The sequence below is a fragment of the Bacillus paramobilis genome (assembly GCF_038096195.1).
Lineage (GTDB): Bacteria > Bacillota > Bacilli > Bacillales > Bacillaceae_G > Bacillus_A > Bacillus_A mobilis.
Window position 1 is genome coordinate 5,037,501 of sequence record NZ_CP151108.1, and the last position, 57,671, is coordinate 5,095,171.

Genomic DNA, 57,671 nt, shown 5'->3' on the forward strand with positions numbered 1-57,671 from the left:
TTTTTGAGAGTAGGATTAAACAAGGAGGGATTCCTATGCCTACGTGGCTAAAAAAACAAATGCAACGCGCATATTTTGAAAAAAACCGGCATCAAATTAAATTACTAAATGAATGCTGGTTTTATTATAGCAAAATACACCAAAGCTCATAATCCATTACACATTTTATCCCATAAAAAAAGAGCAGTTTCATCTGCTCTCTTCTCTTACTATTCAATCGGCAACATAGATAGTGCAACGCGACCTTTTTTCGTATCAATATCATCTACCCATACTTTGACGATTTGTCCGACAGATACAATATCTAACGGATGCTTCACATACTGTTTACTCAGTTTAGAAATATGTACTAAACCATCTTGTTTTACACCTACATCAACAAAAGCGCCAAAATCAACAACGTTACGAACTGTTCCTTCCAGTTCCATACCACGTTTTAAATCTTCTAATTTCAAAATCCCTTTTTTCAGAAGCGGTTTAGGCAACTCATCCCTCATGTCTCGCTCTGGACTAATGAGTGCATCTATAATATCAACTAGCGTCGGTTCTCCAACTCCCGTTTCTTCCGATAATTTAGAAATCTCCACTTCTTCTAAGCTCTTTTGCAACTGCGGCTGCCCTACATCATCTTTTGATAACCCTAGACTCTTCAATAACAATTCAACATTTTTATATTGCTCTGGATGAATACCCGTTCTATCTAACGGATTTGCCCCTTCTAATATACGTAAGAAACCTATACATTGTTCATATGTCTTCGCACCTAGACGAGGTATTTTCTTTAAGTCTGTTCGTTTTGTAAATTTCCCTTCTTCTTCACGCTTTGCCACAATATTTTTCGCAACAGTTTTCGATAAACCCGAAACATATTGTAATAAAGCAACTGAAGCTGTATTTACATTCACACCGACTTGGTTAACTGCCGTCTCTACTACAAACGTCAATGATTCATTCAACCTCTTTTGCGATACATCATGTTGATATTGTCCAACCCCAACTGATTTAGGGTCAATCTTTACAAGTTCAGCAAGCGGATCTTGCAGACGTCTGCCGATAGAAACAGCACTTCTTTCTTCAACCTGTAAATCCGGGAATTCCTCACGGGCTAAATCAGAAGCCGAATACACACTCGCACCAGCCTCGTTCACAATAATATAGAAGACTTCTTGTTTCACATTTTGTAATACATCAACTATAAATTCTTCCGATTCTCTAGAAGCTGTACCATTCCCAATCGCAATCATTTCAACTTGATATTTATCTATAATAGAAAGAACTTTCGTTTTTGCATCTTCATATTTACGCACTGGTGGATGCGGATAAATAACATCAATATATAGAACTTTCCCCGTATCGTCTACAATAGCTAATTTACAACCCGTTCTATATGCAGGATCTACCGCTAACACAACCTTCCCTTTCATTGGAGGTTGTAATAACAAATTACGTAAGTTCTCAGAGAAAATATGTATCGCTTGTTCCTCAGCTGTTTCTGTTAATTCTTTTCGAATCTCTCTCTCAATAGAGGATTGAATCAATCGTTTATAACCATCCTCAATCGCTAACTTTACATAATGTGCACTTTTAGAATCATTATCACGAATTACTTTCTTATATAAGAAAGTTACTATCTCATCTACTGGTGGAACAACAGAAACTCTCAATATATCTTCTTTCTCACCGCGGTTCATCGCTAATACACGATGCGGTACTACCTTCTGCAACGGTTCTTCATAACTGTAATACATTTCATATATATTCTTTTCATCTTTCTCTTCATCTTTTACGGACGAAGACATAACACCTTTTCTAAAAGTAACATTTCGAATCCAACTACGATACGCCGCTTCATCTGAAACGATTTCTGCAATAATGTCTTGGGCACCTTGCAATGCCTCTTCTGCAGACTGTACTTCTTTCTCTGCGTTAATAAACTCCACTGCCTTCTGATTTGGATCTTCTTTCTTATATAACAATAACCATTCAGCTAACGGCTCTAGTCCTTTTTCTTTCGCAATCGTTGCTTTCGTTCTTCTTTTCTCTTTATATGGACGATATAAATCTTCTACTTCTTGCAACTTTACAGCCTTAACAATTTGCTGACGTAACTCTTCTGTCAGTTTCCCCTTCTCATCAATAAGACGAAGGACCTCTTCTTTCCTATCTTCAAGCTGCATCATATATTGCCATCTCTCTAAAATTGCACGAATTTGCACTTCATCCAAAGAGCCTGTCCATTCTTTTCGGTAACGAGCAATAAATGGAACTGTGTTACCTTCTTCTGTTAATTGAATAACATGACGAACTTGCTTTTCGGTAAAGCCTAATTCCTTCACTAACATTTTCATTAACGCTTGTCGATTATCTACCATTTCCATATACAACCGTAACCTCCTCTATAATAAAAAAAGTTGCCCTGTAAAGAGAGCAACTTAAACTGCCGATTTAAAAATCTATTAGTCCTAAACTAATTTGTAGCGCTTCATCTACACGAATCATCATCACTTCATCTAAGTGAGTGATTTTGTCCGTTAAGCGCTGCTTATCGATTGTTCGAATCTGCTCAAGTAAAATAACAGAATCTCTCTCAAAACCGTACTTTTTCGCATCAATTTCCACATGAGTGGGTAATTTAGCTTTTTGAATCTGTGCAGTAATAGCCGCTACAATCACCGTTGGACTAAAACGATTTCCGATGTCATTTTGAATGACAAGAACCGGACGAACGCCTCCTTGCTCAGAACCAACAACTGGGGAAAGGTCTGCAAAATACACGTCGCCGCGTTTTACAATCAAAATATTACCCCCCGCTAACTAAGCGTTCTACTGTATGAGCTGCTTCATACTCTGCTAAGAAAGCTTCAGATGCAATACCAAGATTAATTTTTCCCATTTCAATGTACCCACGTCGCATTGATTCATGTTGGTAGCGTTTCTTCGTCTTATGTTGACGCAATAACAGTTGTGTTGCCTGGCAAATTAGTTCATGGCGATTCTTATTCTCTTGTTTTCCAATTCCGTCCAATTCCGTTACCATTTGCTTTGGCAACCGAACCACGATTTCAGTAGTTACACTTGATTCGGACACAAAAATACACCTCCACCGTCAACTACACACCCAAATATATATATGACACCTATTGTAATAATACCATTGTATGGAGCCTGTTGCAAAGACTTCCTTATTCCTTGCTTATGTTTTCCAATTCACAAACAAAACATTCATATTCTTTTATTTTTTATCTCATTACAAACAAGAAGCGAAAGAGTTCCTCCGCAAAATTCACGTTAAATTATGTTAAAAGTAACTATAAGTACAAAGCTTCTCATCAAAAACGAGCTTATTCTTAACCAATGAACAGTCCTCTCAAATGACAAGAAGCAAAACATATTACCTTCTATATATTATTCAAATAATTAATTACCTCTACAACCTTGCCATGCCGTATAAATATTCTCGGCACACGGAAACTTATCGTTGCAATAACCTCATAATTAATGGTCCCGGAGTATTCAGCAACCTCAGTAGCACTAATATACTCATCACCTTGTCTTCCAATGAGTGTAACTTTCGTACCAAGCGGCACTTCACAAGGAAGATGTATCATGAATTGATCCATTGTTACTCGACCTACAATCGGTACCCTTTTACCATTTATAAGCACTTCAAATCCTTGCAATCTTCTAAGCCATCCATCTGCATATCCAATTGCAACGGTTGCAATCCATTCTTCCGTTTTCGTTCGATAAGTGACATTATAACTAATTCCATCCCCTTTAATCACCTGTTTAATATGAGCAACTTTCGTATGCAATGATAGCGCTGGCTCTAATTTAAACGGTAAAAAAGGGCGTATTTCTACAGATGGGGATAACCCATACATCGCAATGCCAATTCGTACTGCATTAAATGTAATCCCTTGAAAACGTAGCGTTGCAGCACTATTAGCTGTATGGACAAACTTAGGATCTACTCCGAATTCTTTCAACCAACTTAACTGCTGCAAAAATGTGTTATATTGCTTATCAAAGTAAGAAGTCTCCACCTCATCCGCTGTTGCAAAATGTGTATAAACTCCTTCTAATTCTAAAAATGGTGCACCTTCTAAACTCTTTAAAAACCCTTTTAATTCTTTGCGTTCGCGTATTCCAATTCTCCCCATGCCACTATCGAAATTAATATGGTATTTCATTGTAGATGAACCATCCCAAAGTTTGATCGCTTCATCCACCCATTCTTTTTGAAAAACAGTTAACGCTACATCATTTTCAGCAGCTACGTTGACATCACGAGGCGGGGAAGGACCTAACACTAAAATCGGCACAGTAATACCAGCCCTTCGAAGCACTAAAGCTTCATCTAAAAAGGCAACCGCTAACCTTGTCGCCCCTGCTTCTAATGCCGTTTTAGCTACCGGTACATAATCGTGTCCATATGCATTCGCTTTAACTACAGCAAAAATCTCTACATTACTTGGAATGAAATTTTTAATGTGTGTAATATTGTTATAAATCGCATCTAAATCCACTTCCACCCAAGTGTCACGGTAAAATGGTGCTTCTTCCATAAATACACTTCCTTATACACGATATGCGAAGCTTATTCTTTTATATGCTTCTTTTATGAAATCCACCCTTCAAACTAAGAAAAGACGTGGTGCACATATATCACCACGTCTAAGAAGTTTACTTCACTTGCTTCTCTGTAACTGAACGAGCAACCATTAATAGCTCCTTCGGCTCTAAACCTTTAGACACGAGCATATATTCTACTCCGTTATGCGACCACGTTAAAGAATCTTTCGTCAATGCCCCAATTGTAAAGCCAAGATCAACCAATTCTCCGCTCACACTTATCGCTGACGAAGCCTCTGCAACTTTTGCCTTTTCTTGTATCAAAGTAAAGGATTTCTTACTTCCAGTGTATGTGAGTATCGCACGCTTGCCACTGTCTGTCTTCAACTCTTTTTCATCTTTCAAAACCATACCTTGTGGCGTATCACGCGGATACAAAATTGCAAATGGTTTGTCTTCTTTCGCTGTTGTTTGAACATCTACTTGTGCTCTAGACATATTTTGTTTCGTATCAAATGCACCTTTATCAAATTTCGCATCAAATTTCACTTTTGAGAAATCTACTTTCACAAGAACATTTTGATCATTGTCCATTAACTTCACCGAAACTGGTGTTAAATCACTTTTCTTCAATGTAATCTCTTGTTTCGGCAACATGTTTTGATGTTGATAGTTTGTTTTTGTTTTAAAAATATAATACTTATCTGTTTTTTCAAAAGTAAGGTTTTTCTTATCCTGCAAAATATCTCTCACAAGGGATTCATATAAATAAGCTTGGCTACTATTTTGTGGCCAATCACTTTGGAAACGGAAACTCTTATTAAGCGCTGGCGTTAATACAAATACCCCTTCTTCATTCCTTAAAATAATTTGGCTTTGGTCTTTCTTCGCATTCTGCAAATTCACACGATAAAAAGAAGGTTCCTTATGCCATATTTCTACTTTATACTCCTGAGGCTCATTCCCTGTTTTAATAGATAGTTTTGCTTCAGCTTGATAACTTTTCATCCCTTTTACTTTCGCCTCTAAATCTCTCACAACATCATCTTGTTTCTTTTCCATACAACCCGCCAACACAAAAACGGTTAATAAACCGACAAGAACTAAAAACAGACGCCTTTTCATCACTTCAGCCCCTTTGCCCCTATAAATGAATGGAAGATGTGCCTTCCTTATCGCTACATCAAATATATGAGACAAAGATATAAAATATGCAGACTAGCGTGACGAGCTTTCTAAAACAACTTGAGCAACAGCAAATTCCCTACTATGACTAATTGATAAATGAACAATATGCTCTGTACTTGTAACGAGAATCGGCTTACCTCTATCATCATTTCTTACTTCAATATCTAAAAAACTTACTTCTTTACCGATACCAGTCCCTACCGCTTTTGAATACGCCTCTTTCGCTGCAAATCTTCCAGCTACAAACTCTGTAAGACGACTTCCCTTCAGTTCCTTAGTAACATTACGTTCACTTTCAGTTAAAATACGCTCCATAAATTTAAGCTTTCCATCTAGCATTTTTTCAATTCGATTCAATTCAATAATATCGATTCCAATCCCTACAATCATTTCAAAATCCCCTTCTTCTATTTAGCTTTCTTTTTTCATACTGTAAGAATAACAGAGAATCTTTCTGATGCAAAAGGAGTGATACTAACAACATGCTAATGCCATCCGTCCGCATTCCCTTACAACCAATCGTCATCGCTTTACTTCTCATACAATTAGTCATGATTATGTTAGGCGACTTTTTTCTCTTTCCCATGGCATCCTATAATGAATATATCGCTAAAGGAGAATGGTGGCGTCTCATAACTTCCTTACTTGTACATGTAGACTTACAACATTTCCTCTCTAATAGTATTTGTTTATTTGTACTTGGCTCTTCTATTGAAAAACAACTAGGGCACTTTTCTTTCATCATTATTTTTTTCCTTTCTGGCATTCTTGGAAATATTTCTTCTTACCTTATTATGCCACTTGAATATATTCATGCCGGGGCATCTGGTGGTATTTTTGGATTGCTAGGAGCACAATTATTTCTATTGTATAGTCGATATCGTTCTTCCAATCCAAGAGACATTGCTATTTTTTCAATCATGATATGTATATTACTACTATTCACTTTCTTCAATCCCTCCGCTAACCCTATAAGTCATTTAACAGGATTGATCATTGGTGGTATTTGCACTCCTTTATTAGCAAAAAAATTCGATGGTGCAGAGCTTATTTAATATAAAAGCTCGCACCATCGACAATTTCTACCTCTGTTTGTTTACTTAAATCTCTCATTAATTGAAATAAAGACTCATCCTTCTTCTTCGCCTCAATCATACAATCAATTTGCGGAACACTTCCCTTTATCTTTTTTAAAAAAGATAAAAAAGTATCTACGTCAATAAAGTCCGCATGCGCTCTCGGGTCTTTCCCTTCTCTAGGACTAGAAATGTGCATTTTCACTGGTAACAAAGACGACTCCCACGTATGTACAACACGCGCCCAATCTTCATGCCAATCTTCTCGATCATGATTCATCATATGGTGATGCAAATCAAACACGACTGGAATATCTAACTTTTCACCTAAATACAATGTTTCTTCTAAAGAAAAGGTCGTATCATCATTTTCTAATATGACCATCTCTTGGATACCTCTTGGAACACTTGACCAATTTTCTATAAAGCGTTCTAATGCGAGCTCCTTATCGTTATAACCTCCACCCACATGTAATACGCATCGTTGCTTATGTTCAATTCCCATACCTTTTAATAATTTTTTATGCATCTGCAATGTTTTTACAGATTGCTTAAAAATTTTCTCCTCAGGTGAATTCAGCACAACAAAATGATCTGGATGGAAATCAATACGCATATTCATTCGAATAGCGTAATCACCTAGCACTTTTAAATTTTCTTTTAAGGGGCGTATATATTTCCACTCTAACAACTCCTCATGGTTTGCTAATGGAACGAGCTTGGAACTAAGCCGAAAGAAAGATATATCATGCCCTTTATTATGCTTCAATAACCGTAAACAATTTTCTAAATTTGAATTAGCAATTCTTTCAAGTTTACGAATTGCAGCCTCTCGGTCATCAATTCTTTGAAACTGCGCATATGTCATCGTTTGAGATGGAGATGCGTTCTTTACATGTACACTCATCGCAACATACCCAAGTCTTACAAGCATGTAGCACCTCTTTTCTACACAAGTTATTATGTAGTATGTACAATTACAGAAATAAAAAAAGAGAATGCCCGCAAAGGGCATTCTCTTTTTTTATTAAGCTTGTGGACGGCTATGATGTTTTCTTTCGCCGCGTCCATTTGAAGATCCAGGACGACCTTGACCTTCGCCTTTACGACCACGGCTACCGCCATCACGATTGCGATCACGGTTACGGCCATCGCCACCACCGCGTCCATCACGATTGCGATCACGGTTACGACCATCGCCACCGCCGCGTCCGTCACGACTACGATTACGGTTACCATCACGGTATCCGCCTCCGTTACCGCCGCGTTTTTTAGAACCGCCACCTCTTGAAACAACTGGTGGTTCTGATGTTAAAGCGATTGGAGTTGTATCTGGCTCTTTTGTCATCATTTTTAAAGCAGCAGCTACTACTGTTACAGAGTCGTTCTCTTCTAACATTTCTTCTGCAATACGCTTATAGTATGATAAATTCTCATTTTGAATTGTGCTTTGAAGTTTTTCAGCGATTAAACGTTGTTGACCTTCTAATGCCTCGTCAAGTGTCGGTGCTTCCATACGATCAACTTTACGTTTTGTTGTGCGCTCGATATTTTTTAATTGTCCTGATTCACGTGGTGTTACAAATAGCATTGCAATACCTTTTTTACCAGCACGGCCAGTACGACCGATACGGTGAACGTATGATTCTGGATCTTGTGGGATATCGAAGTTATATACGTGTGTTACGCCTGAAATATCAAGACCACGTGCAGCAACGTCTGTTGCAACAAGAACTTCAATAGCACCTTCTTTAAATTTACGTAATACAGACATACGCTTCGCTTGTGTTAAGTCACCGTGAATACCTTCCGCTGCATAACCACGTAAGTTTAACGCTTCTGATAATTCATCAACACGACGCTTTGTACGACCGAATACGATTGCAAGCTCTGGAGATTGAATATCTAGTAAGCGTGTTAACACGTCAAACTTTTTCTTTTCTTGCACTTCTAAATAGAACTGCTGAATGTTTGGCATTGTTACTTCTTTTGCTTTTACTTTAATGTGTTGAGGCTCAGTCATGAAACGCTCAGCAATACGACGGATTGGATCTGGCATTGTCGCTGAGAATAATAATGTTTGATGTGTTTCTGGCACATCTGTTAAAATCGCTTCAATATCTTCAATGAAGCCCATGTTTAACATTTCATCCGCTTCGTCAAGAACAACAGTCTCTACGTTTTGTAAACGAAGTGTTTTACGGTTAATATGATCTAAAATACGACCCGGCGTACCAACAATAATGTGTGGGTGTTTTTTTAGAGCACGAATTTGGCGGTTAATATCTTGACCACCATAAATTGGTAGAATACGAACGCGCTTGTGTTTACCAATTTTGTATAACTCTTCTCCAACTTGAATTGCTAATTCACGCGTTGGCGCGATAACAATACCTTGAACTGCTTCTTTATTTGTATCCACTTTATCTAATAGTGGTAATCCGAATGCTGCCGTTTTCCCTGTACCTGTTTGTGCTTGCCCAATAATATCTTTACCTTGCAATGCATGTGGAATTGTTTCAGCTTGAATCGGTGTAGCCTCTTCAAAGCCCATACTTTCAACAGATTGCAGTAAAGATTCACTTAATCCTAATTCTCGAAATGTTGTCAATGTTACTTCTCCTTTTCTATCCTATACTTATCATTTAAAAAAAGGCGTTTTCCGAATTTGCGGAAAAGCCCTTTTCCTGAATGCTCACGTATATAAACGGGCGTATATTCTTCGCGAAAATACTTCTAAACGTTATTACACTTTATCAATTATAAGTTTTGTATGTGCAAAAAGCAAACCCAACTGTTACCTTATTTTCATATTCAGAGTTTTTTTCTTCACTTTTATTTTTTTATGTTTACTGTAAGCGCTTATTATAAGTTTCTTCTATTTTCGCATCTATCATCCCTATTTATATACACCAATTATTTCAACATCGTAATTACTTCTTCTAATTTCATACCGCGAGATGCTTTTATTAATACAACATCTTTCACATCAACTACTGCTTGTAACTCTTTCGCTAGCTCTTCTTTATTATCATACGCTTTTACACGCTCAGTAGGGAAATTAATTTTCGCTCCTTCAGCAATTTGAGCCCCTAATTTACCATATGTGAACACATATGAGATTTTTGCTGGATCGATTAATTTACCTACTTCATAATGAAACTGTACTTCTTGATTTCCAAGCTCTAACATATCGCCGAGTACAACAATCTTTTTAGCAAATCCATCTAAACCATTCATTAAATGGAATGCTGCTTCCATAGCTGTTGGACTTGCATTATAGGCATCATTGATAATTGTTAAACCACTATTTGTTTTTACAATCTCCATACGCATGCCTGTCATTTGAAGTGTTACTAGACCTTCTTTCATCTCTTCCCAAGTCACACCGAAATGTTTCGCAATCGCCATTGAAGCAAGCGTATTGTACACATTGTGTTTTCCTAATACTGGTAGATAGAATGAAATATTTTCTTCTCTATTCATTTTAAAGTGCGTCCCAGTTGCCTGTAATGTTACAGTCGTTGGATAGTAATCATTTGCTCTAGCGTCACCAAACGTAACTGTTTCCGCTATTAAATTCATTTCAGGAACACGATTTGTTAATAATGGCTCATCTCCGTTATATACGAATACTCCACCTTCTTGTAATCCTGTCACAATTTCTAATTTCGCTTCAGCAATCGCCTCACGAGAGCCTAAGTCCATTAAATGTGCCTCACCAATGTTCGTAATGATAGCTGCATTTGGACGTGCTAACTTAGATAAAAATTCAATTTCCCCTCGGCTCGACATACCCATTTCTAATACAGCTACTTCTGTATTTTCTTCTAAGTTTAAAATAGTAAGAGGTAACCCGATATGGTTATTGAAGTTGCCTTCTGTTTTTTGAACTTTGAATTTAGTTGCAAGAAGACTTGTTACAATATCTTTTGTAGATGTTTTACCGTTACTACCTGTCACACCAATAACCTTAACATCCAATTGATCGCGATAATTTTTCGCTAACATTTGTAATGCCGATAGCGTGTCTTCTACAAAAATAACTGGAAGATTCTCAGGTGGATTTGCTACATCTTTCATCCATAATGTCGCCACAGCACCATTTTCAACAGCTTTGTCTACAAAAGCATGTCCATCGAAACGTTCACCTTGAATTGGAACATATAAGTTTCCCTTTTCAATTTTTCTCGTATCAATAGACACTCCTTGTATAGTAATTCCCTCATATTGCTCTGCTAATCCCGTACCATTTACCATCTGCTCTACTTGTTTTAACGTTCGATTTATCATGAAAACACTCCTTACATAGAGGAAGCACTATTCCTGCGAATAGTGCCTCCTCCTTTTTTGTTAGATTGTATATTTAATTTTTTGTTTTTCCTCGTGACGCGCAATTGCTAAATTGATTAGCTCTTCAATTAATTCCGGATACGGTAATCCAGTATGTTGCCATAATAGAGGGAACATACTAAACGGCGTAAATCCTGGCATCGTATTCACTTCGTTAATATATACTTCTCCATCTTTCGTTAAGAAGAAATCAGCTCTTGTTAATCCAGCACCATCTAAAGATTGAAATGCAATAATCGCATCTCGCTTAATAACATTAGACTCTTCTTCTGTCATTTCAGCTGGAATAATTAACGCTGTATCACCATCGATATATTTCGACTTATAATCATAGAAGTCTTTTTTCGGTACGATTTCACCTACAACTGAACATTTCGGTTCATCATTACCTAGTACACCAACTTCTACTTCACGTCCAATAATATTTTCTTCTACAATAATTTTGCGGTCAAATTGGAACGCCTCTTCAAATGCATTCTCAAGCTCTTCACGATTTTTACACTTATTAATACCAACACTTGAACCAAGGTTTGCTGGTTTTACGAAGCAAGGATATCCTAAAACTTCTTCTACTTTTTCATATGCTGTTTCACAATCTTTTTCCCATGTGCTACGAATGAATGATGCATATTTTGCTTGTTTTAATCCAGCTTCTGCAAAGATGTTTTTCATAACAACTTTATCCATGCCAGCAGCAGATGCTAGAACACCATTTCCTACATAAGGAATGTTCATTAATTCTAATAATCCTTGAACCGTTCCATCTTCACCATTTGGTCCATGTAATAATGGGAAAATAACGTCGATAGCATTTTCCTCAGAAGCTGCAGATGGAATGATTTCTGTGCTTAATGATAACGGAGAAATCGCATTTTCTGCACCGCTCATTTTTAGAACTTCAACATCTGTTACTTCACCTTCAATACGCTCACCGCGCACCCATTGACCTTGTTCTGTAATATAAATCGGATGAATCTCGAATTTATCTTGATTTAATGCTTTAATAGCAGCAAGAGCCGTTTGTAGCGAAACTTGATGCTCAGCTGATTTTCCACCATATAATAAACCTAATTTAATTTTTGTCACTGAAATCACCCTAACCAATTGTTTTCATTTTTCTATTTTAGCACTTTTTATAAAAATAGGTAGTTCCTATTTGAAATAAAATGTAACTTCCACAAATAAATAAATGACACCACTTATTGGTTTTCTATACTTTTTTCACTTAAATTTCTTCATACATATATAAAATTACAACTCAATCTAGTTATGTACCTAGAATATGTAGAAATCCCCTTTTTGTGTATGTCATCTACTCATTAAGAAGATTGTTTAGTCAGTGTGCCTTTTTGCCTTTGTTCAACGAGACGATCTAAAGAAACATATACAATACCTGCAACTACACATCCTATAGCTAAAATTGTAAATAAAAAGTGGCCAAGTAATCGGTCCAATAAAAAACCTCCAAGGAGTGGACCGAGTGCACCTCCTGTAATCCACTGCAAACTCGCAGCTCCCATATAAGTCCCTCTCAAATGCTCAGGAGCCAAATTCGCTACAAACGTCATCTGTACAGGCGACATAATCATCTCACCTAATGTATATATGGCATAAACAAACAGCAACGTGATTAAAATAATCATAGCATTTGCATCAAATTCTCCAAACCACTTCGGTAACCACCCTATAAAGAACAAACCAATCCCGAACAAACATGCACCATATAACATCGTCTTCCCGACAGGTTTATCTGTGGCCCATTTTGAAATTGGAAATTGAAACAACACAACTAATAGTCCATTTAAAGCCATTAAATATGGATATGGGTTGTTAGTTCCAAAAATACCTTTCATTTCATTATCAAAGTGCAGTGGCAACATGCCTTCTGTTTGAGAAAATCCCATCGAAATAATGATACCTGCTAATAAATAAATCACTAGTGCCTTATCTCTCATTAATATTTTCCAAACCGCCCCTGATTCCTTTTCTTTATTCTCTTCTTTATTCACGTTCTTTGGCATTGTCTCTTGGATAAGAATGAATACAAGTAATGCATAAAATAACATCGTAGAAGAGGCAATAATAAACACAAGATTCTTCGAAAACATAACTACTGAAGCGCCCATTATCGGGCCAATTGCAGCACCTATATTGTGCCCCATTCGCAATAATCCGTATGCTTCTGTTCTCTTTTCTGGAATTGTTACATCCGCAACCATCGCTGATGCAGCTGGATGAAATAGCGAATTACTTAATCCTAAAAAAACAGATAAAATCGCGTAAGGAATAAATCCTTCTATAAATAAAAAACCGAGCATTAATACCGCATTACTCGTCATCGAAAATATCATAATTGGCTTTCTTCCATATATATCAGCAATTCTTCCCCCTATAATTGATCCAAAGCTTGCAGCAATTGGAGAAAGCGCCATAATAACTCCAACCTGCAATAATGAATCTACCTTATCTTTTAAATATAATGCAAAAAAAGGCATCAACATCATCATTGCAATTCCATTTAACGTCTCACCAATAAACCGTATCCATACGTTACGGTCCATCTCTCTTAACTCACGCCACGTATTTTTCATCATTCCACCCCTTTAGTTCACCAACAATCATCTTATAATAATTTCAGAAGAATGTAAATTTTCAGAACAAAAAATCCACCCTAACTGAATTAGGATGGATTTTTCTACTTATAAATTTGCTGCATCATCTTCGTCTTTACTATTATTTAAAGCACTATGTTTTCGGCTATATAAGAAATAAACCGCAATACCGATAACCATCCATACTCCAAAACTAATCCAAGCCGTTCCGGATAATTGAAGCATTAAGTATAAACAAAAAATCACCGTTAATGCTGGTAAAAATGGTACAAGCGGCGCCTTAAATGCTCTTGGTAAATCAGGATGAGTTCTTCTCATTACAATAACAGCAACAGCTACAAGTGCGAAGGCTGATAGAGTCCCCATATTTACAAGATGCGCTAACACATTTAAATCTATTAATCCTGAAATAAGCGCTGCAATAATTCCTGTTGTCCATGTATTTAAAAATGGTGTTTTAAATTTTGGATGGACTTTAGCAAGACGTTTCGGCAATAATCCATCTCTACTCATTGCATACGAAACACGTACTTGCCCATACATCATAACTAACATTACTGTTGTAATTCCTGTAATTGCTCCTACTGAAATTACTCCTGCTAAACTATCTTGTCCAATAAATTGAAGCGCAAAAGCAACTGGATCTGATATATTTAACTGTCCGTATGGAACAATTCCTGTCAAAATAAGTGAAACAACAATATAAAGAACCGTACAAATTAATAAAGATGCAATAATGCCAATTGGTAAATCACGTTGTGGACGTTTCACTTCTTCTGCTGCCGTTGAAACTGCATCAAATCCTATAAATGCGAAGAACACTGTAGCAGCTCCAGCCATTACACCATCTAAACCAAACGGCATAAAAGGTGTCCAATTTTCAGGTTTTACATAATTAAAACCAGTAAAGATAAATATGAGAACAACCGCTAATTTAATAAACACCATAATGTTATTTATTCGTGCACTTTCACGAACACCTCTAGATAAAAGAACTGTCATCACTAAAATAATTAAAACCGCAGGCAAATCAATTATTCCACCCTTTCCTGTACCAGGGGCCGAGGAGAGAATGGTAGGAATATGGATCCCAAATCCCTTTAATAAAGATTGAAAATAAGCGGACCAACCGTTTGCTACAGCAGATGTAGCGAGTAAATACTCAAGCATTAAGTCCCATCCAATTAAAAATGCGAATACCTCTCCCATCGTCGCATATGTGTACGTATACACACTGCCTGAGACTGGAACTGAAGAAGCGAATTCAGCATAACAAAATGCAGCAAAGGCACAGGCTAACGCGGCTATCGCAAATGATAATATAATAGCTGGTCCAGAATGTTTTGCTGCTACCACGCCCGTTAGAACAAAAATACCTGTTCCAACAATTGCCCCGATTCCAAGCATAGTTAAATCCAATGCGCCCAATGTTCTCGCTAACGTCTTTTGCTTACTTTCTTGCATTAACTTTGCAATAGGCTTCTTTTGAAAAATTTGCTTCATAGCATGCTCCTCCAAGTTTTAAATTTTCTGAAAATTTTTAATTCGCTTTTTTATTTTACTCATTGCACTTTTCCCAGTCAATACTTTTGTCGAAATAAGTAGAAATCTTTCGGAACATACAATATCCTTATCGTTGTTTCTATATATCTTTCCGTATTTTTTTTTGGTATTATTATACATGTCGATTCCACAAAAGAGGCATGCTCAATTATTGAGCATGCCTCTTTTTACCTATTTCACAGTATGTGAACCTTCTTCAATCCAGCTATACATATATTTTTCATCTTCCGTCTCATGTGCTTGTTTTACAATACGAAGCGGACGGAATGTGTCTATCATAACAGCTAATTCAAGCGTTTCTTTTTTCCCTATACTCGCCTCTGTTTTCCCTGGATGCGGCCCATGAGGAATTCCGCTCGGATGAAGTGTAATAGAGCCTTCTTCCACACCTTTCCGGCTCATAAAGTTTCCTTCTACATAGTACAGTACTTCATCACTATTCACGTTACTATGATAATATGGTGCCGGAATAGATTCTGGATGATAGTCGTATAAACGTGGTACGAAAGAGCAAATAACGAAATTGTGACCTTCGAACGTTTGATGTACTGGAGGTGGCTGATGAATACGGCCTGTGATCGGTTCAAAGTCCTCTACATTAAAGACCCACGGATATAAATAGCCATCCCATCCAACAACATCTAACGGATGGTGCCCTAAAACATGTTTATGCATATACCCTCGCGACTTTGTCATTACGACAAACTCACCTTTTTCATCATACGTCTCTAATTTTTCAGGACCACGAATATCCCTCTCACAAAACGGACTATGCTCTAACAATTGTCCGTATTCATTGCGATAGCGACGCGGCGTTGTAATTTGACTATTTGCCTCTACAACAAGAAACTTAGTCTCTCCTTCATCTGGAATAACACGATAGATTGTTCCAATTGGAATCGTTACATAATCACCTTTTCGATAGTGAATCGTTCCAAACATCGTTTCAATTTTACCTGTTCCGTAATGAACAAATAACATTTCATCGCCATCACCATTACGGTAGAAATAGTCCATTTTTTCCGTTGGAGTCACTACTCCAATTAATAAATCCTCATTCCCAAGCATAAAGTTTCTTCCGCTTACTGCATCGCCAGTTTTTTTATTTTCTTTCGTGCGAAAATGACGATGAGCAAGAGCTACATCTTCTTCATACTGCAACTGACAGGAATGTGATACCGCCGAATGCGATACTTCCGTTGGCATATAATGATGATATAAAATAGACTGCGTACCAGAAAAACCTTTCGTTCCCATTACCTGTTCACGATAAAGCGATCCATCCTTTTTACGGAATTGCACATGTCGTTTATGAGGTAGCTCCCCCATGTGACGATAAAACATGCCCATCACCTGCTTCCATTTCTTTTTTGACCGTATTACGTAACGTACCTAAACCAGTAATCGTAAGTTCTACAACATCTCCATCTTGCAGCCACTCTTCCGTACCCAGTTCTAAAATACAACCTGTCCCTACTGTCCCAGAACCAATCACATCGCCTGGATATAACGTGACGTCTTCTGAAGCACGTTCAATCATTTCAGCAAATGTATAGTAAATATCTTGGAAGTTCCCCTTTGATAATAGCTTTCCATTTACATGAGCAGTCATCTCTAACTCATAACGATCACCGTTACGATAAACCTCTAGCTCCTCTTTCGTAACAAGGTGCGCTCCTAATGAAGTTGCAAAATCTTTTCCTTTTGCCGGACCGAGTCCTACCTTCATTTCTGTTGCTTGTAAGTCCCTTGCACTCCAGTCGTTCATAATACAATAACCAAAAATGTATTCCTCTGCTTGCTCACGAGAAATATTTCTTCCTTCTTTCCCAATTACGCAAGCAATCTCTAGCTCATAATCAAGTTTTTTAGATTTCTTCGGACCAATTACAAAATCATCCGGACCAATTACAGCACGATGGTTCGTAAAATAAAAAACCGGGATATCGTACCATTCAGGTACAACATCTAGCCCTCTTCGGCCACGGGCCGTTTTTACATGCTGTTCAAACGCGTAAAAATCACGAATACTACTCGGATTAGGAATTGCCGCCGCTAATTGTACGTCCTTTAAGGAATATACACCCTTTTCTGGATGCTTAATCTTACGCAATACTTCTACATACTCATCCGCTTTCTCTAAAAAGGCGAACATAGAAGAAGGTAATTTTCCATCACTAGCAAGATTCATATCAATTACTTTGTCACCTTCAAGCCATCCAGCTCGCATTTCTTTCGAAGGAAGACGAAATGTAACAAATTTCATCATGATTCCTCCCTATGAAAATGAAATTTCCACCAGCAAAAAGACTTTTGCTGGTGGATACAAATCTTATAAGTTTCCGCGACGTTCCTGTTCTCTTTCAATTGATTCGAATAATGCTTTAAAGTTCCCTTCTCCAAATCCGCGAGAACCTTTACGTTGAATGATTTCAATAAATAAAGTTGGACGATCTACAATTGGTTTCGTAAAGATTTGTAGTAAGTATCCTTCCTCATCACGATCTACTAAAATCTTTAATTCTTTTAATCTATCAATTTCCTCATCAATTTTTCCAACTCGTGCACTTAACTCATCATAATAAGTGTCAGGTGTATCTAAAAACTCCACGCCATTTTCACGAAGCGCTTCCACTGTTTTCACGATATCGCTTGTTAATAAAGCAAGATGTTGTACACCTGCTCCATTATAGAATTCTAGATATTCTTGAATTTGTGATTTTCTCTTTCCATCTGCTGGTTCGTTAATAGGGAACTTAATACGACTTCCATTTGTCATAACTTTCGACATTAATGCTGAATACTCTGTACTAATATCATCATCATCAAAATGGATCATTTGTTTAAAGCCCATAACGTTCTCGTAATAACTAACCCACTCTTCCATTTTTTCAACATTACCAACTACGTGGTCTACAGCAATTAAACCTGACTCTTCAAATGGAATATTAAACTCCACCTGTTGGAATCCCGGCATAAATGTTCCTTTATAATTTTTACGCTCTACAAGCGTGTGAATTGTATCACCATACGTACCAATAACTGCTTTTTTCAGTGTACCGTTCTCGTCTGTTAATTCCACAGGTGGAGCAATCGCAACAGCACCACGTTTCACTGCTTCCGAGTATGCCTTATCAACATCGTCAACAAGTAAAGCAACATCTTTTACACCATCACCATGTGTCTTTACAAATTCTGCGATACGATTGTCGCTACTTAAAGCTCCAGACACAACAAAACGCATATTTTTTTGCACAAGAACATAAGATACCTTTTCACGGTTACCAGTTTCTAATCCAGAGTAAGCCACAATTTTGAATCCGAATGCTCTCGCAAGGTAATAACTTGATTGCTTTGCATTTCCTACGTAAAATTCCAAATGATCTACATCACGTACCGGAAAAAAGTCCTCCATTTGTGCAGCTAGCGTATCCATAGATTTTTGTTTCATAAAATCCTCATCCCCCTGTAAATAGATTAAATGGTCCATACTTAAAACCAACCGAAAACGCTTCCAACGTAAGTTATTAGAAATTAGTTAGCAAGCTAACAAATTCTGACCTTTAAAATTTTCTATCTTTTCTGTCAAATTCCTCTTTTTTTCTTACATATAAAATTCGACTTTTTTCTCTTTACATAAAGGAGGGAATATTCATACTTGAAGGTATATATGAGAGGAAAACAAAAAAGACCCCAACATATTAACTACTTACTAATATGCTAGAGTCTTTATTTTTTTTGAATGATTGTATTTATATATCTCATACTAATATATTTGCAAGGAATAGAATAAATGATGTTAATACTACCGCTCCACCTAATGATCCTAATAAATCTGTTTTTGTTACTTGTAACACTTGTTCACTGTTCATATTCCTCATTCTCCTTTCATTTTGTATAATTTAAAACTTCTATTATACTAATACACTTGATAGAAATACGATTAATGCCGTTAATACTACTGCTCCACTTGCTGATCCTACGAAGTCACCTTTTGTTACTTGTAATACTTGCTCTTTCATTTTGCATTCTCCTCTCTTTTTTCTTTTATTACAAAACTTCTATTATACTAATACGCTTGATAGAAATACGATCAATGCTGTTAATACTACTGCTCCACTTGCTGATCCTACGAAGTCACCTTTTGTTACTTGTAATACTTGCTCTTTCATTTTGCATTCTCCTCTCTTTTTCTTTATTACAAATCTTCTATTATACTAATACGCTTGATAGAAATACGATTAATGCTGTTAATACTACCGCTCCACTTGCTGATCCTACGAAGTCACCTTTTGTTACTTGTAATACTTGCTCTTTCATTTTGCATTCTCCTCTCTTTTTCTTTTATTACAAAGCCTCTATTATACTAATACGCTTGATAGAAATACGATTAATGCTGTTAATACTACTGCTCCACTTGCTGATCCTACGAAGTCACCTTTTGTTACTTGTAATACTTGCTCTTTCATTTTATGTATCCTCCTTTTTAATAAGTTATCTATATGTAATTTCTAAGAAATGTTTATTTCATAGTTTTTATGTTAGCGTTACATTAAAGTTAATAACGTAACGTTTGTAACATTAATGTAACATAACTATCGTTACGTTGCAATATAATTACGTAAATTTTATTACACTTTTTTTACGATTTTTATAAACACCCTTAAAAACCCTGTTTTCATGCACTTTCCACTAAGTTGATGTTTGTAATATTGTTGTAATATTACAGTCATATAACGAAATATACCCATACTTACCTCTACTTTTGTTACAAATTAAAGTGCATATTTAAATGAATACGCTGGAATCTATCAAGCTTTTACTAACTGTTCGTGCTAGATAAAATACAATCTTTCCAAGATAAGTTTATATGTTTCCTCTATATAACTATGTATAATAAAAGCAAAGAGGTGGTCATTTTGAAATTAATCGCATTAGATATGGATGGTACACTACTATCATCTAATCTTGAGATCTCCAAAGAGAACTTACAAGCTATCCAAACTGCAAAAGAGGCTGGTCATATTGTCATGATTTGTTCTGGTCGCGCAAAAGAGGATGCTTTAAAATTATTGGAAGAATATAAACTATCTCTTCCAGTTGGAGCGAGCAATGGGGCAATTGTTTATGTGGATGGAAAGGTAATTAACTCGCGTTGTTTACAAAACGATAAAGTATACAAGCTTGCAAAATTACTAGAATCTGAAGGTTTTCCATATAAGCTATATACGAATAAAGGAGTTTATTCTCCATATACATGGCAAGATCAAGTCATGCAAGCGTTTGAAGAGAACAAGCATACACTAGATGTTACACTTGAAGAACTTGAAAGAATTACAGAAAAACAAAAGAAATCAAACTTAATTACTGATTTCCAAAAAATCGAAGATGTTGTAAATAATCCAGAATTGGAAATATCTAAATTCTTCATTTTGACATTTAATGCGGCGCATCGTGCACAGCTATTAAGCATGTTACAAGAAGACACTGATATTTCCGTTACGGCATCAGCTCCTACTAATGTAGAAATTATGGATAAGCATGGTCATAAAGGGAACGGTCTACAAGAAATGGCTGCTTATTTCAATATACCAATTGAAGATACTATTGCTATCGGGGACAACTTTAATGATGTACCAATGTTACAAGTAGCTGGTTTATCAGTTGCAATGGGAAATGCTGAAGAAGATGTAAAAAAACTATGTGATGTTGTAACGTTAACAAACAATGAACATGGTGTTGCTCATGCAATCGAGCAATTTGTATTGAAACAAACTTCATCTAGTAAATAAAAAAAGGACTCTTTCTATTTGAAAGAGTCCTTTTCTTTTATACATGATGACAAGCTACAAAATGCTCCTCACCAACATTACGGAATTCTGGTACCGTTTGTTTACAAATATCTGTTGCAAACGGACAACGTGTATGAAAACGACAACCCGAAGGTGGATTTGCTGGACTTGGAATGTCACCCTCTAGTATAATTCTCTCTCGCTTCACTGTTGGATCTGGTATTGGCACAGCCGATAACAATGCTTTTGTATACGGATGAAGCGGGTTCGTAAATAACTCATCACGCGGCGCTGTTTCCACAATTGTTCCTAAATACATAATCCCGATTTTCGTACATAAATGTTCGACTACACTTAAATCATGTGAAATGAACAAATAGGATAATCCCTTTTTCTCCTGTAACTCACTAAATAAGTTAATGATTTGTGCTTGAATAGATACATCTAGTGCTGCCACAGGTTCGTCAGCTACAATGAATTCCGGGTTTAATACCATAGCTCTTGCGATAACGATACGCTGACGTTGTCCACCAGAAAACTCATGAGGATACCGATCAATATGATATGGGGCTAAGCCACATAACTCTAATACTTCTGTTACCTTTTCACGAACATTTTCCTTCGTCGCCAGTCCGTGAGCCAACATCGGCTCGCCCAGTGCTTCTCCAATTCTCATTCTCGGATTTAGTGAGCTAAATGGATCTTGAAACACAAGCTGCATATTAGGACGATGTTTTCTTAATTCCTCTTTTGATAAAGAATGAACATCGTGTCCTTTAAACTTCACTTCCCCCTCCGTTTTTTGGACGAGACGTAAAATGGTTTTTCCTATCGTCGTTTTTCCGCTTCCTGATTCACCAACAAGACCAAATACTTCGCCTTTATTAATAGTAAAACTTACTCCATCAACTGCTTTTACATGTCCAACTGTTCTACTAAATATGCCGCCTTTAATCGGAAAATATGTTTTTAAGTTTTTCACTTCTAATAATGGTTCATTCATTGTTCCGCACGCTCCTCATATAACCAGCAAGCTACTTTATGATTCTCATCATGTACATTTAGATTCGGTGCTTCTTCTTTACATATTTCCATACAATGCTCACAACGACCGCTGAAATAGCAAAATTCATCCAAACCAACTAAATTAGGAACTTGCCCTGGAATAGAATATAGTTTATCTATTCGTTTTCCCATCACTGGTTTTGATTTCAACAAGCCTTTCGTATATGGGTGTTTCGGATTTTGGAATATTTCTAGTACTGGGGCTTCTTCAATAACTTTCCCGCCATACATAACGACAACGTAATCAGCCATTTCTGCTACAACGCCTAAATCATGTGTAATTAATAAAATGGATGTTTTAAATTCCTCTTTCACTTGTCTTAATAAGTCTAATATTTGAGCTTGAATCGTAACATCAAGAGCCGTTGTCGGTTCATCAGCAATTAATAACTTAGGATTACAACTAAGTGCAACAGCAATCATAATACGTTGTAACATCCCGCCGCTCAGTTCGTGCGGATAAGAATGGACGATTTCATCAGCACGAGCTATGCCGACTTTACGAATTAACTCAATTGCTTTCTTATACGCTTCGTTTTTACTAAGTAATTCATGCTCCCTTAACGTCTCTACAATCTGTTCCCCTACAGTGAAGACCGGATTTAGCGATGTCATCGGTTCTTGGAAAATCATCGCAATATCATTACCTCGTAAACTACGAAGCTCTTTCTCTTTCATTCCTAAAAGACTTTTTCCTTCATATAAAATATCTCCGCCTACTACACTGCCGGATTCAGCAATAAGTCCCATAATAGATAAAGCTGTTACACTTTTCCCGCAACCCGATTCACCTACTACACAAACCGTTTCACCTTCTCGAACAGCAAAGCTAACATGGTTTACAGCCTTTACTGTCCCTTCTTCTGTCTGAAAGTGTGTTTGTAAATCTTTCAGTTCTACTACCGCTCTACTCATACCTTCTCACCTACCGTCTCATCTTTGGATCTAACGCATCACGAAGTGCATCACCAAGTAAATTAATGGATACAACTGTTATAAAGATTGCGAAACCTGGCGGAATCCATAACCACGGACGCTTTTGAAAATCAATTAATGAGTTAGCTGCGCTAATCATATTCCCCCATGATGGTGTAGGTGGGACGACGCCGAGACCTAAGTAACTTAGTGCGGATTCACTTAAAATAGATCCAGCCACACCCAAAGTTGCTACAACAATAAGCAACGGAAAGACATTAGGAATTAAATGATGGATAATTTTCCGAGAATCCTTTAATCCTAATACATCTGCTGCTTGCATAAAGGCTTGCTCCCGCAATGTTAAAATTTGTCCCCTCACAAGACGAGCAAGTCCTGGCCATCCTACTAAACTTAAAATAATCATTACAACATATAAACGGTATTCCGATGGTAATTTCCATTCTGACAGAATTGCTCCCATTATAATAAGTAGCGGTAATCCCGGAATCGACATTAACACATCCGCAACACGCATAATTAAATGATCTACAACCCCTCGATAAAAACCAGCAATCGCTCCTAATAGAGCTCCTAGTATAACGGATAGTAGCATCGACGCTAAACCAATCGTTAGTGAGATACGTCCTGCTTGCATAAGTCTAGTTAAAATATCCCGTCCCAACTGATCGGTTCCAAGCCAATGTGATAGGCTGGGTGGCTTATTAATTTGTGTTACTTGTACTTTCCCATCAGCATATGGTGAAAAGATTGGACCGATAAAACTAAATAAAAACATGAATATTAAAACGTATAAGCCATACAATGCCATCTTATTTTTCTTGATTTTTTTATACGCTTGGCGCCATGGTGATGATTCATTTCTCTTTTTTCGTTCTTTCTTTTTCTCTATTATTGGTGTAATAGTCTCCATATCTTTCCCCCCTTACTTCAATCGAATTCTTGGATCAACAAACGCATATACAATATCAGCTAAGAAATTAGCCATAATGGTTAAACAAGAAAGAAACATCGTAAAGGCCATTAATACCGTATAATCACGGAAGTTTAATGCTTCTAATTGAATACTCCCAATCCCTGGCCAGTTAAAAATCTGTTCAATAATAATAGCTCCTGAAAATAAACCTGGTAATTCAAAAGCAAGTAATGTAATTGCTGGTAAAATTGCATTTTTCAATGCATGTTTATAAATAACAGTTCTTTCTTTTAAACCTTTTGCACGAGCAGTACGAATATAATCTTGCCTAACAACATCCAACATGCTGGTTCTAAAATATCGTGTTAACGATCCTACACCAAGAAGCGTTAAAATAAACACAGGTAGAATCATGTGACGTAATACTTCAAATATGTATGCTATCCCTGTTGAGTTACTCCCAATATCAATCATGCCACCAATAGGTAGTAACTTTAAATCAACTGCTAATAATTTAATTAAAAATAATCCGATAAAGAATGATGGAAATGACATTGCTGCAAAGACACCGATTGTTACTAATCTATCAAACCAAGAGTGCTGCTTTGTTGCAGAAATAACCCCAATAATAAGAGCAATAATCCAAGTGAAAAATAAAGCTGCAACAGCAACGATAAATGTATTCCAAATAAATTTATTAAGTAATGAAGTTACAGGTTCTTGATACTGTAAAGAAAATCCAAAATCACCATGTAAAGCATTCAATAACCAGTGAAAATATCTTTCAATAATTGGTTTGTTTAAGCCATACAATTCCCTTAACTCTTGAGCTCTCTCTGGTGTTAACTTTGGATTTGAATCAATATAATCCCCCGGCAAAAGTGCAAATAAGAAAAAAATAATAATAGATGTACCAAACAATGTAGGGATCATTTGAAGGAACCTACGAATGATATATGTTTTCACCTTTTGTCTCCCCAATCCTATTTACTTAAAAATAGAAGAACATTTTTTCAAAACAGCTACTATTCCATCGCTGTATGAAAAAACGCCTTCTATTATTTAGGTCAACCCTTATTGTTCAATAGATAACACCGGTAAGTTGGAACTAATGCTATCGTACTTTTCTGGATCAATTCCTTTTATACGTGCATTATGAGCATAAAGTAGTTTACGATAGTTTAATAAAATAACTGGTGGATCATCACTTAACTCTTTGTACAGTTCTTTATAAATTGCTTTACGTTTTTCAATATCTGTCGTCCCTATACCTTTTACAATCAAGTCATCTACTTTCGGGTTGTTATAACCCGTATCACTTTTTGGATTAGTTGATAAGTAATCACTTACAACTTCACTTGGATCACTAATTCCTGGTGTTGAAACTGCAGCTAAATCGTAGTCACCTTTTCCTACTTTTGAAAGCATCGTATTAAAGTCCATCAATTCTGGATTTAATTCAACACCGATTTCCTTGTAACTTTCTTTTGCAATTGGAATAAAGATATCATTTGTTTTACCTGTATTTGATGCGTAGTATGTTAATTTTAATTTTTGACCATCTTTTTCACGAACCCCGTCAGAACCTACCTTCCAACCAGCTTCATCCAATAATTTTTTAGCCTTTTCTACGTCGTGTGGATATTTATTAATACCTTCTTCTGTATATGCCCATGAAACTGGCGCAATTGGTACGTTAGCAACAGATCCATATCCTTGTAAAGCTGTATCCACATACTTCTTACGGTCTAATCCATAAGTAAGTGCTTGACGTACCTTCTTATCTTTCAAATACGATTTCTTATTATTTACATAGATATAAGCAATATCACTTGATGATTCAAGATTAATATTTGCAAACTCTAATCCTTTTAATTGGTCTATATTCTCAGGATTTGCTCTAAATCCACTATAGTCCAGTTCACCTGTTTGGAATAATTGGAATCCAGTATCACCTGATGTAATTTTGTAAATAAAGTTTTTGATTTTTGGTTTACCTGCATAATAATGTTCGTTAGCAACAAAGCGTACTTCTTGACCTGGAACATATTTTTCAAATTTATATGGACCCGCTGCAATTGGTTGCCCATATAATGCTTTTAAATAGTCTAAACTTGTATTTTGTTTATAATCTTTTCCATAGTAAGCTTTTGATAGCACTGGGCCACCTAAATTCGTTAGCGCCTGTGAATTAACTTTTTCAGTTGTAATTTTAATTGTCTGTGGATCAACAACTTGAATTCCTTCAATAGAAGTTGCTTTTCCTTCCTTATATTCTTTCCCGCCTTTAACAGCATACTGAGCAATATCCAATCCACCTTCATACGCTTTATCATGAAGTAGTGTTAGTGTAAATGCTACGTCATCCGCCGTTAAAGGCGACCCATCACTAAATTTTAAATTTTTACGTAAGTGGAATGTATATGTTAACTGGTCAGCAGAAATATCCCATTTTTCTGCAAGATCCGGAACAGGTTTACTTTGTTTGTCTGTTGTTACTAATGACGCAAAAATAACAGACGTTACATTTCCATCCCAACCATTCTCTTGGAAATACGGAAGGAAAACTCCCCCTGGCTTAGAAATGGCTGTAATAAAGGTATCTTTTCGTTGATTTGCTTTCTCTGGACTTTTCTTTTTATCTGTAGCTGGAATTGATTCAATCTTAGCGTCTTTTAAATCCTGCTTTTTTACCGGTTCTGTAGAAGCCGTATCCTCCTGTCCCCCACAAGCAGATAACACAAGCGAACTACTCAGTAATACCGAAAATACACCAGCCCATTTTTTTGTCTTTGTCTTCATTGTCCCCACCCTAACTGTTTAATAGTTATACCCTTTGAACTTATTAGCTTATGTATGCCTCCCACAGCACATTTATAGCCAATCGGAAAAGTCGGTTTTAATCGTAAAAAAATAGATGTTTTTGAGGGGTAACAATCCTATTCCGACCTTTCCGGTAGACTTTATGGTTATTAGCTTATATCGTCAGTTATATTTTGTCAATTCTTTCTGAATAAATATTTCGATAATTCTTCCTAAATTATTTTTCTATCTTCAATTTAGGTAAACTTAATAAAATACCGTTATAGTTATCTTCTTGCAATCCTTGAATGCGTGCATGATGTGCAGACACAACTTTGCTATTATTTAAGAAGATTACAGGCGGGTCTTCACTTAACTGTTGATATAACTTTTTATAAATTTCTTTTCGCTTTTCAATATCCAACGTTTCTAATGCTTGCTTAGCTAATTCATCTACTTTTGGATTATAATATCCATCATAATTTCGTTTACTTGTTGAAACAAACTCCTCAATCGTTCCACTCGGATCATCAATCATTGGCGTAGATACCATCGCCAAATCATAATCACCTTTTATCACTTTTGAAATCATCGTATTAAAGTCCATATATTCTGGGTTAAACTCTACACCAAGCTTTTTATAATCTTCTTTCATCACAGGAATCATTACATCATTTATTTTACTTGCTGATGAGGCAAAATAACTTACTTTCAGTTTTTGTCCGTCCTTTTCACGAATTCCATCCGAATCAGCTTTCCACCCAGCCTCATCCAGTAGTTTCTTCGCCTTCTCTAAATTATACTCATATTTATTAATACCCTCTTCTGTATACGCCCAAGAAACTGGCGTAATCGGTACATTAACGAGTGACGCATATCCTTGGAAATACGTATCAATAACCTTTTGACGCTCTAATCCATAAATAAATGCTTGGCGGACACGTTTATCTTTAAAGTATGGCTTCTTATAATTCATTTTAATGTAGCCGTAAGAGCTTCCTGTATATACATTAATATTAGCAAAACCTAAATCCTTTAACTGTTCAATCGTCTCCGCGTTTGTCGTAAAACCATCATAATCTACTTCCCCGGCTTGAAATTGTTGTAGCTTCGTATCACCTTTTGTAATTTTATAAATAAAATGCTCAATCTTCGGTTTTCCTTCAAAGTAATTTTCATTTGCTAAAAATCGAACTTCTTGACCAGGAATATATTTATCCAATTTATAAGCTCCTGCTCCCAGCGGCTTCCCATACAGTTCTTTTAAATACTCCAAGTGTCCTTGTTTATACTCTTTCCCGTAATAAGCTTTTGAAATCACTTCTCCGCCAATTAACGATAATGTTTGGGCATTTACCTTTTCAGTTGTAATTTTAATTGTTTTCGAATCTACGACCTGAATTCCCTCAATAGAATTCGCTTTTCCTTCTTTATATGCTTGCCCACCTTTTATTGCTGTTTGACTTATATCAGTCGCACCACTATAAGTTGGATCATGTAATAATGTTAATGTAAATGCTACATCATCTGCAGTTAACGGGGATCCATCACTAAACTTTAAATCATCTTTCAAATGGAACGTATATGTAAGCTGATCCTCCGAAATATCCCACTTCTTCGCTAAAATTGGAATTGGTTTTCCTTCCTTATCGAGTCCAACAAGAGGGGCAAAGATAGCTTGCGTTATGTTACCATCCCATCCATTCTCCATAAAGTGCGGCAGGAATATCCCTCCAGGACTTGGCATTCCAACTACAAAAGTATCTTTTCTTTCTTTTACTTTAGTAGGACTTTTTGCTTTGTCGCTTGCTTTAATAAACTCATCTTTTACTTTTGGTACGTTCCCGGCTTCATTTGTACTTGCTTCCTCTTGACCACATCCGGCTAGTAATACCGATACACTAAGAAATGTAGCAAGTGCTCCTTTAAAAGCATTTTTCATTAGACGCTCACCTTTACCTTCCTAATTTTTAACGATGTAGGAACATAGCCCCCTTCCTGTAACTATCTTTATTTTTCCTATAAAAATAGTATGAATTAATTTCAAGATTATTCCTTTCCTTTCAGCATGTCAATTGTTCTCTTTTATTTCGTATTAAAAAATTAAAAATCCACTTCTATTCGTTCAGTATGGGACATAGAATACTAATAACCAATTACCAAAAAGGGGGCGAAAATATGGACAACCTATTCCAATACGTCCTGCACTACGTATTATTAACAATTATGATAGTCGGGGCGCTATTACTATTCCCATTCTTCCCAAAGTTCGTCCTCTTTTTAGCTTTTTTTATTATTCTCGGGATCGCCATTATCATTTCAACAAGAGAAGATACGACACAAAAAGAAAACAGAGTTCAGCGCGTAAAGCTGTAACTCTGTTTTTTTATTTTCAATCCTGATTCGCTGTTACACATACTTATGTCTCGGGAAATAAGTAACCGATCAAAAAAAACTAATATCATCTATGTTTTACAATCTATGCAAATTACGGAACAAAGATGTATCAAATTTACTGTTTCACGTGAAACACAATTTTTATTTTTCTCTTAAAGTAAAATATCAGTATAAAAAAGCGAATCCCTTCAGCAAAGCTGAAGGGATTCGCTTTCTACTTTTTACTCCACAATATTCCCTAACTCATTATATAACTCCGCTCGTAACAATTCTTGCTTCGTTTTTTCCTCATACAATTGTTCAAGCATTTCAACATCAACTACATGTTCCATCTTACACTCAAGCGTATATATATCTTCTTCTACACGCATTAACTCGGTTTCAATCTCCTCAACATTCCTAACTTCTTTCTTTTTTATAGGAGCTATTTCTATCCTTTTTCTTCCTTGATGTTGCTGCTTTATTATTTGTGTCTCAAGTTTTTCTTCCCACTTTTGACGCGCCCATGCATAGTTTCCAGCAAACTCAAATAATTTACGCTCATCAATCCAATACGTCTTTTCAAATAACTTATTTAAAAAATAACGATCATGTGAAACAGCTAAAATCGTTCCATTATATCGTTCAAGGGCTTCCTCTAAAACTTCCCTTGATTCAATGTCAAGATGGTTTGTCGGCTCATCTAAAATTAAAAAATTAATATCTTGATACATAAGTTGCGCAAGCCTTAATCTCATTTTTTCTCCACCGCTCAGTTGCGTTACTTTCTTAAACACCGCTGGACCATAAAATAAAAACTTAGCTAATATATGTCTCGCTTCTCCCTCTGTTACAGCTACATATTCCCTGAAAGCTTCTAATACATTACTCTTCACATTTCCGTACGCATGCTGTGATAAATAACCGATTTTCACACTACTACCAATTCGAATTTCACCAGCGTCTGGTTCTATTTCTTCTAATAGTAATTTTAGTAACGTTGTCTTCCCTGTACCATTACGACCGACGATCGCCGCACGCTCTTGAAAACGAACATGTAAATTCGCTTCATTAAATAAAGGATGGCCAGCAAACCCTTTACTCACTTCTTTCATTACAACAACATCTTTCCCACTTCTCTCTTGCCCTTCAAACTGAAGCCCCATTTGTTTTCGTTCTAAAATAGGTTTCTTTAGTTTTTCTATACGTTCCAGTGCGCGTTCCATACTTCTCGCTCTCTTATGCAATCCTTCATTCGGAGGATTCGCCTGATTTGCCCATTCACGTAGTCGCTTAATTGCTTCTTTCATTTTCTTTATTTTCTTTTGCTGTTCTTGATAAGCCTGGAACTCCTGCAGCAACCGTTCTTCCTTTTCCTCAACAAACTGAGAATAGTTTGTATGATACACGTGAATCTCTCCATCTTCTAAATCAAAAATCTTCGTTACAACTTCATCAAGAAAATAGCGATCATGTGAAATAACCATAACCGTTCCATTGTATTCTTTTAAAAATTGTTCTAGCCATTCTACGGCGAATAAATCTAAATGATTGGTTGGTTCATCTAATAGAAGTAGATCTGGTTTCTGCAATAGCATATATGCAAGACTTATCTTTGTTTGTTCTCCACCACTTAACTCCAGAAATGATCGAGGAAATAGTTCTGTCACCTGTAGACCATTTGCTACCTTCATCAAATTCGCTTCTATTTCATAACCACCAAGGAACGCAAACTTTTCTTGAATTAATCCGTATCTCTCCATTAATTTTTGTAAAGCGGACGGTTCTCGTTCTTCCGCCATATGTTTTTCTAAAGTACGCATTTCTCTTTCTAATTCCTTTTCTGCTTTAAAAGCCGAACTCAATACATCATATACAGTCATACCCTCATCAAATTTCGGAATTTGTGCCACATGACCAATACATGTACCTTTCTTCATATGAATGGCTCCTGCATCTAAACTTTCCATTCCAGTTAGAAGCTGAAAGATTGTTGTCTTCCCACTACCGTTACGACCAACTAATCCAACACGTTCACCATTCTTTATTTCAAGCGATATATTTTCAAATATGATGTTTCCACCAAAAGATTTCGTTACATTATTTACACTACAAATTGTCATTTTCCGTACTCCTTTCAATATAAAAAACCATGGGAAAGAAACATTCCCCATGGTTTTCGACATAGAAAAAGGAAGCCAAATAGCTCCCTTTTCACACGTTTATTAAAAATGGGTGAAGAGATTTCTATCGTTCAATAGCTACTATGCAATTGTTAAAAAAGGACAGACGTATCCCGTTAACAACTACATCATGAAAAATCGCACGACAAAAATAGATATAATCTAAAAATTTGGCACGTGCAGCTAAAGAACGTTTCATCTCATTCACCTCTTTCGTACGGAATTTAATACTTACTTCTTTATTATACTTTCCCATTTCATGTTTGAATAGTCATTTTTCTGAAAATAATGAAGATAGACTAAACATTTCAATAAGTGACATCTAATCTTACAAAACTGTTATGTTCACGTAATGGAAAGCGATAGTACGAAAAGATGCCTCCCTATACAATAAAGATGTAAATAAGAGAGACAACAAAAGGAGGAAACAATCATGATGAAAGAAATCGTAAAAGCAATCTTTGAGGTATTAGTGAACGGACAAGCAGTTGTAAAAGAACTAAACGAACTATAAAAAGGAGTGAGAGAATATGATGAACATGGTAAAAATGATTTTACACGCTCTAGTTGATGCAAAAGCAGTTAGCCAAGAATTAAACCAACAATAAAAAAGGGGTAAACGAATATGAAGAAAGCCATTATTTTAATCGCGAGTACAGCAATTGCCTTATACACAATAAAAAATAGAAAAAAGAAACATAATAAAAACGATCTATATTATCCATACACATTATTAAAGAAAAAATAAAAGACAAGGTACCCTGTTGTAATGAGGATATCTTGTCTTTTATTTTTCCTATTCCCTTTAAAGGATTTCCTTCTCCTTTTCCCGAATGTATTAAGCGGGATTTTTACACATATTTTAAAGGGGCATATATATAAATGGATACACAACAACTATACTTTTTAAACGATATCGGCAAACAAAAACCAGAAAGCATCCGGAATAGAAGCGCTGCATGTCCTTTTTGTGACAGAGAAAATTTAACGGATATTTTAGCAACTGAGGGCTCAATTATTTGGCTAAAAAACAAATTTCCTACATTAAAAGATACATTTCAAACGGTGCTAATCGAAACCGATAATTGTGAAGATCATATTGCGACATATACAGAAGAACATATGAGATCGCTAATTCGTTTTTCGATTAAACATTGGTTAAACTTACAGAAGAATGAAGAATTCACATCTGTGATTTTATACAAAAATCACGGTCCATTCTCAGGCGGGAGTTTGCATCATGCACACATGCAGATTATAGGAATGAAATATGTAGACTATCTCGGTAACGTAGAACAGGACAACTTCCGAGGAGTAATTGTACAAAAAAACGAACGCATTGAACTCAATATTTCAGATCGTCCTATTATCGGTTTTACTGAATTTAATATCATCATTGAAGATACTGGATGCATAGATGAACTAGCAAATTATATTCAGCAAACTGTACGTTATATACTGACAGATTTCCATAAAGGATGTAGTAGTTATAACTTATTCTTCTATTACTTGAACGGAAAAATCATTTGTAAAGTTGTTCCTAGGTTTGTCGTTTCACCATTGTATGTAGGATATAAAATACCGCAAGTTTCTACAAAACTAGAAGACGTGAAAATACAACTAGCGCAGTATTTCATACAAGAAAAGGATGAAGTTATTCATAAAAAAACAGAGTAGGTATAAAAAACCTACTCTTTTATTACGCCTTTATTTCGATAGTACACATCTTCTAATCCGATGTTATACTTCATGTTATTATCCGTCCACTCGGGCCCTAAATTTCCTGGCCATCCAGATGTATTTGCTACATATTTTAGTAATGCAAAATCCGTCAAACCTTTCTGCACCCCGCGCTTATACCCTTTCATTAAATGCGGCATTGCAATTTGCGCATTTGTGCGCGGATCTTTCAACTCTTCATCAGTTAAATGATCTGGTGCAAGCCCGCCACCGCGATGCAATTGAAACAATCCGAATGAAGTTCCGTTATCTCCAATACTTCTTGGATTTAACCGGCTTTCATGTTCGGCAATTGTAAGAGGTATCCATTCTGGAAGATTGACTTTCTTTGCTTCCTCTATAATAATTTGTTTCATCTGTTTTGCTTCCTCTGAGTCAACATAGCTTGTCTCATTCACTAGCTTGTCCATTCCTTCAGACTTTCCTTGGAAATATAAGTACACCCCCAGAACAACTAAAAATCCTACAAAGAATTTCTTCACTACCACTACCTCTTTCTCCGCTGAAATTTGTCCCCTTTCAGCCTTCTTCCCTTTACAATTACCCACATTCTATCATTCTCTTACCCTTTTATCATAGCAAATAACTATATATATTATCATCATGCTTTAGACCGATTTTGTGAAAAAACAGCTGGTAAATACGTGCAAAAATGTAACTTTCATGGACTACAACGTATTTCTTTTATATAATTGTAAATTGAACTCTACATATAGAATAGGAGCAGACCAAATGAAGAAGTGCATATTACTCTTGTTCAGCATTTTACTACTTATCCCTATCCACACCTCTGCACAAACATCATCAAAACCAAAAGTACTTGTTTTATACAGTACAAAAGACGATCAAATTACAAATAATATTCAAATCCTTAATACTCAATTAGGACATTTTACAAGCGATATAACTACGAAAAGTTTAAAAAAGGCTAACGAAATTACTAATTCATCTTCTTATACACATATTGTTTATATCGGGGAACAAAAAGAAGAATTTCCTATTGAAACAAAGAAACTTCTAGAAGATTTCTCAGGCCCAGTATTAGTTTTAGGACAAAATGCTGAACAATTATCTAATCGCTTTTCTTTCATTACACTAAAGGATAATGATATACGAGTTAATAAAATCGAATATCCAAGCCATAAGCTAAAAAACACTTTAGAAGAGGACCGATTGATTCAAGCTTTTGATACAAACGGAACTGTTCTTGCTAACGCTTTAACCCCACATAGCAAGAGCCCACTAATCGTTCAGCATGAAACATCTTATTATGTTGCAACATCAAATCTCTTTGACTGGATGTCTCATTACGTCGGCGAAATGTTATTTTCTTACTTCGGACAAAAACCAACGACAGATAAAGTGGAAGCTTATTTACGTCTTGAGGATGTTCATCCAGCCGCAGATATAAATAAATTAAAAGAAATTGCTGAATTACTAAAAGAGAAAAAGATTCCTTACATGATTACAGTTATACCGGTATATAAAGATCCGGATACAGGAAAGACAATACATTTAAAAGATAAACCTGAGCTAGTCGATCTTTTACGCTCTATGCAAGATGATGGTGCAGCAATTATTATGCATGGTTATACGCACCAATTTTATGATAGTGAAACTGGAGAAGGTTTTGAATTTTGGGATGTAAAAACAGACCAACCAATTCGACAACCGAAGCATGAACAACCAAAAACAAAAGATGACTTTCCTAATATAGAAGCATATAATGCATACGCAAAAAAAGGGGAAGAATTTGAAGAAAAATATACGACTGAGCATATTGAAAAGGGCATTCAAGAACTTGTAGATGCCAAACTGTATCCTGTCGCATTTGAAGCACCCCATTACACGATGTCCCAAAAAGGATATGAAATATTATCAAGATACTTTTCAACTTATGTAGGACAACTACAGTTAAGTGATACAACTTGGAAATCCATGCACTCACCATTTTATACAAGTACCCCATCATTTTTACACGGGATGAAATTAATGCCTGAAACAGTTGGTTTTATTGAAGAAGATAAGCCACATGCTATTGCAAAGATGAAGGAACGTGCTGTATCTGTTGCTAAATTATCCGATGGAGTTATTGGTGCATTCTATCATCCTTACTTAGGTGTGAAACCATTAAAAGAAGTATTAAAGGATCTAGAAAGCATTCCGAATATAGAATGGATTGCTTTACAAAAAGAAACAAATGAAGTGAAAATGCAAGATATTCATATTACTACTAATAAGGACGGCATTCACGTTGAAAAGCCAACAAGCGCAAGCGACGTAATGGACTATGTAAAACAATATGGATTCTTCCTTATACTTGGTTTCTTCATCATTGTCTTTCTATTGTTATTAAGACGTGCGAAAAAATTAGAATCCTAAAATAAAACCACCAAGTAAAATGCTTGGTGGTTTTTTTAACTTAAACCAAAACGTGGCATATTATTAATAACCCATTGATTATTTTCATAAATAAATTCAACTTCTACTTTTTCCGTTACATTATCATAATCATTATACGTTTCTACCTGCGCTTTTATTTTTCCATCCTTTAGCTCGGCAGAAATAATTTTTGTAAATTTAGTTGCTGCTTTTGATCCTGGATCTCCAATAACATAGTGCATTTTCCCATTTAATTCTTTAAGGTACTTACTCTTCATATACTCTGCTATAAATGGTTTTGAGAAGTACGTAGATAGCGTGGTCTCTAAAGTGTCCTTTGTATTATAAGCAGGATTCACTAATTCCCCGTACGAAAAATCCCCTACTCGTTTTGGGTTTCCTGTTAGTGCAGCCATTTGAATATTAGTAAGTTCCTTCTGTGCATTCCATACTTTCTGTAGCATAACTTCATCTACTAGCTTCTTATCTTGTACTTCATTTGATTTCTTTGTATCTAGATTCAAAATAGTTCCATTATCCGTATAAAGATACATATCTCCTGCTACAAAATATAAATAGGATTTAGTTGGTTCAACCGCCTTATTATAAATTACTTTTTCATTTCCACCATTCATTTTCTTCTTATATACTCCATCCTTTTTTAAATAATAAAAAGTATCCCCTTTCACATTCATCTGCAAAGCATCCTTTACTAATAGCTTTTCATTATTTTGTTGAATGTCTATTTCATATATGCCATGCTCAGCTTCATTTGTTTCAAAAGGTAACGAAAAGTCGACAACAGCATATAATTTTTCATTATTATAAGTAGCACTAGATATTGTTGCATAATTTTCCTTTGACCAAGTTTTATTATCTTTTGTCACTTGTGTTCCACGATTTTTATTCCAATGTAGAATACTATCGTCTATCGTTTGAGACCAACCTGAGTTTTTTAATGCCGCTTCTTCTTCCTGCCCCGTTTTCAAATCCATTTTTACTATTCCTACAATATCAAAACCACCATGCTCAGAATATTTTTTCGGATAAAATAAAGTTTGATCTTTTATATAAACATAATTTGTATCTGCTTTTAACGTGTCTAGCTTTTTGTTAGATATATCATACTTCATTAAAGAAGATAATCCCGAATTCTTATCTTCATCCGTATGAATAAAATATAAAGCTTTGTCTTTTATATTTATGTACGAAGCATTTACACCTTCCACTACACGTTCCGAAGTCTGAAATTGATCTTTCGTACGATAAATGCCTCCTGTATTTTTATCACCATTTACCGCATAGTAAACCCATCCCTTACTCTCTACCATCTTCCCTTTATTAGAACTGTTTCCAACCGTATTCCCATTTTTCTCATTTTCTTTCATCTGTTTTTCAACTACTGGATCAATTGGTTCTTCCTTCTTTTCCTGTGTTGTGTTTGGATTTATAACCTTTTTTTCTGCCTCACACCCAAACGCTACAAGTGAAAGTGCACCGACCATCATTGTAATAGCTATTTTTTTATATACTCTCCCCATTTTCTCCCCTACTTCCTTCATCAAATTAAACACATCATAAATTATAGAAAATATTAGAAAAAATATCCATAATAAAAAGGATAAGAGTAACGCTCCTATCCTTTTAAGTAAAATTGAATCGTATTTTCATATATCGTTTTCGTAACCCTATCAACAGATATGTTTTTTATAACACTAATTTCCTTTAATACCTCTCGAATCATCCTCGGATGCGTCATAACATTCTCTTGAAATTCCCACGGTCCATCTGTTTCTACCATCATATATTCAAGTGGATAATACGAAACAATTTTTCTAATTTTCTCCTTATGTAAAACATCTGGCGTGATAGAAATATAATAACCGTTCCTCATCATCCGTTTCATTGTTGTTTCACTTCCTTTAAACCAATGAAAATGTGCACGTGAGACTTTATATTTCTCCAGTAAATCACATACAATATCAGCATCTTCATACACTGCATGCAATATAATTGGTAAATCATATTTACTAGCTAGTTCAACAAACCGTTGTAACACTGATATATATGAATTGACATCAATGCGCTCATCTTCTTTTTTTAAATAATATGGTAAGCCGACTTCACCAATCGCAACTATGTCCTCTACATGCTCTTCAATTAATTTATAAATTTGCTCACATTCTTCTTTATGAATTGGTTGCTCCGGATGAAAACCTATTGCTGGATGTACAAAAAGAGATCGCTTTGCTAAAGATAAGGTTTCTTTACATGATTGATAATTCATAGATACCGCAATAAGCCCCTTTATCTCTTTACTATGTTCCACATCTTTAAGTAATCTACTTTTTTCTTCATCCTTATATTGGTCAACATGTATATGACTATCAATCCATTTCATTTTTATTCCCCCATAAAAAAAACAAGAAAGGATCTCCCTTCTTGTTTTATCATCTATATTATTTAACAATTAAGTTTGTTATGATATCAAATAATCCAATACATACTACGGCAACAGTAAAGTAGCTACAGAAATCTTTAATTGGAAACTTCACTACTTCTTCTTTACGCATCCCAGTTTTCTCCCTTCTTACTATATCCCTAATTATTTTTATCTATTTTTATCTATTATGCAAAAAATATGACAAACTTACTATCGAATTAACTTACGTAAACCTTACAATGTTGTAAGGTTTATAAAAAGAGCCTCATCTGTATGTAGATGAGGGCTATTAAAAGGTAGTTGGTTTTTCATTCTTCATTCATATTACAAACAGAAAGTAATACAGTGGAACTTTCTAATTACACTATATGAAATTCACTATCTTTTAACCATCGAATTACATTACAGAAGACTTACATGTTTGTAAGCTATGTGTAATGTAATTCGATAGTTTCTCTTACTTACATCTCGTACAATAAAATTAGAAAGTAAGCCAAATAAGAAGAACACTCACATAACCAAATTACATTGCTAGTAACTACTCTTCTTATACCTTTCACTCATGCTACTACAATGTACCCCCTTCCCCTTTATATAATGAAGAAGGCCTTAGTCCATATGGACTAAGGCCTTCTTATACATCCAAAAATACCCCTACCTCGTATTTTTATTTTCGACAAAAAATAGGCGGGGGTATAATTCGCTATCTCATCGCTAAAAGTTTACTCTTCGCATTAATAGGAATATTTACAGCTTCAATTTCTTCAATCGCCTCACCGTAGCGCCCTTTTGCATACACCTTTAATGCTTCATCTCTCTTTAACATATGCTTAACAGTCTTCTTTATTTTTTGTTCTCTTCCACGTTCGTCAAACGCAATAAATTCATATTCATACCATTCATCACCAATAGGCTGACCAATTGTATTCACAACCGTATAGTATTCTTTCGTCTTATAAAGCGGATTATATTTATCGATAACCGGTCCAAGTTTCGTAGGCAGTAACATTATTACTATCACTACCATCGCTATTATAGTAGTGATCATTTTTTTCTTCATAATAAACATTCCTCCTCAGCAGGATATATATACATCCATTTTAAAAAGAAGGAATAAAATCTACTATTGAATCTCATTACATTACACTTACATTTTTGTAAGAATTAAAAAAGGTGAACGAATTTACTCGTTCACCTTTTAGCTCGCTTTAAAGCCACCACCAAGTACATCACGTACATCATGAATAACAACGAAAGCATCTTCATCTACTCGACTAATAACCTGCTTTAACTTAACAAGCTCTTGTTTATTAATAACAATATATAATACTTCTTTATTTTTACCAGTATATCCGCCGCGTCCTTCTAATACAGTGACACCGCGTGTCATGTTTTTCGTAATAGTTTCACGTATTAAGTCTGGTTGATTTGAAATGATTGTAACAGCCGTTTTTGTATCCATTCCTTCTACAATGAAATCAATCACTTTTGCTCCAATGAATACTGCAACAAGTGTGTACATTGCTTTTTCTTGTCCTATTATAAATACAGAACCAGCAATTACAACGATATCAATAATAAGTACGCCTTTACCAACGCTCCACCCTAAATATTGATTTGCTAATTGTGCTAAGATAGCCGATCCTCCTGATGTACCTCCAGCTTTGAACATACAGCCTAACCCGACACCGACAAACAAACCAGCGAATAGAGCCGCTAATAACGTATCACTATTTACATGATACTCAATATGTTCCGTAACATATAAAAACAAGGATGTTTCTACAATCCCTAAAATTGTATAAACCATCGTTTTCTTATCAAAAAATTTATAACCGATAGCTAGTAAAATTGCATTTATAGCAAAGTTCACAATCCCCGGCGACCAATCAAATAAATAGTACGTAACAACCGTTACACCAATAATTCCACCCTCTGATAAACGGTTTGGAATTGCAAAGTAATTAATACCAATTGCGAACAATAATGAACCAATTGTAATTAGTGTTATTTCTTTTATACGTTGATTAACCATAGTTCCTACCTCCCCCCATTTGACATTGTATCACTATCTCCTAGAGGTTTAGAAGTTGTTTTTATTGCACATTTCCCCTCTTAAAGATCGAGATATTATGTTTAAACAAAGGGGTGATTAATTATTCATATTCGCTCTAACTGTACGGACAAATCGCTCCACATTCCCCTTCTGAATATACTTAGCTCGAATGGTTTCATGATTACAAGTACATTCGAAATGCGGACGACAAACTATGCTATCTATATGCAAATATGAATAATCTTTAAATGTTGCAGAATAGTATGGAAATTTCCCATAAAAGAGAAGACGTCTAGTAGTAGCCGCAAAAATCCCATGCTGATACGATAACGTAAAATTATCCTCCTCAAATATCCCTACTACAAAGGCCAAAATCTTTTCATCATCTTCTATATACTTTTTCATACTCGATAAAAGTTCATTCATGCATATTCCTCCAAATACTATTTTTGAAAAGAATCCATGGATTATTACAGACCGGTTTAACTCCTTTATAAAGTATGAAACGCGTTTCCTGTCAAAGATATTTCAAAAAAATAATCCGTTATGCAATTTACACATAACGGATTAAAACTAAACAGTAGAGCGTTCCACAAGTTCGTATGGAATTTCCAACTTTTCTTGTTTAGAACTTTCATCACTTATTTGCCTGTAAAACATTTCAAAGGCCTTTTTACCTATTTCCTTTAAATTTTGATCGATGGTTGTAAGTTGTAACACTTGCGAAATAGGTTGATTATCAAAGCCAATAATCGCTAAATCTTTAGGAACTTGAATACCTAATTTTTCAGCTTCTGTCATCACCCCAATCGCAACTTCATCTCCTGCTACTATTAACGCTTCAGGAAGATGCTGCATCCCCTTTAATTTATGAGCCACTCTCACACCATCTTCTAATGTAAAACATTCTGTGAAAATCCATCCTTCATTCACTTCTTCATCTATAGATTGCAATTGCTGTTTATAAACATCAAAACGCTTTTGACTACTCGGTCCTAATTTTCTTCCTGTGCAATAACCAATTTTTTTATAACCTTTCTCAATTAAATAATCCATTCCTAATTGAAAAGCGGCCGAATGATTCGTATATACACTTGAGATATTCGAAATATCATTATCTTCACAAGCAACAATTGCCCCATAGGAAGCATACGGTTCTATCGTTTCCCAATCATTTGCACGAGAACAAATAATAAGACCATCCAATTGTTTTGTTTTTAACATATGTAAACTTTTCATTTCTTCTTTTTTATTATAATTCGTTTGGCAAAGTAGCACTCTATAATTATGAGCTAACGCCACCTCCATCATCCCGCCTACCATCGCATCAAAACACGGATGATTAATATACGGTAAAATCACACCAACAATATTCGTCTTCCCTTTTGATAAATGAACAGCATTTGCGTTTTGCGAGTAATTCAACTTCTCAACTATCTCTATAACCGCTTTCCTTTTCTCTTCACTTACATACGGATGATCATTCAATACTCTCGAAACAGTCGTAACTGAAACTCCCGCCATCTTTGCAATATCTTTAATATTAGCCATACACTCACCTCTACTTTTAAAATTAATGAATTCCATGCACATATGTCAAATCTTCTCATCATTACACCTTCATTCGTTTTTCTTACAAAAGTGTAATTCTCCTGTAAGCTAATTCGATAGTTACTTCTTACGATATTTCATACAATTAAGTCAGAAACAAGGCAACAACTATTCGAAAAGGAGCGGATTCATATGATGAACAAAATGAAATCAAACAATTTTTTAAATACAATGGGCATGGTATTTTCTGCTCTAATCGATGCTAAAGCTGTTGCTTCTACATTAAACAAGTAAGGAGAATTCATTATGAACAATATCACTTTTAACAAATTAGATTTTTTAGGACTAGCTAGTGGATCAGTTCTTCTTACTGCTTTTATTTACGCCGCTACGCTTGTATAACTTTGTGTCCCCTTTCCCCTTTATTATAAATAGTAATAGAAAAGACGACCGTCTATGCCCGGTCGTCTTTTCTTATTTTTGATTTGATTGCAAAGTTTCCTTTAGCTCCTCAAATTTCTCATTTAATTGATCTGTCATCATTTTCATCGCTGTTTTTCGATCTATTTGTTCTTCAGCATCAATTTGAATTGGGTCTCCAAAAATCAATTGTGCCTTTTTCCCTTTTATTAATTCTTTTACACTTGATGGACCAACATAAGCTGCCGGTACTAACGGGACATTAGAACGTAGCGCAATCGTAACAGCCCCAGCTTTTAATGAAACATCTTCTGTTGATCGTGTCCCACTCGGAAAAATCCCTACTACTTTCCCTTCTTTTAATAGGCGTGACGGAATTTTGAGTGTACTCGGTCCTGGATTCGCACGATCTACAGGGAATGCATTCACATTTTTAAAGAACCAGTTTTTGAATTTTCCTTCAAATAATTCTTTTTTTGCCATGTAATGAATCTGGGTCGGGTACATCCCTGTAGCTAACATTAATACATCCATAAAACTTGTATGTGTACACGCAACAACATATGGGCCGCCTTCTGGTAACTTTTCTCTCCCTTGCACTTCTACTTTCCCAGCTGTTTTAAATATATATTTCAACAAAAATGTAATTGGTTTATACATTTGTTTCGTTCCTTTCTGAACATCCGAATTATAATCATTTTCTTACAACAATTATAACACTAAGTTTTAGGAGTTGGTAATAAAAATGAGTATTAATTGTTAAATTTCAATTCTTACAAAAGTGTAATTTTCTTGTAAGCTAATTCGATAGTTACTTCTTACGATATTTCATACAATTAAGTCAGAAAGAAACAACAACTATTCGAAAAGGAGCGGATCAATATGATGAACAAGATGAAAACGAACAATTTTTTAAATACAGTGGGCATGGTATTTTCCGCTCTAATCGATGCTAAAGCTGTTGCTTCTACATTAAACAAGTAAGGAGAATTCATTATGAACAATATCACTTTTAACAAATTAGATTTTTTAGGATTAGCTAGCGGCTCTCTTCTTCTTACTGCTTTTATTTACGCTGCTACGCTTGTATAACTTTGTGTCCCCTTTCCCCTTTATATAGAAAAAGACGACCGTCTATGCCCGGTCGTCTTTTTAAATGTTTCTTTCTTTTAACTCTTTTAAAAGCTGTATCATTTCAGCTTGTTGTTTTATCTTCTTACGACCATTTCGATTAATTGCTGCAAGCTCACAAGCAACTCCGACGGCAAAGAAAAACAATAAACTTTCTAACATGTGAAATCCTCCAATTGCCTATTAAACAGCTTGGCGTAATTGCTCTTCTTGTAAAATCTTCTTATTTATATTTTCTTCTTTTCTCTGACAAACGTTATTGCGAATAAGTGCTGCAATAACAAGTAAAGTTCCTACAATATCAAACATTGTTATTTGATATCCTTGCATCATCATAATAATTAAAGTCGTAATAGGCACAAAGTTAATAAATAAAATCCCATTAATAGATGATAAAATTTTCACACCGTAATTCCAAGCGAGTAATGCTACGATTCCCGGTAATGTCATCATAAACAATAAATCATATTTCACGATAGAAATCGTTCCCATGCTCGGAACCGGTACATATCCAAGCAATGTAATGATTACAGTTATAATCCCTGTGACAGTCGTACCGAATACACACGTCAACGTAGAATAACGTAATGTTGACCAATCGCTACACGTTTGACCACCCATCGTATAAATAACCCAACCTACAACCCCAACAAATATACATGCTAGTGAAAACATGTTATCTTTCAATGTTAAAAAGAAACTCATATCACCTTTTGTAATAACAAATATAGCTCCTATAAAAGCGATCATCATGCTCGTTATCATATACTTTTTCGGTTTTACATGCTTATATCCCCATAGAATACAAATAGAAATCATCGGCATCAGTGCTTCCATAATAGACGCTACCATCACGCCTGATTTTCCCATTAACATTTGACCTAAAAATATAAGTACATTATATACAGTAAACGCCATCGTCCCGAAAAAGACGAGTAACTTTCCTCTTCCCTCTAAACGAAATGCCTGCTTTCCTTCTTTCATTAACAACAATACAATCAGTACGATTGCCACCGCTCCATAGCGAATAAGCGAAAAATAAAATGGATCTATGTATTCTAGCGCATGATCAGCAACTGGAAACATCGCTCCCCATGACATACTTGCAATTAAACATGCTAAAGCCCCTATTATCATTTGACCTTTTCTCAATACAATTCCCCCGCTTCTTTCTATTTGCACAAAGAGAATTGTAAAAGAAAAAATATATCACGTAAAATGATTCAAAATGATGTTAACTATCACTTATAATGATAGTTAACATCAAGGAGGATCATACTATGGAATTAAGAGACTTACAAATCTTCCAAAGTGTTGCCGACCAAGGTAGTGTAAGTGGCGCAGCAAAGGAATTAAACTACGTACAATCAAATGTAACTGCACGTATTAAACAACTAGAAAACGAACTAAAAACACCGCTCTTTTATCGTCATAAACGGGGCATGACTTTAACAGCTGAAGGAAGAAAAATGCTCGTTTATGTTAATAAAATTTTGCAAGATGTCGATGAGCTAAAACAAGTATTTTTAGATAGTGAAACACCGTCTGGTATATTAAAAATCGGCACGGTCGAAACAGTAAGTACATTACCTACCATTTTATCTTCTTACTATAAACGTTATCCGAATGTCGATTTATCATTACAAGCAGGTCTAACAGAAGAATTGATTAGAGAAGTACTTGATCATCAATTAGATGGTGCCTTTATATCAGGTCCTATTAAACATCCACTAATTGAACAATACGATGTTAGTACAGAAAAATTAATGCTTGTAACACAAAATAAAGCTTTTCATATAGAAGAATTTACAACAACGCCTCTACTCGTTTTTAACCAAGGATGTGGATACCGTTCCAAACTAGAACGCTGGCTGAAAGATGAGGGTTTGCTACCAAAAAGAATTATGGAATTTAATATATTAGAGACAATATTAAACAGTGTTGCACTCGGTCTTGGAATTACACTCGTACCACAGTCTGCTGTCCACCATCTTTCTAAAGCTGGTAAGGTACATTGTCATGCAATCCCTGAAAAGTATGGTAGTATTTCAACGGTTTTCATACGCCGTAAAGATAGCTATACGACAAATTCAATGCGTAGCTTTTTAAAAACAATTGAAGAACATCATCATATTAATATGCTTTAAAAGACATTCTTACACGAATGTCTTTTTTTCTTACAAAAGTGTAAGCCTTCCGTAAGCTAATTCGATAGTTGCAGGCGATCATATTTCCTATAATTAAGACATAAAGCAGGGCAACAACAATTCGAAAAGGAGCGGATACGCATGATGAACAAAATGAAATCAAACAAATTTTTAAATACAATGGGCATGGTGCTATCCGCACTTGTCGATGCAAAAGCTGTTGCAACTACATTAAACAAATAAGGAGAGATTATAATGAACAACATTACATTTAACAAATCAGACTTTACCCCGCATTAACGGGCAGTAAGATTTCCACTTCAAAATCCAACGAAATCAAAGAAGTTAGGTTTGGAATCAACTGCCCGTAAAGCCCGATTGGTTCAACTAATAATCAGTGAGGGATACCCCGCCCTCACTGATTAAAGTTTCACTTGATCGGACTTGTAAGTGGAGCTACTCTTCTTACAGCTTTCATTTACACACTTGTTCAAGGTCTTGTTTAATACTTTGTTTCCCCAAACCCCTTTATATATAGAAAAAGCTGCTTGTCTTATAGACAAGCAGCTTTTTAGTTTGTCCCGCTTTAATGGGCAGTAAGACCCCCACCTCAAAATTCAGCGAAAGCAAAAAAGTTAGGTGGGGGATCAACTGCCCATAAAAGTCCGATTGGTGAGGGCTGATAATCAGTGGGGGATGAAGAAAACCCCCACTGATTAAAGTTTCACTTTATTTCATATATAATTTGACCTGTTTTCGCCATATCATATCCGCCAATTGCTTTTAATTCATTATGAAATTCTTCCGATTGCAGAATGTCTTTCACGACTTCAATCAGCTCTTCATTTTCTTTATTCTTCAAAATCACTAAATCATACTGTTCCTTCATGATTGGAATAAAGTCTACATTTACAATTTGCGAAAACTTTTCTGAACCTACTCCTACGTCAGCTTTTCCATTTGCGACTTGCGTGGCAACACCAAGATGATTCGACTCTTCCCATTCATATCCACTAATACGCTCTTTATTTAATTTTTGAATGCGCAATTGTTCATCCACTAACACCCTAATGCCAGAACCTTTTTCTCGATTTACAAATCGTATAGATGATTGAGATAAATCAGCCCATGTTTTTATATTTTTCGGATTTCCCTTTTGCACATAAAACCCAACGTTTCTTGCTAATAAATTAATCATCGTACATGGTTGTCCCACTAAAATACGTTTTACATACGGAACATTATATGTACCTGTTTCTCCATCAAACAAATGCAAGCTAACGATATTTCCTTCTCCTTGATACATTTTTACTAAACTCGTTAAACTACCTTGATATGCCCTTAATATGTTTGAACTTGGCAGGCGATTTTCTATACGTTTTGCCAACATATCTAACGTTAGTTCTTGTCCGCTAATAATACATGTATTCAAACCTCTACTATCTTCGCTCTTTACAGGCGTACCTTGTATTCTCCCTGTTTTCATTTGCTTTATATATTGTTCTAAATCCGTTGCATCAATGCGCATCTGTCTACCAATTCTATAAGAAGGCAGTTCTCCTTTTTTAATTAGATCGTATACAGTTAATTTTGATACTTTTAATCGCTTCGCTACTTCTTCCGTTGTGTAGGAATGATGATCCATAGACGATTCCTCACTTTCTTCCTTCATTGTAACAAAGAAAAGAATTTTTCTCCTATATTTTAAAAACAACTACATCGTTCAAATTATATTCAATTATAATTAGTTATAATTAGTTATAATTAGTTATAATTGAATATGTCAAAACGAAAGGGGATTTTTTTATGAACAAGTTTACATTACGATCCATCGGAGCACTTATACTTTCTTTTCTTCTTTTATTTAGCGTTGCATGTACAAGCGGGGATAAGAAAGAGAAATCAACTGCTAAAGAAGGAAAAACAGTTGAACTTACTATATCAGCTGCTGCAAGCTTACAAGATGCACTAAAAGAAATTGAAACAAAATATAAAGAAACAGAACCTAATATTAAGCTTTCTTTTAACTTCGGTGCTTCTGGTGCACTTCAACAACAAATTGAACAAGGTGCACCTGCTGATTTATTCTTCTCAGCAGCCGAAGATAAATTCCAAGCTCTTGTTAAAAAAGGATTCATTAATGAAAAAGAAGGGAAAAATCTTCTTGGAAATGAACTCGTTCTAGTTGTCCCAAAAGATAGTTCTCTTACAAAAATTCAAGATTTAAAAGATGAAAAAATTAAGAAAATCGCACTTGGTACACCTGAATCAGTACCCGCTGGAAAATATGCAAAGGCTTCTCTCACACATGAAAATCTATGGAATGATATTCAAAATAAAATCGTATTTACAAAAGATGTTCGCCAAGTGTTAACATATGTAGAAACAGGTAATGTCGATGCTGGTATTGTATACAAAACAGATGCTCTTATTTCAAACAAAGTAAAGATTGGAGAGACAGCAGCAGCTACTTCTCATGAGCCAATTCACTATCCTTTAGGTGTTATAAAAGAATCTAAGCACAAGAAAGAGGCGACTTCATTTTATGAGTATTTGCAGTCAAAAGATGCACAATCTATCTTTAAGAAATATGGATTTACAGTCCTATCATAATTGCCATGAGCTTTGATGCTATTTTGTCACCAATCTTTCTATCTTTACGAGTAGCTGCATGCGCCACCATCATCGTTACAATTTTAGGAACGATAATCGGACGGGCTTTAGCACGCTCTTCATGGCGATATAAAGTTATATTAGAAACAATTTTCTTATTACCAATGGTACTTCCACCAACTGTAATTGGTTTTTTTCTCATTATCATTTTCGGAAATAATAGTCCCATTGGAATGTGGATAGAATCATTGTTTCAGCAGTCTATTATGTTCACATCTACTGCTGCGATCATCGCTTCTACAGTTGTTGCATTTCCGCTTATGTACCAATCAGCAAAAACAGGATTTTCTATCGCAAATGTACAAATTGAAGAAAGCGCTCGTGATCTTGGTGCAAGTGAATATCAAGTTTTTCTACACGTCACACTTCCGCTTGCATTTCCCGCCTTACTAAGCGGAATGATTTTAAGCTTTGTTCGTGCACTAGGGGAATTTGGTGCTACGCTCATGTTTGCCGGAAATATTCCTGGTAAAACACAGACAATCCCAACTGCAATTTATATGGCGATTGATGCAAGTAATATGCAACTCGCTTGGACACTAGTAGTTATCACTATTAGTATGTCACTCCTATTTCTGCTATGTATTCAGCTTATTAATAAAAGAATCACTAACTCTTAAAGCAGCTTTTGTCGAAGCTGCTTCTTTATTTCTTAGGAAATAAAATATACCAATGGGAAATAACTGAATTTTACCTTTTATTGAAATATACATTTTATTTGAATTCACTTTCTAAAATAGGCAATTTCCTGTTATTATATGGAGGTGTTTCAAAAAATGAAGAAATGAAAACGCATTTATATCGTGAATTCTTCATCCTGTTTTAGCGATCGGTAATCTTCTACTCTATTAGTGGGGCATTACCGATCGTTAGAACGATATGTAATTATATTGGTATAGAAAACCGAAGGGAGTCTTGTAATGGACATTTTATTAGCGCTTCTTCCTGCAATTGCATGGGGAAACATCTTATTAGTAAGCGTAAAAATGGGCGGTGGTGCATATAGCCAAACGGTAGGTATGACAATCGGTGCTCTATTCTTCGCAACAATTATGTATGTATTTACTCAACCAGCTTTAACAATGACAGTCTTGATTGTTGGTTTTATTTCAGGTTTATTCTGGGCATTAGGACAAGTAAACCAATTAAAGACAGTTGAAAAACTAGGTGTTTCAACTACTGTAACGATTTCTACTGGTATGCAACTTGTTGCAACTTCTATCTTTGGGGTTATCGCTTTCCGTGAGTGGACTACTACAACAACGATTGTTCTGGGAACGATTGCAATCCTATTAATCGTAGTTGGTGTTGTATTCACATCACTAGATGACAAAGAAAATGCACAGCCACCAGGACAATTGAAAAAAGGACTTCTTACTTTAATTGTTTCTACTTTCGGCTACCTTGTATATGTAATTATTATTCGTTGGTATAATATCGATGGTTGGTCTGCTATTTTACCACAAGCAGTTGGTATGTTTGTTGGTGCGGTTGTACTGACATCTAAACATAAACCGTTTAACAAATATGCAATCCGTAATGCTTTATCTGGTTTACTATGGGGAACTGGAAACTTATTCTTACTTCTTTCATTACCACGTGTCGGAGTAGCAACAAGCTTCCCATTATCTCAAACTGGAATCGTTATCTCAACATTCGGTGCGATTGTTTTCTTAGGTGAAAAGAAAACAAAACGTCAATTGATCTTTATTGCACTAGGTAGTGTTTTAATTATCGGCGGTGCTGTATTGTTAGGTATGACAAAAGCATAAACTTATAATCTATTAATCCCTGAAGCAATTATGCTTCAGGGATTTTTTATTACAACTATTTTTTAAGTATAATAATTTTTATAACCTTATTTATATTAACCTTCCTCCCTCCATTTTCATCCTTTTCACGACAAGTCTTTTCTTTTTACAAAATTCTCTTAAAAATGGTATCGTTTTTTATAACATATCTCCACTAGAAAGGAATAAAGGATATGCTAACTAAACATCGAATTCTATTTATTGGTGCTGGTCGTATGGCAGAAGCTATATTTTCCGGATTACTTAAAACAAGCAAAGAATACATCGAAGGAATTATCGTTTCTAACCGAAGCAACGTAGAAAAGCTAGAACAATTACGAGCACGATATAATGTGTCTACTGCAACAGATTGGAAGCAGCATGTTACATTTGTTGATACGATTGTTTTAGCAATGCCACCTGCTGCACATGAAGAATTATTAGCAGAATTATCTCCGTTACTATCGAATCAACTTGTCGTAACGGTAGCCGCTGGCATTGGCCCATCTTATTTAGAGAAAAGACTTCCCGAAGGAACACCTGTTGCTTGGATTATGCCAAATACTGCTGCTGAAATTGGAAAGTCTATCTCCTTATATACAATGGGACGATCAGTAAACGAGATGCATCAAGAAACCCTGCAACTGCTTTTAAGAGGCATTGGTACTTCGCAACTTTGCACTGAAGAGGAAGTTCATCAGCTTACTGCAGTTACTGGAAGTGCACCAGCTTTCCTTTATTACTTTGCTGAAAGCTTAATTGAAGCAACAAAAAGTTATGGAGTCGATGACGCAACCGCAAAACACCTTGTCATTCAAATGATTTCCGGATCTGCTTCTATGCTTGAACAAATGCAAGATCCAGCTAACCTCCGTGAACAAGTAACAACACCAGGTGGTTCCACAGCTGAGGGTCTCAAAGCTTTATATGAATATAATTTTTCAGAGGGAATTCAAAAAGCAGTAGAAGCAACAAACAAAAAAGCTAGGGGGAAATAATATGAATTTAACAAGTTTAAAAGACTATACAACATTACATAACGGTGTAAAAATGCCTTGGTTCGGTTTAGGTGTTTTTAAAGTAGAAGATGGTTCAGAAGTAATTGAATCTGTAAAAGCAGCAATTAAAAATGGCTACCGCAGCATTGATACTGCAGCAATTTATCAAAACGAAGAAGGCGTTGGACAAGCAATCCGTGAATCAGGTGTTTCACGTGAAGAATTATTTATTACATCAAAAGTATGGAATAGCGATCAAGGGTATGAAACAACACTTCAAGCATTTGAAACTACATTAGAAAAATTAGGTCTAGAATATTTAGATTTATATTTAGTACATTGGCCTGTAAAAGGGAAATATACTGAATCATGGAAAGCGTTAGAAAAGCTTTATAAAGACGGACGTGTTCGTGCAATTGGTGTGAGTAATTTCCAAACTCACCACTTACAAGACGTATTTGAAATTGCTGAAATTAAGCCAATGGTCAACCAAGTGGAATACCATCCACGTTTAGCACAAGAAGAATTACACGCTTTCTGTAAAGACCATAATATCCAACTTGAAGCTTGGTCACCATTAATGCAAGGCCAACTGCTAGACAACCCAACATTACAAGACATTGCAACAAAATATAATAAATCAACTGCGCAAATTATTTTACGTTGGGATCTACAAAACGAAGTTGTAACGATCCCTAAATCTATTAAAGAACATCGCATTATTGAAAATGCAAATATATTCGATTTTGAATTAAGTGCTGATGACATGAAAGCAATTCAAGCTCTAAATGAAGATCGTCGCGTTGGTCCAGATCCAGATAACTTTAACTTCTAATAGAAAACTGAAAATTTAAACTATATTTCATTTGGTTGACACTTCATTATCCAAGGTGTAAGATTTTGAATTATCAAAGAAACACAAAAATTAATAAAGTTTATTCGTTTACTCATTGTATCAAGAGAGGTGGAGGGACTGGCCCTTTGAAACCTCGGCAACAGGTTCATTTTGAATACTGTGCCACTTCCTGCAAGCTTTGTGCTTGAAAGATAGAATGAGGGACTTCGTTTATATACGGGTGCATAACTTGTACGTAAAAATCCCTCTTTCTCAATATGAAAAGAGGGATTTTTTATTTTTCATTTCCCTCATCATCATCCAAACTTAATTATTTAGGAGGAAAATCAAATGAAAAAGAAGTTTGTACCCGGTATTGCGTCAGTTGTAGGAGTAAGTATTTTATTAACTGGTTGCGGTAGTTATAAAAACGAAGCAAGCGGAGCAAATGCAAAAGACGAGGCGCCTAGTAAACAGATTTTAAACTTATCTTCACCTACTGAAATACGAACAATGGATACAGCTCGTGCTACAGATACTGATTCTGGTCAAGTAATGAGAAACGTATTTGAAGGTTTGTATAATCTTGGTGAAGGTAACAAACCTGTCCCTGGTGTTGCAAAATCTCATGAAGTAAGTGGCGATAAAACGAAATACACATTCCATTTACGAGATTCAAAATGGTCAAACGGCACTCCTGTTACAGCGAAAGACTTTGTCTTTGCTTGGCAAAGAGCTGTTGATCCAGCAACAGCCTCTGAATATGCATTTCTATTCTTTGATATTAAAAATGCAACAAAAATTAACAACAAAGAACTTCCAGCCGATCAACTTGGTGTAAAAGCAATTGATGACCATACGTTTGAGGTGGAATTAGAACGTCCTGTTCCGTACTTTATAAGCTTAACAGCGTTCCCAACATTTCTACCAATTAACGAGGAATTCTTTAAAGCACAAGGTGATAAGTATGCTTTAGAAGACAATACAATCTTGTACAATGGAGCTTTTACACTAAGCGATTGGAAGCACGAACAAAGCTTTAAATTTAAGAAAAACCCTACCTATTGGGATAAAGATACTGTCAAACTGGAAGAAATCAATTTTAACGTCGTTAAAGAAAAATCTACAGAAGTAAATTTATTCGAGTCAAAACAATTAGACCGTATAAAACTAACATCTGACTTCGTTGATAAATATAAAAAAGATGCAAACTTTAAAGAACGTCCGAACGTAGGGGTACAGTTTCTACGTATGAATCAACAAAATAAAGTACTTCAAAACGTTTCTGCACGCCAAGCAATCGATCAAACAATCGATCGAAAATCCTTTGTAAATACGTTATTAAATGACGGCTCTACACCAACCTCTAGTCTCGTGCCGAAAAACTTTGCAAAAGGACCTGACGGAACAGACTTCCGTACTGCAAACGGCGATTTAACAAAGGTTGATACACAATCTGCACAAGAATTATGGAAAAAAGCTAAACAAGAGCTTGGATCTGAAAAAATAACGTTAGAACTATTAACAAGTGACGGTGACCTTGAGAAGAAAACTGGTGAATTCTTAAAAGGACAACTAGAAAAGAATTTAGATGGCTTAACAGTGACGATAAAACCGCAACCACGTAAACAACAAGTTTCACTTTTATTAAAAGGTGACTACGAAATTGGAATTGACGGCTGGAGCCCTGACTTTGCGGATCCAATTACATTCCTTGAGCTATTTACAACGAATAACCCTTATAACTTAGATCATTACTCTAATAAGGAGTTCGATGAAACAATAGCAAAAGTGAAAACAACTTTAGCCGGTGATGAAAAAGCTCGTTGGGAAGCACTACTAGCATCCGAGAAAATATTATTTAAAGACTCTGTGATCGCTCCTCTTTACCAAAAAGGCGAATCTTATTTAGAACGTTCTTATGTGAAAGGAATTGTGCAAGTAGACTTTGCAGGTCAATTAAACTTCAAATGGGCAAAAATTGAAAAATAAAGCGAAACTTTAATCAGTGAGGTTTTCTTCATTCCCCACTGATTATTACCTCATACCAATTATTCTTTTAGAAAAACATATTAAAAGTAGGTTCCCCAACACGAGGGAATCTACTTTTTTAATATATTATTCCAAGAAATTAACAATCTGTTTTTATTATTGACATATAGTTCTTTCCAGTGTTAATATTCTAAATAATCAAAGAAACGAAATATTTCACCATCAAAATATAATGTCTACTACGTTGAAACATATAACGACAGATTATAGTTCAACATGTATATACATATAGAACACCTGATTACCTACATACACATATCTATAATAGGTTTTCTCTTCTTCTATAGTTACACTTCAAGACATGGACATTATGACGTTACGAACAACACATATAGGGAGGAACGAACAATGAAGAAAAAAGTTATACCTGTTGTTGCATCTGTTTTAGGGGCAAGTCTATTACTAACTGCTTGCGGGGGAAATAAAGATAATGCAAGCGGAGCGAAAGCAAATGATAAAGCGCCTGATAAACAGGCAATTAACTTATCATTTGCTTCAGAAATTCCAACAATGGATGTTGCAAAAGCAACGGATGGGGAATCCATGAACGTAATGCGAAATGTTTTTGAAGGTTTATATGCAATGGGAGAAGATAATAAACCAATTCCTGGTGTTGCTGAGTCGGTTGACGTTAGTCCCGATAAAACAAAATATACATTCCACCTGCGTGATTCAAAATGGTCAAACGGTACTCCTGTTACAGCAAAGGACTTCGTCTTCGCTTGGCAACGTGCCGTAAATCCTGATACAGCAGCTGAATATGCGTTCTTATTCTTCGATATACAGAATGCGAAACAAATAAACCAAAAACAATTGCCAATTGATCAACTAGGGGTCAAAGCTCTTGATGATAAAACGTTAGAAGTACAACTAGACCGTCCTGTTCCCTACTTCTTAAGCTTAACGACATTCTCAACATTCTTACCAATTAATGAAGAGTACTTAAAATCTCAAGGCGATAAATATGGTTTAGAAACAAATCATTTAATTTACAACGGTGCTTTCACATTAGATAACTGGAAGCACGAGCAAAGCTTCCAATTGAAGAAAAACCCTACCTATTGGGATGCTAAAACTGTAAAATTAGAAGAAATCAACTTCAATGTCGTTAAAGATAAGTCTACAGAAGTTAACTTATATGATTCAGGACAAATTGATCGCGTTGCTTTAACTGCGGAGTTTGTCGATAAATATAAGAGCGATCCAAACTTCAAAGACCGTGCTGAAGTTGGCATTCAATTCTTACGACTCAATCAAAAAAATGAAACATTAAAAAATCAACATGCACGCCTTGCTATTAACGGAGCAATGAATAAAAAAGCATATGTAGAAACAATTTTAAATAACGGTGCTGTTCCAGCTGAAGGAATGATTCCTGCGAAATTCGCAAAGAGTCCGGAAGGTAACGACTTCCGTAAAGAAAACGGAAACCTAGTCAAAGATGATGTGAAAACAGCGAAAGAAAACTGGAAAAAAGCGAAACAAGAACTTGGTACTGACAAAGTAACAATCGAACTATTAACAAGTGATAATGCTTTAGCTAAAAAGACTGGTGAATATTTAAAAGGTGAACTAGAAAAGAATCTAGATGGATTAACAGTGACATTAAAACCACAACCACGTAAACAACAGTTAAAACTACTATTAAGTGGTGACTATGAAATCGGTATTGATGGCTGGGGCCCTGACTTCGCGGATCCAATTACATTCTTAGATTTATTTACAACAGATAGTGCTTATAACTTCGATAAATACTCTAACAAAGAGTATGATGAGCTAATCCATAAAGTGAAAACAGATTTAGCTGGCGATGAAAAAGCTCGCTTTGAAGCGATGAAGCAAGCTGAAAAAATCCTATTACAAGACGGCGCTGTCGCTCCTTTATACCAACAAGGTCGTTCTTATTTACAACGCTCTTTCATTAAAGGGCTTGTAACAACTGACTTCGGCGGTGAATTTAACTACAAGTGGACAGAAGTTGCAAAATAATAAGTATCAGTAAAAAAAGGTATCCAATTGAAGGATACCTTTTTACTTTATACTTCTTTAACTACAGAGCTTCTTCCCTTTACTATTCCTTTTATCAGTAATCATTGCTACCAATTGTGTAACGAATATAATGACTAATAATGAAATAATATTTTTCTCTAAACTAATCCCTCCGAATATTATTGTATAATAGCCATTTGCTGCATAGATTGCGGGAAATAATTCGCCGATTGTTTGATATGTTTTAGAAAGCATCTCATGTGGTACAATTACAACCGAACTTACAAGTTGGAGCGATAGTGAAATTATATTAAAGATCATACCTGCATTTCCGAAAACAGTTATGAACATTTGTGTTAATGAAATAAAGGCGAAGAAGACTATTTTTAATACTCCTCTTCCCCTTCTTTTTGCATCGAACTAAAACTCATCAGAAATATAAACATAAACATCAAATATGTTCGCCACGTCAAAGAAGGTACATGCCCTGACCAAAGATAGCTAATTAAATAGTTAATCCCCATAATACAAGACGATATTACTAAACTAATACTTATTAGTTTTACATATTTGAGCATATCTTTTCTCCTTATTTTTTATTTTTCTACTTCTTCAAATTGCAGATTCACCGGCTCTTCTAAGAGTGTTTCATAAAAATTTTCTGCCAAATCTGTTGAAGGAATTTTTTCATCCACTTCATCAAATCGAATACTATCTAGCCATACACAACCTTCTCCTGATAATAAAACACCAAATGCAATACCAAGCGCTCCTTCTTTTATATCTAATACAACCGAATACGATTGCCAGTTATTCGTATTTTTAATTGGGCGATTTTGCATGTTATCCATAGCGATCGGTTCTGTATCATTTCCATCTACTCGCATCCACAAGCCTGCCCAATCTCTTACGTTCTCACTCTTAACAAATGCTGTTAAACGTAATCTTTTACCTACATATTTATCCGCTCGAAACATTTGCATTAATGTTGAAAACCCTCCGTGCGTAACATTCTCTTTTGCTTGTATGTATGCAGATACTTTTCCTTGATGGGCAACTTCATAATCTAAACCCATCTCATATTCAGCAGGATGACTTCCACTTAAAATCCATCCTTTCGGTATACCTTTTTGCATCGAAACACCCTCTCTTTCTATATAAAATGACTGGAAGTACTTTCGATATTTCTTCGGTGGCAATTGAAACATTCTTTTAAAAGCTCTCGTAAATGCCTCTTGTGAGGAAAAGCCGTATTGCACTGCAATATCGATAACAGCCCTCTCTGTTGACACTAAAACCTGCGCAGCATGAGTTAACCTTCTCTTTCGAATATAATCCGTTACACTCATCCCAACATATCTTTGAAAAATACGATGAAAATGGTACATCGATACTGCACTGTGAGACGCCACTCTTTCTGTTGTAAGCTCCTCGTGTAAGTGACCTTCTATATATTCAATTGCTTGTTTTATCATCTCTTTATATTCTTCATGCATGTTAGTACCCCCTCACAACTCCAATTTACCATATACATACAAATCATTTTTGATTTAAATTGCGGATTATCCCTTGTGGCTATAGGATAATAATTTATTTTCAACTCATACATAATTACATGATTTTAGGAAAAACTTGTATAGAACGAATTTACATAAGGAGGAATTTATAATGAGAATTTTACTATCAGTTTTATTAGCTCTTATGCTAGTACCTGCATTAACAGGATGTAAAGCTCCTGCAAAAGAAGATACAACTTCTAATAAGAAAACTACTGAAGAAGCAAAAAATGAAGCTCCTGCTGATTTAAAACTTAACTTCAATGAATTTAGTTTAGATGCAGACTATCAAGATACGAAGAAAGACTACGAGGCTGATTATAAGAATGTAGCAGCTGATAAGAAAATGGAAGCAAAACTTGAAGACCACAAATCAAATGCAAAGTTTACAGGTGACGAGGCTATTACAAAATTAAGCCCACTTCTACAAGAATTAAAATTTGATAAAGATACGCCTGACCAAGAAGTAAT

General features: G+C 35.5%; 60 protein-coding genes, 1 pseudogene and 1 riboswitch (1 of these 62 only partly in view). Of the genes and pseudogenes, 19 read left to right on the top strand and 42 right to left on the bottom strand.

All coding sequences use genetic code 11. The features are described 5' to 3' along the window. Nucleotides 1-35: 35 nt before the first annotated feature. Nucleotides 36-152 (top strand): cortex morphogenetic protein CmpA, encoded by a 117-nt coding sequence (gene cmpA / locus AABL52_RS25685; protein ID WP_001143639.1) that lies wholly within the window; start codon nucleotides 36-38, stop codon nucleotides 150-152. 57 nt (nucleotides 153-209) lie between these two features. Here cmpA and AABL52_RS25690 read toward each other — a convergent pair whose 3' ends face one another. From AABL52_RS25690 to acpS, 6 genes are all read right to left on the bottom strand, one after another. Next, nucleotides 210-2,378, bottom strand: coding sequence for a Tex family protein (locus tag AABL52_RS25690; RefSeq protein WP_341518684.1), 2,169 nt, complete (start codon nucleotides 2,376-2,378; stop codon nucleotides 210-212). A gap of 67 nt (nucleotides 2,379-2,445) precedes the next feature. Next, entirely contained in the window at nucleotides 2,446-2,796 is a 351-nt protein-coding gene (ndoA, locus tag AABL52_RS25695; RefSeq protein WP_000635963.1) for a type II toxin-antitoxin system endoribonuclease NdoA, read from the bottom strand. A gap of 4 nt (nucleotides 2,797-2,800) precedes the next feature. Continuing rightward, a complete protein-coding gene (locus tag AABL52_RS25700) occupies nucleotides 2,801-3,088 on the bottom strand; it encodes an antitoxin EndoAI (protein ID WP_000004570.1) in 288 nt (95 codons plus the stop codon). A 310-nt stretch (nucleotides 3,089-3,398) separates the two neighbouring features. Then, nucleotides 3,399-4,568 (bottom strand): alanine racemase, encoded by a 1,170-nt coding sequence (gene alr, locus AABL52_RS25705; protein ID WP_341518685.1) that lies wholly within the window; start codon nucleotides 4,566-4,568, stop codon nucleotides 3,399-3,401. Nucleotides 4,569-4,686: 118 nt separating this feature from the next. Continuing rightward, nucleotides 4,687-5,637 (bottom strand): LolA family protein, encoded by a 951-nt coding sequence (locus AABL52_RS25710; protein WP_002096914.1) that lies wholly within the window; start codon nucleotides 5,635-5,637, stop codon nucleotides 4,687-4,689. A 156-nt stretch (nucleotides 5,638-5,793) separates the two neighbouring features. Then, complete coding sequence (gene acpS / locus AABL52_RS25715) at nucleotides 5,794-6,153, bottom strand: holo-ACP synthase (RefSeq protein WP_341518686.1); 360 nt, start codon at nucleotides 6,151-6,153, stop codon at nucleotides 5,794-5,796. A 92-nt stretch (nucleotides 6,154-6,245) separates the two neighbouring features. Here acpS and AABL52_RS25720 point away from each other — a divergent pair, with 92 nt between their 5' ends. Beyond that, complete coding sequence (locus AABL52_RS25720) at nucleotides 6,246-6,818, top strand: rhomboid family intramembrane serine protease (RefSeq protein WP_340423269.1); 573 nt, start codon at nucleotides 6,246-6,248, stop codon at nucleotides 6,816-6,818. Here AABL52_RS25720 and uvsE read toward each other — a convergent pair. The 14 genes from uvsE to AABL52_RS25790 all read right to left on the bottom strand — a co-directional run bounded on the left by uvsE (nucleotide 6,811) and on the right by AABL52_RS25790 (nucleotide 19,836). Further along, a complete protein-coding gene (gene uvsE, locus AABL52_RS25725) occupies nucleotides 6,811-7,773 on the bottom strand; it encodes a UV DNA damage repair endonuclease UvsE (RefSeq protein WP_097845755.1) in 963 nt (320 codons plus the stop codon). The two genes, AABL52_RS25720 and uvsE, sit on opposite strands and share 8 nt — an antisense overlap. Before the next feature lie 93 nt (nucleotides 7,774-7,866). Continuing rightward, entirely contained in the window at nucleotides 7,867-9,450 is a 1,584-nt protein-coding gene (locus AABL52_RS25730) for a DEAD/DEAH box helicase (protein WP_000206603.1), read from the bottom strand. A 305-nt stretch (nucleotides 9,451-9,755) separates the two neighbouring features. Beyond that, the gene (murF, locus tag AABL52_RS25735; protein ID WP_000610685.1) at nucleotides 9,756-11,132 is read right to left on the bottom strand and encodes a UDP-N-acetylmuramoyl-tripeptide--D-alanyl-D-alanine ligase; all 1,377 of its coding nucleotides are present in this window, start codon (nucleotides 11,130-11,132) and stop codon (nucleotides 9,756-9,758) included. Between the two features lie 60 nt (nucleotides 11,133-11,192). Further along, nucleotides 11,193-12,278, bottom strand: a complete 1,086-nt coding sequence (locus tag AABL52_RS25740) for a D-alanine--D-alanine ligase (RefSeq protein WP_000161440.1) — start codon at nucleotides 12,276-12,278, stop codon at nucleotides 11,193-11,195. 233 nt (nucleotides 12,279-12,511) lie between these two features. Further along, nucleotides 12,512-13,783, bottom strand: a complete 1,272-nt coding sequence (locus AABL52_RS25745; RefSeq protein ID WP_341519751.1) for an MDR family MFS transporter — start codon at nucleotides 13,781-13,783, stop codon at nucleotides 12,512-12,514. A gap of 108 nt (nucleotides 13,784-13,891) precedes the next feature. Beyond that, a complete protein-coding gene (locus AABL52_RS25750; protein ID WP_341518687.1) occupies nucleotides 13,892-15,307 on the bottom strand; it encodes an amino acid permease in 1,416 nt (471 codons plus the stop codon). Between the two features lie 231 nt (nucleotides 15,308-15,538). Beyond that, a complete protein-coding gene (locus tag AABL52_RS25755; RefSeq protein WP_000499922.1) occupies nucleotides 15,539-16,711 on the bottom strand; it encodes a homogentisate 1,2-dioxygenase in 1,173 nt (390 codons plus the stop codon). Beyond that, nucleotides 16,677-17,633 (bottom strand): fumarylacetoacetate hydrolase family protein, encoded by a 957-nt coding sequence (locus AABL52_RS25760; RefSeq protein WP_341519752.1) that lies wholly within the window; start codon nucleotides 17,631-17,633, stop codon nucleotides 16,677-16,679. Before AABL52_RS25760 ends, AABL52_RS25755 begins: the two co-directional genes overlap by 35 nt. 66 nt (nucleotides 17,634-17,699) lie before the next feature. Then, a complete protein-coding gene (gene hppD, locus AABL52_RS25765) occupies nucleotides 17,700-18,818 on the bottom strand; it encodes a 4-hydroxyphenylpyruvate dioxygenase (RefSeq protein ID WP_000810916.1) in 1,119 nt (372 codons plus the stop codon). A gap of 310 nt (nucleotides 18,819-19,128) precedes the next feature. Next, a complete protein-coding gene (locus AABL52_RS25770) occupies nucleotides 19,129-19,239 on the bottom strand; it encodes a DUF3948 family protein (protein WP_001083699.1) in 111 nt (36 codons plus the stop codon). Between the two features lie 42 nt (nucleotides 19,240-19,281). Beyond that, nucleotides 19,282-19,389, bottom strand: a complete 108-nt coding sequence (locus AABL52_RS25775; protein WP_000664237.1) for a DUF3948 family protein — start codon at nucleotides 19,387-19,389, stop codon at nucleotides 19,282-19,284. A gap of 42 nt (nucleotides 19,390-19,431) precedes the next feature. Then, a complete protein-coding gene (locus AABL52_RS25780; RefSeq protein WP_000664237.1) occupies nucleotides 19,432-19,539 on the bottom strand; it encodes a DUF3948 family protein in 108 nt (35 codons plus the stop codon). A 40-nt stretch (nucleotides 19,540-19,579) separates the two neighbouring features. Next, nucleotides 19,580-19,687: a DUF3948 family protein gene (locus tag AABL52_RS25785; protein WP_000664237.1), complete on the bottom strand. Its 108-nt coding sequence runs from the start codon at nucleotides 19,685-19,687 to the stop codon at nucleotides 19,580-19,582. Between the two features lie 41 nt (nucleotides 19,688-19,728). Beyond that, on the bottom strand, nucleotides 19,729-19,836 hold the full coding sequence (locus tag AABL52_RS25790) for a DUF3948 family protein (protein WP_000664237.1): 108 nt from the start codon (nucleotides 19,834-19,836) through the stop codon (nucleotides 19,729-19,731). 450 nt (nucleotides 19,837-20,286) lie between these two features. On the opposite strand from AABL52_RS25790, the gene AABL52_RS25795 reads away from it, so the two are divergent. Then, a complete protein-coding gene (locus tag AABL52_RS25795) occupies nucleotides 20,287-21,159 on the top strand; it encodes a Cof-type HAD-IIB family hydrolase (RefSeq protein ID WP_262741409.1) in 873 nt (290 codons plus the stop codon). A 37-nt stretch (nucleotides 21,160-21,196) separates the two neighbouring features. On the opposite strand, the gene AABL52_RS25800 is transcribed toward AABL52_RS25795, so the two are convergent. The 6 genes from AABL52_RS25800 to AABL52_RS25825 all read right to left on the bottom strand — a co-directional run bounded on the left by AABL52_RS25800 (nucleotide 21,197) and on the right by AABL52_RS25825 (nucleotide 28,820). Beyond that, nucleotides 21,197-22,162 (bottom strand): ABC transporter ATP-binding protein, encoded by a 966-nt coding sequence (locus AABL52_RS25800; RefSeq protein ID WP_341518688.1) that lies wholly within the window; start codon nucleotides 22,160-22,162, stop codon nucleotides 21,197-21,199. Then, entirely contained in the window at nucleotides 22,159-23,139 is a 981-nt protein-coding gene (locus AABL52_RS25805; protein WP_098237949.1) for an ABC transporter ATP-binding protein, read from the bottom strand. The genes AABL52_RS25800 and AABL52_RS25805 overlap by 4 nt, the downstream gene beginning before the upstream one ends. A 10-nt stretch (nucleotides 23,140-23,149) precedes the next feature. Further along, nucleotides 23,150-24,073, bottom strand: a complete 924-nt coding sequence (opp4C, locus tag AABL52_RS25810) for an oligopeptide ABC transporter permease (protein ID WP_000447962.1) — start codon at nucleotides 24,071-24,073, stop codon at nucleotides 23,150-23,152. Between the two features lie 12 nt (nucleotides 24,074-24,085). After that, nucleotides 24,086-25,042, bottom strand: a complete 957-nt coding sequence (locus AABL52_RS25815; RefSeq protein WP_000860686.1) for an ABC transporter permease — start codon at nucleotides 25,040-25,042, stop codon at nucleotides 24,086-24,088. A gap of 108 nt (nucleotides 25,043-25,150) precedes the next feature. Then, nucleotides 25,151-26,878, bottom strand: coding sequence for an ABC transporter substrate-binding protein (locus AABL52_RS25820; RefSeq protein ID WP_000853143.1), 1,728 nt, complete (start codon nucleotides 26,876-26,878; stop codon nucleotides 25,151-25,153). 238 nt (nucleotides 26,879-27,116) lie between these two features. Further along, nucleotides 27,117-28,820: an ABC transporter substrate-binding protein gene (locus tag AABL52_RS25825; protein ID WP_242243043.1), complete on the bottom strand. Its 1,704-nt coding sequence runs from the start codon at nucleotides 28,818-28,820 to the stop codon at nucleotides 27,117-27,119. A gap of 236 nt (nucleotides 28,821-29,056) precedes the next feature. On the opposite strand from AABL52_RS25825, the gene AABL52_RS25830 reads away from it, so the two are divergent. Continuing rightward, entirely contained in the window at nucleotides 29,057-29,254 is a 198-nt protein-coding gene (locus AABL52_RS25830; protein ID WP_341518689.1) for a hypothetical protein, read from the top strand. Between the two features lie 242 nt (nucleotides 29,255-29,496). Here the strand turns inward: AABL52_RS25830 and abc-f are convergent, their stop codons facing one another. Next, nucleotides 29,497-31,377: a ribosomal protection-like ABC-F family protein gene (gene abc-f, locus AABL52_RS25835; RefSeq protein WP_341518690.1), complete on the bottom strand. Its 1,881-nt coding sequence runs from the start codon at nucleotides 31,375-31,377 to the stop codon at nucleotides 29,497-29,499. Nucleotides 31,378-31,501: 124 nt separating this feature from the next. Continuing rightward, on the bottom strand, nucleotides 31,502-31,636 hold the full coding sequence (locus tag AABL52_RS25840; protein ID WP_046956655.1) for an RAxF-45 family protein: 135 nt from the start codon (nucleotides 31,634-31,636) through the stop codon (nucleotides 31,502-31,504). Between the two features lie 426 nt (nucleotides 31,637-32,062). On the opposite strand from AABL52_RS25840, the gene AABL52_RS25845 reads away from it, so the two are divergent. Both AABL52_RS25845 and AABL52_RS25850 read left to right on the top strand, forming a co-directional pair. Beyond that, nucleotides 32,063-32,185, top strand: coding sequence for a hypothetical protein (locus AABL52_RS25845; RefSeq protein ID WP_000709137.1), 123 nt, complete (start codon nucleotides 32,063-32,065; stop codon nucleotides 32,183-32,185). A gap of 134 nt (nucleotides 32,186-32,319) precedes the next feature. Next, nucleotides 32,320-33,114: a DUF4931 domain-containing protein gene (locus AABL52_RS25850; protein WP_341518691.1), complete on the top strand. Its 795-nt coding sequence runs from the start codon at nucleotides 32,320-32,322 to the stop codon at nucleotides 33,112-33,114. Between the two features lie 11 nt (nucleotides 33,115-33,125). On the opposite strand, the gene AABL52_RS25855 is transcribed toward AABL52_RS25850, so the two are convergent. Beyond that, a complete protein-coding gene (locus tag AABL52_RS25855; protein WP_063259895.1) occupies nucleotides 33,126-33,659 on the bottom strand; it encodes a transglycosylase SLT domain-containing protein in 534 nt (177 codons plus the stop codon). Nucleotides 33,660-33,909: 250 nt separating this feature from the next. Between AABL52_RS25855 and AABL52_RS25860 the strand changes: the two genes are divergently transcribed. Beyond that, entirely contained in the window at nucleotides 33,910-35,559 is a 1,650-nt protein-coding gene (locus tag AABL52_RS25860; protein ID WP_341518692.1) for a polysaccharide deacetylase family protein, read from the top strand. A 35-nt stretch (nucleotides 35,560-35,594) separates the two neighbouring features. Here the strand turns inward: AABL52_RS25860 and AABL52_RS25865 are convergent, their stop codons facing one another. The 6 genes from AABL52_RS25865 to AABL52_RS25890 all read right to left on the bottom strand — a co-directional run bounded on the left by AABL52_RS25865 (nucleotide 35,595) and on the right by AABL52_RS25890 (nucleotide 41,609). Next, nucleotides 35,595-37,100: a DL-endopeptidase inhibitor IseA family protein gene (locus tag AABL52_RS25865; RefSeq protein ID WP_215562503.1), complete on the bottom strand. Its 1,506-nt coding sequence runs from the start codon at nucleotides 37,098-37,100 to the stop codon at nucleotides 35,595-35,597. Between the two features lie 95 nt (nucleotides 37,101-37,195). Then, nucleotides 37,196-37,960, bottom strand: coding sequence for a TatD family hydrolase (locus AABL52_RS25870; protein WP_341518693.1), 765 nt, complete (start codon nucleotides 37,958-37,960; stop codon nucleotides 37,196-37,198). 745 nt (nucleotides 37,961-38,705) lie between these two features. Beyond that, nucleotides 38,706-39,062 (bottom strand): YxeA family protein, encoded by a 357-nt coding sequence (locus AABL52_RS25875; RefSeq protein ID WP_088022593.1) that lies wholly within the window; start codon nucleotides 39,060-39,062, stop codon nucleotides 38,706-38,708. 138 nt (nucleotides 39,063-39,200) lie between these two features. After that, on the bottom strand, nucleotides 39,201-40,037 hold the full coding sequence (locus AABL52_RS25880; protein ID WP_097819868.1) for a YitT family protein: 837 nt from the start codon (nucleotides 40,035-40,037) through the stop codon (nucleotides 39,201-39,203). Nucleotides 40,038-40,154: 117 nt separating this feature from the next. After that, the gene (locus AABL52_RS25885; protein WP_001004237.1) at nucleotides 40,155-40,484 is read right to left on the bottom strand and encodes a PH domain-containing protein; all 330 of its coding nucleotides are present in this window, start codon (nucleotides 40,482-40,484) and stop codon (nucleotides 40,155-40,157) included. A gap of 147 nt (nucleotides 40,485-40,631) precedes the next feature. Beyond that, nucleotides 40,632-41,609: a LacI family DNA-binding transcriptional regulator gene (locus tag AABL52_RS25890; RefSeq protein WP_340423309.1), complete on the bottom strand. Its 978-nt coding sequence runs from the start codon at nucleotides 41,607-41,609 to the stop codon at nucleotides 40,632-40,634. Between the two features lie 306 nt (nucleotides 41,610-41,915). Here AABL52_RS25890 and AABL52_RS25895 point away from each other — a divergent pair, with 306 nt between their 5' ends. Next, nucleotides 41,916-42,011 carry a DUF3948 family protein gene (locus tag AABL52_RS25895; RefSeq protein ID WP_001060010.1) on the top strand — a complete coding sequence of 32 codons (96 nt, stop codon included), beginning with the start codon at nucleotides 41,916-41,918 and terminating at the stop codon, nucleotides 42,009-42,011. A gap of 72 nt (nucleotides 42,012-42,083) precedes the next feature. Here AABL52_RS25895 and AABL52_RS25900 read toward each other — a convergent pair whose 3' ends face one another. Further along, entirely contained in the window at nucleotides 42,084-42,689 is a 606-nt protein-coding gene (locus AABL52_RS25900; RefSeq protein WP_000277789.1) for a lysophospholipid acyltransferase family protein, read from the bottom strand. 336 nt (nucleotides 42,690-43,025) lie between these two features. Here AABL52_RS25900 and AABL52_RS25905 point away from each other — a divergent pair, with 336 nt between their 5' ends. Continuing rightward, complete coding sequence (locus AABL52_RS25905; protein ID WP_001060007.1) at nucleotides 43,026-43,121, top strand: DUF3948 family protein; 96 nt, start codon at nucleotides 43,026-43,028, stop codon at nucleotides 43,119-43,121. A 60-nt stretch (nucleotides 43,122-43,181) separates the two neighbouring features. On the opposite strand, the gene AABL52_RS25910 is transcribed toward AABL52_RS25905, so the two are convergent. Next, entirely contained in the window at nucleotides 43,182-43,322 is a 141-nt protein-coding gene (locus tag AABL52_RS25910) for a YrzO family protein (protein WP_000894069.1), read from the bottom strand. Nucleotides 43,323-43,343: 21 nt separating this feature from the next. After that, a complete protein-coding gene (locus AABL52_RS25915) occupies nucleotides 43,344-44,312 on the bottom strand; it encodes a DMT family transporter (RefSeq protein WP_336180817.1) in 969 nt (322 codons plus the stop codon). Nucleotides 44,313-44,440: 128 nt separating this feature from the next. Here AABL52_RS25915 and AABL52_RS25920 point away from each other — a divergent pair, with 128 nt between their 5' ends. Both AABL52_RS25920 and AABL52_RS25925 read left to right on the top strand, forming a co-directional pair. Then, a complete protein-coding gene (locus AABL52_RS25920; RefSeq protein ID WP_000423048.1) occupies nucleotides 44,441-45,307 on the top strand; it encodes a LysR family transcriptional regulator in 867 nt (288 codons plus the stop codon). A 434-nt stretch (nucleotides 45,308-45,741) separates the two neighbouring features. Beyond that, nucleotides 45,742-45,813, top strand: coding sequence for a DUF3948 family protein (locus AABL52_RS25925; protein ID WP_423250485.1), 72 nt, complete (start codon nucleotides 45,742-45,744; stop codon nucleotides 45,811-45,813). A 218-nt stretch (nucleotides 45,814-46,031) separates the two neighbouring features. Here AABL52_RS25925 and AABL52_RS25930 read toward each other — a convergent pair whose 3' ends face one another. Then, nucleotides 46,032-46,979 (bottom strand): helix-turn-helix transcriptional regulator, encoded by a 948-nt coding sequence (locus AABL52_RS25930; RefSeq protein WP_341519753.1) that lies wholly within the window; start codon nucleotides 46,977-46,979, stop codon nucleotides 46,032-46,034. A 134-nt stretch (nucleotides 46,980-47,113) separates the two neighbouring features. On the opposite strand from AABL52_RS25930, the gene modA reads away from it, so the two are divergent. From modA to AABL52_RS25965, 7 genes are all read left to right on the top strand, one after another. Next, nucleotides 47,114-47,920: a molybdate ABC transporter substrate-binding protein gene (gene modA / locus AABL52_RS25935; protein ID WP_098237958.1), complete on the top strand. Its 807-nt coding sequence runs from the start codon at nucleotides 47,114-47,116 to the stop codon at nucleotides 47,918-47,920. A gap of 5 nt (nucleotides 47,921-47,925) precedes the next feature. Continuing rightward, a complete protein-coding gene (modB, locus tag AABL52_RS25940; protein WP_002070208.1) occupies nucleotides 47,926-48,600 on the top strand; it encodes a molybdate ABC transporter permease subunit in 675 nt (224 codons plus the stop codon). 300 nt (nucleotides 48,601-48,900) lie between these two features. Beyond that, nucleotides 48,901-49,752, top strand: coding sequence for a GRP family sugar transporter (locus AABL52_RS25945; protein ID WP_000353549.1), 852 nt, complete (start codon nucleotides 48,901-48,903; stop codon nucleotides 49,750-49,752). Between the two features lie 212 nt (nucleotides 49,753-49,964). Beyond that, a complete protein-coding gene (proC, locus tag AABL52_RS25950) occupies nucleotides 49,965-50,768 on the top strand; it encodes a pyrroline-5-carboxylate reductase (RefSeq protein WP_341518694.1) in 804 nt (267 codons plus the stop codon). Nucleotide 50,769: 1 nt separating this feature from the next. Then, nucleotides 50,770-51,603, top strand: a complete 834-nt coding sequence (locus tag AABL52_RS25955; RefSeq protein ID WP_097845190.1) for an aldo/keto reductase — start codon at nucleotides 50,770-50,772, stop codon at nucleotides 51,601-51,603. Nucleotides 51,604-51,717: 114 nt separating this feature from the next. Further along, nucleotides 51,718-51,822, top strand: a riboswitch (SAM riboswitch). Nucleotides 51,823-51,954: 132 nt separating this feature from the next. After that, nucleotides 51,955-53,595: a peptide ABC transporter substrate-binding protein gene (locus tag AABL52_RS25960; protein WP_000726439.1), complete on the top strand. Its 1,641-nt coding sequence runs from the start codon at nucleotides 51,955-51,957 to the stop codon at nucleotides 53,593-53,595. Between the two features lie 408 nt (nucleotides 53,596-54,003). Next, the gene (locus tag AABL52_RS25965) at nucleotides 54,004-55,644 is read left to right on the top strand and encodes a peptide ABC transporter substrate-binding protein (protein ID WP_341518695.1); all 1,641 of its coding nucleotides are present in this window, start codon (nucleotides 54,004-54,006) and stop codon (nucleotides 55,642-55,644) included. 47 nt (nucleotides 55,645-55,691) lie between these two features. Here AABL52_RS25965 and AABL52_RS25970 read toward each other — a convergent pair. The 3 genes and pseudogenes from AABL52_RS25970 to AABL52_RS25980 all read right to left on the bottom strand — a co-directional run bounded on the left by AABL52_RS25970 (nucleotide 55,692) and on the right by AABL52_RS25980 (nucleotide 57,140). Then, nucleotides 55,692-55,995 (bottom strand): annotated as a pseudogene (locus tag AABL52_RS25970) (hypothetical protein). Between the two features lie 35 nt (nucleotides 55,996-56,030). Then, nucleotides 56,031-56,222, bottom strand: coding sequence for a hypothetical protein (locus tag AABL52_RS25975; RefSeq protein ID WP_341518696.1), 192 nt, complete (start codon nucleotides 56,220-56,222; stop codon nucleotides 56,031-56,033). A gap of 18 nt (nucleotides 56,223-56,240) precedes the next feature. After that, entirely contained in the window at nucleotides 56,241-57,140 is a 900-nt protein-coding gene (locus AABL52_RS25980) for a helix-turn-helix transcriptional regulator (protein WP_341518697.1), read from the bottom strand. 172 nt (nucleotides 57,141-57,312) lie between these two features. On the opposite strand from AABL52_RS25980, the gene AABL52_RS25985 reads away from it, so the two are divergent. Then, nucleotides 57,313-57,671: the 5' portion of a YusW family protein gene (locus AABL52_RS25985; RefSeq protein WP_001221556.1), read on the top strand. 109 nt of this gene lie beyond the right edge of the window; 359 of the gene's 468 nt are visible here — the first part of the coding sequence; the start codon lies at nucleotides 57,313-57,315; its stop codon lies off the right edge, out of view.

Bases quoted from the DNA above. Each gene is read 5' to 3' on its own strand.
- AABL52_RS25805 (WP_098237949.1), bottom strand. From the start codon at position 23,139: ATGAGTAGAGCGGTAGTAGAACTGAAAGATTTACAAACACACTTTCAG.
- AABL52_RS25820 (WP_000853143.1), bottom strand. From the start codon at position 26,878: ATGAAGACAAAGACAAAAAAATGGGCTGGTGTATTTTCGGTATTACTG.
- modB (WP_002070208.1), top strand. From the start codon at position 47,926: ATGAGCTTTGATGCTATTTTGTCACCAATCTTTCTATCTTTACGAGTA.
- AABL52_RS25800 (WP_341518688.1), bottom strand. From the start codon at position 22,162: ATGAATGAACCATTATTAGAAGTGAAAAACTTAAAAACATATTTTCCG.
- AABL52_RS25845 (WP_000709137.1), top strand. From the start codon at position 32,063: ATGAAGAAAGCCATTATTTTAATCGCGAGTACAGCAATTGCCTTATAC.
- AABL52_RS25905 (WP_001060007.1), top strand. From the start codon at position 43,026: ATGAACAATATCACTTTTAACAAATTAGATTTTTTAGGATTAGCTAGC.
- modA (WP_098237958.1), top strand. From the start codon at position 47,114: ATGAACAAGTTTACATTACGATCCATCGGAGCACTTATACTTTCTTTT.
- AABL52_RS25895 (WP_001060010.1), top strand. From the start codon at position 41,916: ATGAACAATATCACTTTTAACAAATTAGATTTTTTAGGACTAGCTAGT.
- AABL52_RS25890 (WP_340423309.1), bottom strand. From the start codon at position 41,609: ATGGCTAATATTAAAGATATTGCAAAGATGGCGGGAGTTTCAGTTACG.
- AABL52_RS25910 (WP_000894069.1), bottom strand. From the start codon at position 43,322: ATGTTAGAAAGTTTATTGTTTTTCTTTGCCGTCGGAGTTGCTTGTGAG.
- AABL52_RS25965 (WP_341518695.1), top strand. From the start codon at position 54,004: ATGAAGAAAAAAGTTATACCTGTTGTTGCATCTGTTTTAGGGGCAAGT.
- AABL52_RS25750 (WP_341518687.1), bottom strand. From the start codon at position 15,307: ATGAAGCAAATTTTTCAAAAGAAGCCTATTGCAAAGTTAATGCAAGAA.
- AABL52_RS25720 (WP_340423269.1), top strand. From the start codon at position 6,246: ATGCTAATGCCATCCGTCCGCATTCCCTTACAACCAATCGTCATCGCT.
- AABL52_RS25825 (WP_242243043.1), bottom strand. From the start codon at position 28,820: ATGAAAAATGCTTTTAAAGGAGCACTTGCTACATTTCTTAGTGTATCG.
- acpS (WP_341518686.1), bottom strand. From the start codon at position 6,153: ATGATTGTAGGGATTGGAATCGATATTATTGAATTGAATCGAATTGAA.
- AABL52_RS25880 (WP_097819868.1), bottom strand. From the start codon at position 40,037: ATGGTTAATCAACGTATAAAAGAAATAACACTAATTACAATTGGTTCA.
- murF (WP_000610685.1), bottom strand. From the start codon at position 11,132: ATGATAAATCGAACGTTAAAACAAGTAGAGCAGATGGTAAATGGTACG.
- AABL52_RS25865 (WP_215562503.1), bottom strand. From the start codon at position 37,100: ATGGGGAGAGTATATAAAAAAATAGCTATTACAATGATGGTCGGTGCA.
- AABL52_RS25960 (WP_000726439.1), top strand. From the start codon at position 51,955: ATGAAAAAGAAGTTTGTACCCGGTATTGCGTCAGTTGTAGGAGTAAGT.
- hppD (WP_000810916.1), bottom strand. From the start codon at position 18,818: ATGAAACAAAAATCTATGGATACGCTAGCTGCACAAATGGAGGACTTT.
- AABL52_RS25710 (WP_002096914.1), bottom strand. From the start codon at position 5,637: ATGGAAAAGAAACAAGATGATGTTGTGAGAGATTTAGAGGCGAAAGTA.
- AABL52_RS25900 (WP_000277789.1), bottom strand. From the start codon at position 42,689: ATGTATAAACCAATTACATTTTTGTTGAAATATATATTTAAAACAGCT.
- alr (WP_341518685.1), bottom strand. From the start codon at position 4,568: ATGGAAGAAGCACCATTTTACCGTGACACTTGGGTGGAAGTGGATTTA.
- AABL52_RS25975 (WP_341518696.1), bottom strand. From the start codon at position 56,222: ATGCTCAAATATGTAAAACTAATAAGTATTAGTTTAGTAATATCGTCT.
- AABL52_RS25930 (WP_341519753.1), bottom strand. From the start codon at position 46,979: ATGAAGGAAGAAAGTGAGGAATCGTCTATGGATCATCATTCCTACACA.
- AABL52_RS25955 (WP_097845190.1), top strand. From the start codon at position 50,770: ATGAATTTAACAAGTTTAAAAGACTATACAACATTACATAACGGTGTA.
- proC (WP_341518694.1), top strand. From the start codon at position 49,965: ATGCTAACTAAACATCGAATTCTATTTATTGGTGCTGGTCGTATGGCA.
- uvsE (WP_097845755.1), bottom strand. From the start codon at position 7,773: ATGCTTGTAAGACTTGGGTATGTTGCGATGAGTGTACATGTAAAGAAC.
- AABL52_RS25760 (WP_341519752.1), bottom strand. From the start codon at position 17,633: ATGAAATTTGTTACATTTCGTCTTCCTTCGAAAGAAATGCGAGCTGGA.
- AABL52_RS25780 (WP_000664237.1), bottom strand. From the start codon at position 19,539: ATGAAAGAGCAAGTATTACAAGTAACAAAAGGTGACTTCGTAGGATCA.
- AABL52_RS25860 (WP_341518692.1), top strand. From the start codon at position 33,910: ATGAAGAAGTGCATATTACTCTTGTTCAGCATTTTACTACTTATCCCT.
- AABL52_RS25840 (WP_046956655.1), bottom strand. From the start codon at position 31,636: ATGAAACGTTCTTTAGCTGCACGTGCCAAATTTTTAGATTATATCTAT.
- AABL52_RS25755 (WP_000499922.1), bottom strand. From the start codon at position 16,711: ATGTTTTATCGTCACATGGGGGAGCTACCTCATAAACGACATGTGCAA.
- AABL52_RS25870 (WP_341518693.1), bottom strand. From the start codon at position 37,960: ATGAAATGGATTGATAGTCATATACATGTTGACCAATATAAGGATGAA.
- AABL52_RS25775 (WP_000664237.1), bottom strand. From the start codon at position 19,389: ATGAAAGAGCAAGTATTACAAGTAACAAAAGGTGACTTCGTAGGATCA.
- AABL52_RS25945 (WP_000353549.1), top strand. From the start codon at position 48,901: ATGGACATTTTATTAGCGCTTCTTCCTGCAATTGCATGGGGAAACATC.
- AABL52_RS25920 (WP_000423048.1), top strand. From the start codon at position 44,441: ATGGAATTAAGAGACTTACAAATCTTCCAAAGTGTTGCCGACCAAGGT.
- cmpA (WP_001143639.1), top strand. From the start codon at position 36: ATGCCTACGTGGCTAAAAAAACAAATGCAACGCGCATATTTTGAAAAA.
- AABL52_RS25830 (WP_341518689.1), top strand. From the start codon at position 29,057: ATGGACAACCTATTCCAATACGTCCTGCACTACGTATTATTAACAATT.
- AABL52_RS25885 (WP_001004237.1), bottom strand. From the start codon at position 40,484: ATGAATGAACTTTTATCGAGTATGAAAAAGTATATAGAAGATGATGAA.
- opp4C (WP_000447962.1), bottom strand. From the start codon at position 24,073: ATGGAGACTATTACACCAATAATAGAGAAAAAGAAAGAACGAAAAAAG.
- AABL52_RS25790 (WP_000664237.1), bottom strand. From the start codon at position 19,836: ATGAAAGAGCAAGTATTACAAGTAACAAAAGGTGACTTCGTAGGATCA.
- AABL52_RS25785 (WP_000664237.1), bottom strand. From the start codon at position 19,687: ATGAAAGAGCAAGTATTACAAGTAACAAAAGGTGACTTCGTAGGATCA.
- AABL52_RS25770 (WP_001083699.1), bottom strand. From the start codon at position 19,239: ATGAACAGTGAACAAGTGTTACAAGTAACAAAAACAGATTTATTAGGA.
- abc-f (WP_341518690.1), bottom strand. From the start codon at position 31,377: ATGACAATTTGTAGTGTAAATAATGTAACGAAATCTTTTGGTGGAAAC.
- AABL52_RS25980 (WP_341518697.1), bottom strand. From the start codon at position 57,140: ATGCATGAAGAATATAAAGAGATGATAAAACAAGCAATTGAATATATA.
- AABL52_RS25745 (WP_341519751.1), bottom strand. From the start codon at position 13,783: ATGAAAAATACGTGGCGTGAGTTAAGAGAGATGGACCGTAACGTATGG.
- AABL52_RS25875 (WP_088022593.1), bottom strand. From the start codon at position 39,062: ATGAAGAAAAAAATGATCACTACTATAATAGCGATGGTAGTGATAGTA.
- AABL52_RS25850 (WP_341518691.1), top strand. From the start codon at position 32,320: ATGGATACACAACAACTATACTTTTTAAACGATATCGGCAAACAAAAA.
- AABL52_RS25690 (WP_341518684.1), bottom strand. From the start codon at position 2,378: ATGGAAATGGTAGATAATCGACAAGCGTTAATGAAAATGTTAGTGAAG.